Annotated in this window: 58 protein-coding genes, 1 tRNA gene and 1 pseudogene (2 of these 60 only partly in view); 26 read left to right on the forward strand and 34 right to left on the reverse strand. The window is 70.3% G+C overall.

All coding sequences use genetic code 11. From position 1 onward, the window contains the following. The 6 genes from J2744_RS10780 to J2744_RS10805 form a co-directional block, all read right to left on the reverse strand. Positions 1-930: the 5' portion of a CNNM domain-containing protein gene (locus tag J2744_RS10780; RefSeq protein WP_210113364.1), read on the reverse strand. Its footprint begins 147 nt before the window's first position; 930 of the gene's 1,077 nt are visible here — the first part of the coding sequence; the start codon lies at positions 928-930; its stop codon lies beyond the left edge, outside the window. A 55-nt stretch (positions 931-985) separates the two neighbouring features. Further along, complete coding sequence (hisS, locus tag J2744_RS10785) at positions 986-2,308, reverse strand: histidine--tRNA ligase (RefSeq protein WP_210113365.1); 1,323 nt, start codon at positions 2,306-2,308, stop codon at positions 986-988. Between the two features lie 99 nt (positions 2,309-2,407). Further along, positions 2,408-4,825 (reverse strand): methyl-accepting chemotaxis protein, encoded by a 2,418-nt coding sequence (locus J2744_RS10790; protein ID WP_210113366.1) that lies wholly within the window; start codon positions 4,823-4,825, stop codon positions 2,408-2,410. Then, entirely contained in the window at positions 4,822-6,081 is a 1,260-nt protein-coding gene (locus J2744_RS10795) for an ABC transporter substrate-binding protein (RefSeq protein ID WP_210113367.1), read from the reverse strand. Before J2744_RS10795 ends, J2744_RS10790 begins: the two co-directional genes overlap by 4 nt. A 330-nt stretch (positions 6,082-6,411) precedes the next feature. Then, a complete protein-coding gene (locus J2744_RS10800) occupies positions 6,412-7,005 on the reverse strand; it encodes a DUF7411 family protein (protein WP_210113368.1) in 594 nt (197 codons plus the stop codon). Beyond that, on the reverse strand, positions 7,006-7,359 hold the full coding sequence (locus tag J2744_RS10805) for a DNA-binding protein (protein WP_210113369.1): 354 nt from the start codon (positions 7,357-7,359) through the stop codon (positions 7,006-7,008). Between the two features lie 141 nt (positions 7,360-7,500). Between J2744_RS10805 and J2744_RS10810 the strand changes: the two genes are divergently transcribed. After that, complete coding sequence (locus tag J2744_RS10810) at positions 7,501-8,646, forward strand: 60S ribosomal export protein NMD3 (RefSeq protein WP_210113370.1); 1,146 nt, start codon at positions 7,501-7,503, stop codon at positions 8,644-8,646. Between the two features lie 101 nt (positions 8,647-8,747). Here the strand turns inward: J2744_RS10810 and J2744_RS10815 are convergent, their stop codons facing one another. Further along, positions 8,748-8,939 (reverse strand): UPF0175 family protein, encoded by a 192-nt coding sequence (locus tag J2744_RS10815; protein WP_008441523.1) that lies wholly within the window; start codon positions 8,937-8,939, stop codon positions 8,748-8,750. Between the two features lie 83 nt (positions 8,940-9,022). On the opposite strand from J2744_RS10815, the gene J2744_RS10820 reads away from it, so the two are divergent. Further along, positions 9,023-9,193 carry a surface glycoprotein gene (locus tag J2744_RS10820; RefSeq protein ID WP_210113371.1) on the forward strand — a complete coding sequence of 57 codons (171 nt, stop codon included), beginning with the start codon at positions 9,023-9,025 and terminating at the stop codon, positions 9,191-9,193. Between the two features lie 42 nt (positions 9,194-9,235). On the opposite strand, the gene J2744_RS10825 is transcribed toward J2744_RS10820, so the two are convergent. Further along, the gene (locus J2744_RS10825) at positions 9,236-11,140 is read right to left on the reverse strand and encodes a helicase C-terminal domain-containing protein (RefSeq protein WP_210113372.1); all 1,905 of its coding nucleotides are present in this window, start codon (positions 11,138-11,140) and stop codon (positions 9,236-9,238) included. An 89-nt stretch (positions 11,141-11,229) separates the two neighbouring features. On the opposite strand from J2744_RS10825, the pseudogene J2744_RS15500 reads away from it, so the two are divergent. Continuing rightward, positions 11,230-11,457: pseudogene (locus tag J2744_RS15500) on the forward strand (hypothetical protein); the annotation flags it as partial. Between the two features lie 33 nt (positions 11,458-11,490). Here the strand turns inward: J2744_RS15500 and J2744_RS10830 are convergent. Continuing rightward, complete coding sequence (locus tag J2744_RS10830) at positions 11,491-11,955, reverse strand: DUF302 domain-containing protein (protein WP_210113373.1); 465 nt, start codon at positions 11,953-11,955, stop codon at positions 11,491-11,493. Positions 11,956-12,108: 153 nt separating this feature from the next. On the opposite strand from J2744_RS10830, the gene J2744_RS10835 reads away from it, so the two are divergent. Further along, on the forward strand, positions 12,109-12,552 hold the full coding sequence (locus J2744_RS10835; protein ID WP_210113374.1) for a desampylase: 444 nt from the start codon (positions 12,109-12,111) through the stop codon (positions 12,550-12,552). Positions 12,553-12,599: 47 nt separating this feature from the next. On the opposite strand, the gene J2744_RS10840 is transcribed toward J2744_RS10835, so the two are convergent. After that, positions 12,600-12,674, reverse strand: a tRNA-Glu gene (locus tag J2744_RS10840). Positions 12,675-12,857: 183 nt separating this feature from the next. Continuing rightward, a complete protein-coding gene (locus tag J2744_RS10845) occupies positions 12,858-13,934 on the reverse strand; it encodes a zinc-binding metallopeptidase family protein (RefSeq protein WP_210113375.1) in 1,077 nt (358 codons plus the stop codon). A gap of 109 nt (positions 13,935-14,043) precedes the next feature. Here J2744_RS10845 and J2744_RS10850 point away from each other — a divergent pair, with 109 nt between their 5' ends. Further along, a complete protein-coding gene (locus tag J2744_RS10850) occupies positions 14,044-15,078 on the forward strand; it encodes a zinc-dependent metalloprotease (RefSeq protein ID WP_210113376.1) in 1,035 nt (344 codons plus the stop codon). A 16-nt stretch (positions 15,079-15,094) separates the two neighbouring features. On the opposite strand, the gene J2744_RS10855 is transcribed toward J2744_RS10850, so the two are convergent. Further along, complete coding sequence (locus J2744_RS10855; RefSeq protein ID WP_210113377.1) at positions 15,095-15,520, reverse strand: SHOCT domain-containing protein; 426 nt, start codon at positions 15,518-15,520, stop codon at positions 15,095-15,097. A gap of 103 nt (positions 15,521-15,623) precedes the next feature. On the opposite strand from J2744_RS10855, the gene J2744_RS10860 reads away from it, so the two are divergent. Continuing rightward, positions 15,624-16,277 carry a non-canonical purine NTP pyrophosphatase gene (locus J2744_RS10860; protein WP_210113378.1) on the forward strand — a complete coding sequence of 218 codons (654 nt, stop codon included), beginning with the start codon at positions 15,624-15,626 and terminating at the stop codon, positions 16,275-16,277. Between the two features lie 58 nt (positions 16,278-16,335). Here the strand turns inward: J2744_RS10860 and J2744_RS10865 are convergent, their stop codons facing one another. Further along, complete coding sequence (locus tag J2744_RS10865; RefSeq protein ID WP_210113379.1) at positions 16,336-17,676, reverse strand: aminotransferase class III-fold pyridoxal phosphate-dependent enzyme; 1,341 nt, start codon at positions 17,674-17,676, stop codon at positions 16,336-16,338. Between the two features lie 246 nt (positions 17,677-17,922). On the opposite strand from J2744_RS10865, the gene J2744_RS10870 reads away from it, so the two are divergent. From J2744_RS10870 to J2744_RS10885, 4 genes are all read left to right on the forward strand, one after another. Beyond that, positions 17,923-18,285 (forward strand): Hsp20/alpha crystallin family protein, encoded by a 363-nt coding sequence (locus tag J2744_RS10870; protein ID WP_210113442.1) that lies wholly within the window; start codon positions 17,923-17,925, stop codon positions 18,283-18,285. 154 nt (positions 18,286-18,439) lie between these two features. Then, entirely contained in the window at positions 18,440-19,078 is a 639-nt protein-coding gene (gene deoC, locus J2744_RS10875) for a deoxyribose-phosphate aldolase (protein WP_210113380.1), read from the forward strand. Between the two features lie 73 nt (positions 19,079-19,151). Continuing rightward, positions 19,152-19,376: a hypothetical protein gene (locus tag J2744_RS10880; RefSeq protein ID WP_210113381.1), complete on the forward strand. Its 225-nt coding sequence runs from the start codon at positions 19,152-19,154 to the stop codon at positions 19,374-19,376. 72 nt (positions 19,377-19,448) lie between these two features. Further along, positions 19,449-19,619 carry a hypothetical protein gene (locus J2744_RS10885; RefSeq protein WP_210113382.1) on the forward strand — a complete coding sequence of 57 codons (171 nt, stop codon included), beginning with the start codon at positions 19,449-19,451 and terminating at the stop codon, positions 19,617-19,619. A 52-nt stretch (positions 19,620-19,671) separates the two neighbouring features. On the opposite strand, the gene J2744_RS10890 is transcribed toward J2744_RS10885, so the two are convergent. Beyond that, positions 19,672-19,893: a hypothetical protein gene (locus tag J2744_RS10890; protein ID WP_210113383.1), complete on the reverse strand. Its 222-nt coding sequence runs from the start codon at positions 19,891-19,893 to the stop codon at positions 19,672-19,674. A gap of 144 nt (positions 19,894-20,037) precedes the next feature. Here J2744_RS10890 and J2744_RS10895 point away from each other — a divergent pair, with 144 nt between their 5' ends. Beyond that, positions 20,038-20,886 carry an SDR family NAD(P)-dependent oxidoreductase gene (locus J2744_RS10895; RefSeq protein ID WP_210113384.1) on the forward strand — a complete coding sequence of 283 codons (849 nt, stop codon included), beginning with the start codon at positions 20,038-20,040 and terminating at the stop codon, positions 20,884-20,886. A gap of 32 nt (positions 20,887-20,918) precedes the next feature. On the opposite strand, the gene J2744_RS10900 is transcribed toward J2744_RS10895, so the two are convergent. Beyond that, the gene (locus tag J2744_RS10900) at positions 20,919-21,524 is read right to left on the reverse strand and encodes a PadR family transcriptional regulator (protein ID WP_210113385.1); all 606 of its coding nucleotides are present in this window, start codon (positions 21,522-21,524) and stop codon (positions 20,919-20,921) included. A gap of 150 nt (positions 21,525-21,674) precedes the next feature. On the opposite strand from J2744_RS10900, the gene J2744_RS10905 reads away from it, so the two are divergent. The 4 genes from J2744_RS10905 to J2744_RS10920 all read left to right on the forward strand — a co-directional run bounded on the left by J2744_RS10905 (position 21,675) and on the right by J2744_RS10920 (position 26,754). Next, positions 21,675-23,327, forward strand: coding sequence for a heme-binding protein (locus tag J2744_RS10905; protein WP_210113386.1), 1,653 nt, complete (start codon positions 21,675-21,677; stop codon positions 23,325-23,327). A 518-nt stretch (positions 23,328-23,845) separates the two neighbouring features. Continuing rightward, a complete protein-coding gene (locus tag J2744_RS10910; RefSeq protein WP_210113387.1) occupies positions 23,846-24,310 on the forward strand; it encodes a universal stress protein in 465 nt (154 codons plus the stop codon). Positions 24,311-24,385: 75 nt separating this feature from the next. Further along, positions 24,386-25,648, forward strand: coding sequence for a DHH family phosphoesterase (locus J2744_RS10915; RefSeq protein WP_210113388.1), 1,263 nt, complete (start codon positions 24,386-24,388; stop codon positions 25,646-25,648). A gap of 86 nt (positions 25,649-25,734) precedes the next feature. After that, complete coding sequence (locus tag J2744_RS10920; protein ID WP_210113389.1) at positions 25,735-26,754, forward strand: carbohydrate kinase family protein; 1,020 nt, start codon at positions 25,735-25,737, stop codon at positions 26,752-26,754. Positions 26,755-26,788: 34 nt separating this feature from the next. Here the strand turns inward: J2744_RS10920 and J2744_RS10925 are convergent, their stop codons facing one another. The 4 genes from J2744_RS10925 to J2744_RS10940 form a co-directional block, all read right to left on the reverse strand. Continuing rightward, entirely contained in the window at positions 26,789-27,691 is a 903-nt protein-coding gene (locus J2744_RS10925) for a DUF106 domain-containing protein (RefSeq protein ID WP_210113390.1), read from the reverse strand. A gap of 120 nt (positions 27,692-27,811) precedes the next feature. Next, positions 27,812-28,435, reverse strand: a complete 624-nt coding sequence (locus J2744_RS10930) for an adenylate kinase (RefSeq protein WP_210113391.1) — start codon at positions 28,433-28,435, stop codon at positions 27,812-27,814. Between the two features lie 50 nt (positions 28,436-28,485). Continuing rightward, a complete protein-coding gene (locus J2744_RS10935; protein WP_210113392.1) occupies positions 28,486-29,139 on the reverse strand; it encodes a GNAT family N-acetyltransferase in 654 nt (217 codons plus the stop codon). Beyond that, complete coding sequence (locus J2744_RS10940) at positions 29,136-29,504, reverse strand: universal stress protein (RefSeq protein WP_210113393.1); 369 nt, start codon at positions 29,502-29,504, stop codon at positions 29,136-29,138. Before J2744_RS10940 ends, J2744_RS10935 begins: the two co-directional genes overlap by 4 nt. 90 nt (positions 29,505-29,594) lie before the next feature. Between J2744_RS10940 and J2744_RS10945 the strand changes: the two genes are divergently transcribed. Both J2744_RS10945 and J2744_RS10950 read left to right on the forward strand, forming a co-directional pair. Continuing rightward, positions 29,595-30,341 carry a DUF5806 family protein gene (locus tag J2744_RS10945; RefSeq protein ID WP_210113394.1) on the forward strand — a complete coding sequence of 249 codons (747 nt, stop codon included), beginning with the start codon at positions 29,595-29,597 and terminating at the stop codon, positions 30,339-30,341. A 2-nt stretch (positions 30,342-30,343) separates the two neighbouring features. Beyond that, entirely contained in the window at positions 30,344-32,077 is a 1,734-nt protein-coding gene (locus tag J2744_RS10950; RefSeq protein WP_210113395.1) for an ATP-binding protein, read from the forward strand. 7 nt (positions 32,078-32,084) lie between these two features. On the opposite strand, the gene J2744_RS10955 is transcribed toward J2744_RS10950, so the two are convergent. The 8 genes from J2744_RS10955 to glyA form a co-directional block, all read right to left on the reverse strand. Beyond that, on the reverse strand, positions 32,085-33,806 hold the full coding sequence (locus tag J2744_RS10955; protein WP_210113396.1) for an aldehyde ferredoxin oxidoreductase family protein: 1,722 nt from the start codon (positions 33,804-33,806) through the stop codon (positions 32,085-32,087). 550 nt (positions 33,807-34,356) lie between these two features. Next, positions 34,357-34,785, reverse strand: a complete 429-nt coding sequence (locus tag J2744_RS10960; RefSeq protein ID WP_210113397.1) for a type II toxin-antitoxin system VapC family toxin — start codon at positions 34,783-34,785, stop codon at positions 34,357-34,359. Beyond that, complete coding sequence (locus tag J2744_RS10965; protein WP_017343986.1) at positions 34,785-35,030, reverse strand: AbrB/MazE/SpoVT family DNA-binding domain-containing protein; 246 nt, start codon at positions 35,028-35,030, stop codon at positions 34,785-34,787. Before J2744_RS10965 ends, J2744_RS10960 begins: the two co-directional genes overlap by 1 nt. A gap of 90 nt (positions 35,031-35,120) precedes the next feature. After that, a complete protein-coding gene (locus J2744_RS10970) occupies positions 35,121-35,648 on the reverse strand; it encodes a metallophosphoesterase (protein WP_210113398.1) in 528 nt (175 codons plus the stop codon). A gap of 55 nt (positions 35,649-35,703) precedes the next feature. Then, entirely contained in the window at positions 35,704-36,705 is a 1,002-nt protein-coding gene (locus J2744_RS10975; RefSeq protein WP_210113399.1) for an ornithine cyclodeaminase family protein, read from the reverse strand. Between the two features lie 58 nt (positions 36,706-36,763). Next, positions 36,764-37,009: a hypothetical protein gene (locus J2744_RS10980; protein WP_210113400.1), complete on the reverse strand. Its 246-nt coding sequence runs from the start codon at positions 37,007-37,009 to the stop codon at positions 36,764-36,766. Positions 37,010-37,199: 190 nt separating this feature from the next. Further along, positions 37,200-37,610 (reverse strand): DUF3054 domain-containing protein, encoded by a 411-nt coding sequence (locus J2744_RS10985; RefSeq protein WP_210113401.1) that lies wholly within the window; start codon positions 37,608-37,610, stop codon positions 37,200-37,202. 94 nt (positions 37,611-37,704) lie between these two features. Further along, positions 37,705-38,952, reverse strand: coding sequence for a serine hydroxymethyltransferase (gene glyA, locus J2744_RS10990; RefSeq protein ID WP_210113402.1), 1,248 nt, complete (start codon positions 38,950-38,952; stop codon positions 37,705-37,707). A gap of 285 nt (positions 38,953-39,237) precedes the next feature. On the opposite strand from glyA, the gene tbsP reads away from it, so the two are divergent. From tbsP to J2744_RS11015, 5 genes are all read left to right on the forward strand, one after another. Then, the gene (tbsP, locus tag J2744_RS10995; RefSeq protein ID WP_210113403.1) at positions 39,238-40,059 is read left to right on the forward strand and encodes a transcriptional regulator TbsP; all 822 of its coding nucleotides are present in this window, start codon (positions 39,238-39,240) and stop codon (positions 40,057-40,059) included. 146 nt (positions 40,060-40,205) lie between these two features. Then, positions 40,206-41,897 carry a YcaO-like family protein gene (locus J2744_RS11000; RefSeq protein ID WP_210113404.1) on the forward strand — a complete coding sequence of 564 codons (1,692 nt, stop codon included), beginning with the start codon at positions 40,206-40,208 and terminating at the stop codon, positions 41,895-41,897. Positions 41,898-41,987: 90 nt separating this feature from the next. Next, positions 41,988-42,326 carry a cupin domain-containing protein gene (locus J2744_RS11005; protein ID WP_210113405.1) on the forward strand — a complete coding sequence of 113 codons (339 nt, stop codon included), beginning with the start codon at positions 41,988-41,990 and terminating at the stop codon, positions 42,324-42,326. Between the two features lie 136 nt (positions 42,327-42,462). Continuing rightward, positions 42,463-43,740: an aminotransferase class V-fold PLP-dependent enzyme gene (locus tag J2744_RS11010; protein WP_210113406.1), complete on the forward strand. Its 1,278-nt coding sequence runs from the start codon at positions 42,463-42,465 to the stop codon at positions 43,738-43,740. A 244-nt stretch (positions 43,741-43,984) separates the two neighbouring features. Next, positions 43,985-44,578 carry a response regulator gene (locus tag J2744_RS11015; RefSeq protein WP_210113407.1) on the forward strand — a complete coding sequence of 198 codons (594 nt, stop codon included), beginning with the start codon at positions 43,985-43,987 and terminating at the stop codon, positions 44,576-44,578. A gap of 94 nt (positions 44,579-44,672) precedes the next feature. Here J2744_RS11015 and J2744_RS11020 read toward each other — a convergent pair whose 3' ends face one another. Continuing rightward, complete coding sequence (locus tag J2744_RS11020) at positions 44,673-44,840, reverse strand: DUF7331 family protein (protein WP_210113408.1); 168 nt, start codon at positions 44,838-44,840, stop codon at positions 44,673-44,675. Positions 44,841-44,953: 113 nt separating this feature from the next. On the opposite strand from J2744_RS11020, the gene J2744_RS11025 reads away from it, so the two are divergent. The 3 genes from J2744_RS11025 to J2744_RS11035 all read left to right on the forward strand — a co-directional run bounded on the left by J2744_RS11025 (position 44,954) and on the right by J2744_RS11035 (position 48,381). Next, on the forward strand, positions 44,954-46,054 hold the full coding sequence (locus J2744_RS11025; RefSeq protein WP_210113409.1) for an NADH:flavin oxidoreductase/NADH oxidase: 1,101 nt from the start codon (positions 44,954-44,956) through the stop codon (positions 46,052-46,054). A gap of 86 nt (positions 46,055-46,140) precedes the next feature. Then, positions 46,141-47,400 carry a GNAT family N-acetyltransferase gene (locus J2744_RS11030; RefSeq protein ID WP_210113410.1) on the forward strand — a complete coding sequence of 420 codons (1,260 nt, stop codon included), beginning with the start codon at positions 46,141-46,143 and terminating at the stop codon, positions 47,398-47,400. A gap of 69 nt (positions 47,401-47,469) precedes the next feature. Then, entirely contained in the window at positions 47,470-48,381 is a 912-nt protein-coding gene (locus J2744_RS11035; protein ID WP_210113411.1) for a DUF7547 family protein, read from the forward strand. A gap of 9 nt (positions 48,382-48,390) precedes the next feature. Here the strand turns inward: J2744_RS11035 and J2744_RS11040 are convergent, their stop codons facing one another. The 3 genes from J2744_RS11040 to J2744_RS11050 all read right to left on the reverse strand — a co-directional run bounded on the left by J2744_RS11040 (position 48,391) and on the right by J2744_RS11050 (position 51,319). Beyond that, positions 48,391-49,140, reverse strand: coding sequence for a sugar phosphate isomerase/epimerase family protein (locus tag J2744_RS11040; protein WP_210113412.1), 750 nt, complete (start codon positions 49,138-49,140; stop codon positions 48,391-48,393). A 95-nt stretch (positions 49,141-49,235) separates the two neighbouring features. Continuing rightward, on the reverse strand, positions 49,236-50,309 hold the full coding sequence (locus tag J2744_RS11045) for a methionine synthase (RefSeq protein WP_210113413.1): 1,074 nt from the start codon (positions 50,307-50,309) through the stop codon (positions 49,236-49,238). Continuing rightward, on the reverse strand, positions 50,309-51,319 hold the full coding sequence (locus J2744_RS11050; RefSeq protein WP_210113414.1) for a 5-methyltetrahydropteroyltriglutamate--homocysteine methyltransferase: 1,011 nt from the start codon (positions 51,317-51,319) through the stop codon (positions 50,309-50,311). Before J2744_RS11050 ends, J2744_RS11045 begins: the two co-directional genes overlap by 1 nt. Positions 51,320-51,426: 107 nt before the next feature. Between J2744_RS11050 and J2744_RS11055 the strand changes: the two genes are divergently transcribed. Further along, positions 51,427-51,921: a hypothetical protein gene (locus tag J2744_RS11055; RefSeq protein ID WP_210113415.1), complete on the forward strand. Its 495-nt coding sequence runs from the start codon at positions 51,427-51,429 to the stop codon at positions 51,919-51,921. Positions 51,922-51,942: 21 nt separating this feature from the next. Here the strand turns inward: J2744_RS11055 and J2744_RS11060 are convergent, their stop codons facing one another. The 3 genes in view from J2744_RS11060 to J2744_RS11070 are tightly spaced (each overlapping or abutting the next) and all read right to left on the reverse strand, a layout consistent with a single transcriptional unit that may run on beyond the window. Beyond that, entirely contained in the window at positions 51,943-52,551 is a 609-nt protein-coding gene (locus tag J2744_RS11060; protein WP_210113416.1) for a HemK2/MTQ2 family protein methyltransferase, read from the reverse strand. Then, positions 52,548-53,711 carry a mechanosensitive ion channel family protein gene (locus tag J2744_RS11065; protein ID WP_210113417.1) on the reverse strand — a complete coding sequence of 388 codons (1,164 nt, stop codon included), beginning with the start codon at positions 53,709-53,711 and terminating at the stop codon, positions 52,548-52,550. The genes J2744_RS11060 and J2744_RS11065 overlap by 4 nt, the downstream gene beginning before the upstream one ends. Continuing rightward, on the reverse strand, positions 53,708-53,974 hold the 3' end of the coding sequence (locus J2744_RS11070) for a 16S ribosomal RNA methyltransferase A (protein ID WP_210113418.1). The gene runs 621 nt beyond the window's last position; the window shows 267 of its 888 coding nt (coding positions 622-888); its start codon lies beyond the right edge, outside the window — the gene reads right to left on this strand; the stop codon is at positions 53,708-53,710. Before J2744_RS11070 ends, J2744_RS11065 begins: the two co-directional genes overlap by 4 nt.

Raw genomic sequence — 53,974 nt, forward strand, 5'->3', positions numbered from 1 at the left:
GCTGACGCTCGCGTCCGCCGAGATCGTCATCGGCGGCGCGGCGACGTCCGCGAACGTCAGGTCGCCGTTCCGGAGTTCGTCGTAGCGGCTCACGATCGAGGGCGCGTACACGATCCCCTCGAAGTCGCTCAGGTCGTCGCCGACGAGCGGGAAGCGGCTGTGCGGGGTGTCGCGGATCCGGTCGAGGTTCTCCTCTGCGGAGACGGTCGTCGCCAGCGAGACGATTTGGTCGGCCGGGGTCAACACCTCCCGCACGGCGAGTTCGTCGACGTCGAGCGCGTTGAGGACCTCCTCGCGGCGCTCCTCGGGGAGTTCGACCTCCTCCATCATCGAGCCGAGGCGGTTGCGGAGTTGCGCGCGCGTCTCCAGCACCTCCTCTTCGGCCTCCGTCCACGAGCCGGTCATCTCGACGCCGAACAGTCCGAGAGTGGCCTTCGCGACCCAGTCGCCGAACTTGATCAGCGGCGAGATGCTCCAGGCGAACCAGTAGAGCGGCCGGGAGCCGTACTCCGCGACCTGCTTCGAGCGCTCGACGCCGAGGTACGTCGGCGTCTGCTCGCCGTGCGTCAGGTGGACCATGTTGATGATGAAAAAGCCGAGCAGCGAGCCGGCGCCGGCGGACGCGAGCGCCGTGTTCTCGAATATCGGCGCGAACAGCGCGGCGAGTCCCGGCTCGGCGACGATCCCGAGCGCGATGGAGGTCCCGGAGATCCACACCTGACAGGTGGTGAGGTAGAACTCCAGGTCGTCGGTCATCTCCCAGGCGCGCCGCAGTCCGGGCGTGTCCATCTCCGACTCCGGATACTGTCTGAGGCGCGTCAGGCCGAACTCGATCGCCACGAAGTACGCGTTGATCAGGATGAGGGCGACGCCGGCCGCCACGCGGAGACCGACCTCGACGGGAGGCATCGCTGTCGCAAGCGGGATCATCGTCTCACCGATCTCAGTGCGTACTTAAAAATGGTCGAGGACGCGGGACGACCCGCTACGCGTAGTCCTCGTACGTCGGCAGCCCTTCCTCGGGCGGGAACTCCTCGACCGGGACCGTCGTCTCGTCGCCGCTTTCCATGTCCTTCACCGTGTACTCGCCGTTCTCTAAGTCGCGCTCGCCGACGACCACGACCGTCTCGGCGTTGATCGAGTCGGCGTAGCCCAGCTGGGCGCCGAACGAGCGGTCGGAAACGTCCTGCTCGACGACCACGTCGTCGCCGAGCGCGCGGAGGTCGCTCGCGAGCGCGGCCGCCTCGCTCCGCGTGTCGCCCACCGAGAGGACGTAGTAGTCGGTCGACAGCGCCTCGTCGGGCCAGACGCCGGCGCGCTGGCAGAGGAGCTTGAGGGTGGCGTGGCCGGGCGCGACGCCGACCGCGGGGGTCGGCTGGCCGCCGAAGCTCTCGATGAGGTCGTCGTAGCGGCCGCCGCCGAAGACGGACCGGGACACCTCGCCGGTGGAGTCGAAGCACTCGAAGACGACGCCGGTGTAGTAGTCCAGCCCGCGAGCGGTCGTCAGGGAGACCTCACAGAACTCGCCCGCGCCGAAGTCGTCGGCCGCGGCGAGCACGTTCCGGAGGTTCTCGACCGCGTCCTCGACCGACTCGTCGCCGGCCTCCGCGACCGCGTCGAGGTCGGCGACCGTCTCGACGCCCGAGATGAGGTCGTCGAACTCGCGCGCGGTGTCGCGAGAGAGACCCGCGTCGGAGAGGAGACCGATATACTCGCCGTCGTCGACCTTCGCGCGCTTGTCGACCGCGCGGATCGCGGCCTCCGCGTCGACCGCGTCGGGATCGGCGGCGAGCGACCGGACGAGCCCGCCGAGGATGTCGCGGTGGGAGACGCGGAACTCGAAGTCGTCGCCGGTGAGTCCGAGGTCCGTGAGCGCGTCGGCCGCGACCGCGAGCACCTCGGCGTCGGCCTCCGGCGCCGAGGAACCGAACACGTCGATGTTCGTCTGATAGAACTCGCGGAACCGGCCCTGCTGGACCTGCTCGTAGCGCCAGAACGGGCGGGTGGAGACCCACTTGATCGGCTTCGACAGCTCCTGCCCCCTCGCGACGACCATCCGGGCGACGGTCGGGGTGAGTTCGGGCGTCATCGAGACGCCGCGGCCGCCCTTGTCGTCGAAGGCGTACAGCTCCTCGACGATCTCCTCGCCGGACTTGTCGACGTACATCTCCGTCCGCTCCAAGGCGGGGGTGGCGATCTCGCGGAAGCCGTGCCGACTCGCGGCGTCCTCGATCGCGTCGGTCACCTCGCGGCGGGCGGACTGCTCGCCGGGGTAGAAGTCGCGGAATCCCTTGAGGCCGTCGTACATAGGCGTCGGTTCGGCGGTCGCCCGCTTGAAAGCATCCTTTCGGGGGCGACCGCCGGCCCAGCGGACACGAGGGGCGGGCGGAGCAGGCCCCCCGCGCCGTCAGTCCGAGTTCGCCTCGCCCGTCGGAGCGGCGTCGCCGGTTCCGGGGTCAGCGACCGCCGGATCGGCAGTTCCCGGATCGGACGCCGGGGAGTCGAGGGATTCACCGTCGCCGTCCGCCGGTGCCACCTCCGCGTCCGTCTCGAACCGGTCGAGCGTCTCCGAGAGCCGGGCGGCGCGCTCGGAGAGCGACGAGACGGAGTCCGAGACCTCCGCCAGCGAGGTCGTCTGCTCCTCGGCGGCCGCGGCGACGGTGTCCGCCTCGGAGGCGGTCTCCTCGCTGATCGTCGCCACCTCGTCCGCCATGGAGACGACCTCCTCGGTGGAGGCGGCCTGCTCTTCGGTCACGTCGGAGATCTCCTGGACCCCGTCGTTGGTCTCGTCCGCGAGGTCGGCGATGTGTTCGAGGTCGTCGACGGCGGCATCGACGCGCTCCGCGGCGTCGTCGATCTGGTCGCTCGTCGACTCGACCTCGGCCGTCGACTGGTCCATCCGGGCGCGGATCGCGTCGATCCGCGACTCCGCGGTCTCCGCGGCGTCTTTCACCTCGTCGGACAGCGCCTTGATCTCCTCGGCGACCACCTCGAACCCCTTGCCGGCCTCGCCGGCGGAGCGGGCGGCCTCGATGTTGGCGTTCAACGCGAGGATGTTCGTCTGCTCCGCGATCTCCGTGATCCGGTCTATCAGCTGGTCCACCTCGCTCACCTCGTCGTCGAGCGCGTGGATCGCCGCGACCGCCTCTTCGACGGTCTCCTCGGTCGTCTCCATCTCGTCGATCGCGTCCTCGGCGGCCTCCTGTCCGCGGTTGCCCGCCGCCGCCGTCCGCGCGGCGGCGTCGGCGACCTGGTCGGACGACGAGGCGACCTCCTCGATCGTCGCCGAGAGGTCGCTCATCTCGCCGCTCACCTCGGTCAGCGACTCGCTCTGGTCGGCGGCACCCTGCGATATCTCGTCGACCGACCCGGCGACCTCGGAGGCCGTCTCGGCCACCTCCTCGGCGGAGGCCGTCGCCTGCTCGGACGCCGAGGCGACCTCGTCGGCGAACGTCGAGAGGCGGGCGTACGTCCGCTCTATCTCCGCGATCATCCCGTTGAACTCCTCGGCGATCGCCGCCATCGCCTCGTCGTCGGTGTCGGTCCGCATCCGCGCGGTGAGGTCGCCGTCGGCCGCCTCCCGCATCGTCTCGCCGTAGTCGTCGGCGGTCGACTGCAACCGGTCGTTGCGCCGCGCCATCCGCTCGCGTTCGGTCTCCGCGGCCTCCTGTGCGGTCTCCGCCTCGTCGATCTTGGTGCTGAGGGAGTCGCGCATCGCGCCGAAAGACCCGTACAGCCGGCCGATCTCGTCGATTCGGTTCGTCTCCAGGTCGACCGAGAGGTCGCCGGACTCCATGCGCTCCGCGCGGTCGCGGAGGTCGCGCAGCGGGCCGACCGTCTGCCGGCTCAGGGCGAGTCCGACGACGACGAGCGAGAGGAGTCCGGCGCCGATCACCGTCAGGACGCTGGTTCCCACCGTGTCGCTCGCGGCGAAGGCCTGCGCGGTCGGGACGGTGGTGACCGCGACCCACTCCTTGTCGCCGGTCGAGGCGTACGCCGCCACCTCGTCGTCGCCGCGCTCGAAGTCGGTCCCGTCGCGGGACGCGCCGAGCTCGGCGACGACGTCGCCGTCGGCGTTCAGCGTGGCGTTGCCGCCGGAGAGAATCGTCTCGCCGTCGGCGTCGACGATCATCGTCTCCTGGTCGGCGTGGAGCTTCCGGAGGTTGTCGACCCGGTACTCCAGGGTGCCGACCAACACGACGACGCGCGACTCCTCGCCCTCGACGGGGCTGGCGAACGCCATCACCTGATCGCCCATGGCGCTCGACTCGTAGGCGGTCGGCGAGTGCCACACGTCGTTCGAGGAGGTGAGGTCGACGCCGGGTTCGACGTCGGTCCACGGGGCGTCGACCCCGTCGACCGACTCGCCGCGCAGCGCGGGCGACGTGCTCGTGACGACGCTCCCCGCGGCCGTGTCGACGAGGTGGATCGCCCGCACGTCGACCGGGAGCTGCGCCTGCTTCTGGATCAGCTCTCCCTCGGCGGTCCCGGCGTCGGCCCCCGAGAGCGCCTGCGTCGACGAGACGGAGCGCGTGTGGGTCTCCATCGAGACCGCCCACTCGTTGATCGAGTCAGCGTGCATGTCCACCGTCGAGGTGAGCTGCTGTTCGGCGTCCCGCTCGACCGTGGCTTCGGCGCTCGCGTAGTTCACGCCGCCGACGGCCGCGAGGACGACCACGACGAGGAGAATGGAGATGACGAACTTCGCCCGGTAGTTGCGCCGGATCACGCCCGGCGTGAGCCGCCTCGCGACCCGGCCGACGACCGAGTCGTCGGCGTCGTTCGGGGCGTCGTCGCCGCTCTCGCGGGAGCCGGGATCGCTCATTCGCCCACCTCCGGGGAGACCGCCTCGATGACGTTGATCCCGTCGGCGTCGTACCGGAAGTACTCGTAGTCGATGCCGGAGACGTCGCCGTTCTCGTCGAACACTATCTCGCTCGACGCCCCCCGGTACTCGACCGGGTCGCCCGCGGCGGCGCGGCGCACGCCCTCGGCGAGGGAGTCCGGCGTGACCTCGGTGCCGCCCTCCGAGACGACGTTCCGCATCTGCTCGCGGATCGCGCCGCCGTCGTTCTCGCCCGCGGCGGCGTTCGCGAGGAGGAGCACCGCCGCGGCGTCGTACCCGTTCGCGGTGAAGATCCCCGGAGCGCTCCCGTACTCGGACTCGTAGCGCTCGGCGAAGGTCTCGTAGCCGGGACCGTTCGAGGACGGGGCTGTCCCGTAGACGTTCGACATCGGTTCGCCCACCTGCTCCGGGAGCGACGGGTCCATCATCCCGTCGGTGGTGAAGACGGTCTCCTCGCCGGCGTAGCCGTCGTAGTAGTGGCCGAATATCTCGACGCCGTCCTCCGGGTAGCCGATCACGAAGAGCAGGTCCGGCTCGCCGGAGAGCGCGGTCGCCAGCGGCTCCTCGTACTCGTCGGAGAACGACACCTGTCGCTGTATCTCGCCGTCGAAGGACGTGGCGAAGGCGCCGGAGAGTTGTCGTCCGTAGTCGCCCGCGATGAACAGCGTCGCCGCCGACGACGCGCCGTGTTCGTCGGCCGCGAGCCCCGCGGCCACGACGGCCTGCAGGGAGTCGTCGGGCGCGGTCCGGAAGCTGAAGCCGCGGTCGTTGAGGATCGAGAGCGTCGGCGTCGTGCTCGCGGGCGAGCAGTTGACGACCTCCGACGGGATGGAGGCCTGCTGGACCGCCTGGAGGGTCACGTCGGAGCCGAGCGGTCCGGCGACGGCCGGGAACCCGGCGTCGACGAGCGTCCGCATCGCGTCGATCCCGCCGCGAGCCGTCGTCTCCGAGTCCTCGATCTGCCACTCGACGTCGGCCTCGATCTCCGAGGCGTCGAGCTGTTTGCCCGGGAGCTCGACCGCGTCGGCGATCGGCGTCCCCACTGACTCCAACCCGCCGGAAAGCGCCATCACGCCGCCGTATCGGAGGGTTCGCTCCGACAGAGGCGTGCGGCGATCCTCGGTGCGTTCGGCGTTCGATCCGAGACAGCCCCCCAGCCCGAAGGCGGCGGCTCCGGCCGTCGCGCCAAGCAGCTCGCGGCGGCCGCGTTCCGGTATCGGTCTGTTACGACACACACGCCTCCGGAATCAGCTCCGGGTTTTAACCCCTCAGATCGAGTTATCGTATTCGATAAATTGTTTTGAGACACATAATCAAGGGCCGAGAGAACGTGTAACACGGCATCAGGCCCGAGAGTTGTCTATTATCGATCACGACACACCAGAGACAGAATTTGAGAAACGGAGTAGATCGAGACGGAGAGAGATCGATCGGCGGTGACGCCGCGTCCCGGGACTGCCCTCGATGTCCTCCCGCCCTCGATGTCCTCCCGCCCTCGATGTCCTCCCGCCCTCGATGTCCTCCCGCCCTCGATGTCCTCCCGCCCTCGAAGTCCTCCCTCGCGCTCAGTCGTTCCGGCCGTGGACGTACGTCTGGTCGTGGTCGGGGAACACGTCGCCGACGGTCTCCGCGCCGTACTCGTCGGCGATGAGCGTCCGGAGCTCGTCCTCGTAGTCCGCCTTCGGGACCTCCTCGCTGGGTCCCTGCTGGACGTCGAAGGTGGCGTCGACGAGCTGGTCGACCGCGTGGCGGCCGAACCCGGAGAGCGGGGAGATGTAGTCGATCTCGTTGCGGTCTTCGAGGCTCTGCGCCTGCGCCCGCGACACCGTGGGGACGCGGTCGTCGCGGCGCGTCCCGTCGGCGATGGCGTCGACGTCGAGCGCGGCGATGGTCTCTAAGGCGTGCTCGTGGACGCGCTGGATCCCGTTCCGGGGGTAGCCGTCGGCGACCATGGTCTCGGCGGCGCTCTCCGCCACCTCGCGGTCGAGATCGACGCGCTCGAACGGGAATCCGAGCTCGGCGGCCGCCCGCTCGGCGTGCTCCCAGTCGTCCGTAAGCCCGAAGCTCCCGGTGACGCAGCGCACGTCGTAGAACCGGTCGAGCAGGTGGGCGGCGAGCGAGGAGTCTTTCCCCCCGCTGTACAGCAGCGCCAGCTCCATCTACCGGCGGCGGATGTCGAAGCTCTTCTGTTCGGGCTGGAGCTCTTTGAGCAGGTCTCGCATCTGGTCCTCGTCGATCTGCCCCTGAATACGGCCGCTCTGCGCCAGCGCGGCGACCTGTTTTTTCACCTTCTCGCCGAACTGCGGCTTCGACATCTCGACCGCGTTGAGCCGCTGGCGCGCGCCGTCGGTGAGGTGCTGTTTCAACACTGCCTCCTGCTGGGCCTCGGCGCGCTCTTGGGCCTCCTGTTGGGCCTCGGCGGCGTCGCCCTCGCCGCCCTGGCGCTCGCGAAGCTCTTCCATCTTCTGTTCGCGCAGTTCCTCGAGCCGTTCGTCGTCGGGGTTGCCGCTCATACGCGTCCGTTCTCGGTCCGTGCGAAAAACCATTTCGGAGGTCGCGACCAGCGCGGATCGGCCGGAACCGCGCTCGCGGTCGGCGGCGCGGACCGCCGCGGTCCGCGTCGTTTAAACGGATCCTCGGCGTAGCCGGCGTCAATGAGCGAGTCGCGGGAGTTCTGTCCGCGCTGCGGCGACCCGGTCCCCGAGCGGCGCGACCCCCTCCCGGGCGAGCCGCGCGGGCGTGACGCGCTGCTGTGCGACGACTGCTACTTCGAGGACTTCGACCTGGTCGACGCCCCCGACCGGATCGAGGTGCTGGTCTGTTCCGGCTGCGGCGCCGTCAGGCGCGGCGAGTCGTGGCGGGACGTGGGCGCGCGCGACTACACCGACGTCGCCGTCGACGAGGTCGCGGAGGCGCTCGGGGTCCACGTCGACGCCGCGGACGTGGAGTGGGGCGTCGAGCCGGAGCAGGTCGACGAGAACACGGTCCGGATGCACTGCCGCTTCTCGGGCGTCGTCCGCGGCACCCTCCGCTCGGCGGAGGTCACCGTCCCGGTCAAGATCTCGCGCGGGACCTGCGACCGCTGCGGGCGCATCGCCGGCGGCTACTACGCCGGGATCGTCCAGGTCCGCGCCGACGAGCGCGACCTCACGCCCGCGGAGCGCGCGGAGGCGCTCGAAATCGCCGAGACGTACGTGGCCGACCAGGAGGCCGACGGCGACCGCGAGGCGTTCATCACGGAGGTGGTGGAGACCGACGACGGGCCGGACATCAAGCTCTCGTCGAACCGGCTCGCGCAGAACGTCGCGACGCGGATCACGGAGTCGCTCGGCGGGAGCTTCGAGTCGTACCCGACGCTCGTCACCGAGGACGGCGACGGCAACGAGGTGTACCGCGTCACGTTCGCGGTCCGGCTCCCGAAGTACGCCGAAGGCGAGATCGTCGACCCCGAGGACGGCGACGGACCGGTCCTCGTCACGGGCGTCTCCGGCCGCCTCCAGGGCGTCCGTCTCGCGAGCGGCGCGGAGTACACCTCCGCGTTCGCGGACGCCGAGGCCCCCGACGCGACCCGGCTCGGTACCCGCGACGACGCGACGGAGACGACCGTGGTGACCGTCGAGGACGAGAACGCGATCCAGGTCCTCGATCCCGTCACCTACGAGGCGAAGACCGTGCCGAACCCCGCGTTCGTCGACGACGACGCCGATTCGGTGCTCGCCTTCGAACACGGCGGCGAGGTCCACCTCGTGCCGGAGGAGGGAGCGGAACCGACCGCGCCGTCGCCGCGAAGGCGAGACTGACTGGTTCTCGGGGTTTGTTTCGGACGAGAAACTGATCGTTCGTGGGAACGTGTCGAAAAATCGGGTCCGCGGGTCGCGTCGCGACGAAAACGCGTCGCGGTTCAGTCGGCGCGAGCGGGCTGTTCGCGGCCGAGCGCTGCGGCGCGCTCGGAGTCGGTTACCTCGATGCCGCGGCGTTCGAGCTGCTCGATGAATTCGGCCTCGCTGAGTCCCGCCTGTGCGGCCGCCTGCGACAGCGTCAGGGTTCGCGCACCGTACAGCGTCAGCGCACTCGACAGCCCGTTCGTGGCCATACACACAGTAGTCGCGTGAGGGATTATGAAGGTTACTACTTCATTGAGGGGCCTGATACACCTTATACGATATATATTGACGAATGATCGACGCGGAGATCATAATACGACCCGCGCAGCACCGCTCCTCGCCCGCAGGAGTTATACGGTTCTACGGTCGACAGGCGCGCATGGACAGACAACAGATCATCGCGGTGTTTTTCGCGCTACTCATGGTGAGTTCGATGGTGGCGTACGGCGTCTCCCTGCTGTAGCCGACGGCCCTTCCCGTCCGGCCGAAGCCGCCCCGCCCCTCGTCAGCCGTCGCCCCAGACGTCGGATAAGGGGTGGTTCTGTCGACGCTCCGCGTCCTGCTCGGAGCGGGTTCGGACCGACTCGTCGCCGGTCGTCCCGCTGTCGGCGGTCGCGTCGCCGTCGTCGCCTCCGCGACCCGCGTCGCCGCCGGACGAACGGTTCGCGCGGGCGCCGGCCGACTCGGATGAGTGCCGGCTCCGCCGCCGTCCCGCGCCCACGCCCCCCGCCGGAGACGCGTCGATACCGGCGAGCGCCGCCTCGGGGTCGAACACCGGTAGCGACGGGTTCGTCATCGCGTCGACCTGGTCGCGGAACCACGAGGGCGTGTCGGTCTCGGCGCGGTCGAAGAGGTCGAGCAGGGAGTCGTCCGCGAGGTACGTCGCGCCGTAGTCGTCCGGGGCGCGGACGACCCGCCCGCAGGCCTGAATGACGGTTCGCAGCGCGGTGCGGTTGTACCACGCCCACTGGCCGTCCTCGAGCCGGCGGGCGACCCGCGAGTCGTTCGTGTTCCGGTACGGCGCCTTACACACCACCTGCCAGCGGCAAAGGTCGCCTTTCAGGTCCAGCGCCTCCTCCATCTTCACGGAGACGAACACCTCCGGGTCCGAGCTCGCCTTCCACGCCTCCAGCTCGGCGTCGCGGTTCGCCCGGTCGTGACGCCTGACGCGCGCCGCGACGCCGAACTCGCCGAGGCGCTCGGTGAGCCGCTCGGCGATGTCGTACGAGTGCGCGTGGATCAGCCCCTTCTCGTCGGGGTGTTCCGCCATCAGCCGGACGATGAGTCGGGCGATCTTCGGCACCGTCTCGTCGCGGTGTTCGTACGTCATCGACCCCTGCGTCACGTCGTACAGGGGGCGGTTCGCGAGCGAGAACGTGTGTTCGACGTCGACGAGGGCGACGTCGGCGGGGTCGAGACCGACGCCGCGACAGAACGCCTCCTTCGAGAGGATCGTCGCCGACAGCAGCGCGAACCGGTTGCCGCGGTCCCACACGGTGTGCCTGAGGTACCGCGCGGGGTCGAGCGGCTTGATGTCGATCGACGTCCCCTCGCCCCCCGGCTGGTCGACGACCCACGAGGTCGGCGACTGCGGGTCGCGGTAGTCCTCGAGGAACCAGCCGAGCTCGCTTATCAGCTCCTGGAGCCGGTCGCGCCGGGCGACCTCCTCGCGGTCGAGCTCGGGGCGACCCACCAGCTCGTCTTTCGCGCGGATCGCGGCGTCGCGGAGCGCCTCGACGAACCGCGCGGTCCGGTCGAGCGCGTCCTCCTCCGGGCCGGCGTCGGCCGCCACGTCGGGGACGCCCACGTCGTCCCACACCGGGACGCGCTCGGGCGATATCTCGATGGTGGCGTACATCTCGGCCCACTCCGCCAGCCCGTGCGCCTCGTCTATCACGACGACGTCGCGCTTCCGGAACACCTCGGAGCCGGCGGTGCGCATGAAGTAGGCGAGGGTCATGGCCGCAAAGCGGTTGCCGGAGGCGATGGCGCGGTCGGAGAAGTACGGACAGCGGTGCCGGATCGAGCAGTCGAACCCCTGCTGGCGCGCGCAGGGCGCGCGGTTCACGGGCGTGTCGTGCTCGCCCGGGAGCACGCAGTCGTAGTTCGACTTCCCGCGGATCACCGCCAGGTCGTCGAGTAAGTCGTCGGCCTCGACGTCGTCGATCTGCGACACCTGCGGAGTCGTGTAGTAGGCCCCGGTCGCCTCGCTGGGGGCGGCCTCTCCCGCAGTCTCGGCCGCGCCCATGATCGCGCGGGCGAGCAGCGACTTGCCGCTGCCCGTCGGCGCGCGCACCAGCACGACCCGGTTGCCCGCCGCGAACGCGTCGCGGATGTCGGCGAGGGCCCGCTCCTGCGCGCCGCGGAAGCTCGGCGCGGGGAACTCGTCGGGGATCCGGCTCGGGTCCACACGACGCCCTCGCGCGCTGGCGGAATTAAATCCTCGCTTGGCGGACCGGCGCGACAGCTATTGGTAGCCGGAGACCGAAACGAGGGGAGATGAGCGACGACGGGATCCTCGGATCGCTGTCCGCCGTGGGCCTGCTGAGCCTCTGTTGTCTCGGGTTCGGCGGGCTGGCGGGCGGGGCGGCGGTGGTCGGCGGGTCCGCGTCCGCGAGCGCGTTCGCGACCGGGGCGACGAGCGCCCGCGGCGCGCTCGTCTCCGGGGCCGTCACCTTCGCGACGGTCCTCGTCGCCGCCGCGGTGGTGCGGTGGCGGCTGAACCGGTCGAGTGAAAAGTGGGGTCGGCGGCGGAGTCGATCACTCCCGCCCGTGCGTCTCGATGTTCTCCCAGACGGTCGCCATCAGCTCGCCGGTCTTGGCCACGAGGTCCTCGACGGCGTCCTCGTCGACCCCGGCGGCCGACGCGCAGCCGAGGTCCCGGATCGCCTTCGTCGCCGACACGTGGTGGACGTGGACGCGGTCGTCGCCGGCGCGCTCGTACACGACGGTGGTACACGGCAGCATTCCGGCGAGCGTGGGGTCGATACGCAAGGCGTCGTACGCGATCTCGGGGTGACAGACCACGATCAGCGCCGTCCGCTCGACGTCGTCGCGGCCGAGCATCCCCTCGATCATCTCGTCGAGTCGCGTGACGCGCACCGTCTCGAAGTCGGCGAGCTCGTGTTCGAGCTGGACGAACGGCACCGCGTCCTCGAAGGGGAAGTCGACGGTCGTGTGGAGCGCCTCGTCGGCGGTCGGCGCGGGGAGTGCGGCGTCGCTCATGCGGACTTCTCGCACCCCATCCGGGTAAATCCGTTTCGCCGTCTCAACAACTGCCGCTACCTCCGACGGGAACCGACGCCCGCGGAGGCCGCCGCCCCACCGATAGGACCGGCGCCGAGACGGACTTATCCGGGACCCGCCCGTTGTCCTCCCATGATCGAGTTCGACCGCGGGGCCTACGACGACGTGGTCCGGCACGCCGACGCGGGCGGCGCCAAGGAGGTCTGCGGCGTGCTGGCCGGGACCCGCGGCGACGGCGACGGGGAGAGCGTCGTCGCGCGCGCCCACGAGGCGGAGAACGTCGCCGACGCGCCCGCGACCCGGTACCGGATCGACCCCGAGGAACAGCTCGAGCTGTTCGAGGCGATCGAGGCGGCCGGGCGCGACGTGGTGGGGTTCTACCACTCGCATCCGACGGGACCGGCGGCTCCGAGCGAGACGGACGCCGCGCGAGCGACCTGGCCCGGCTACTCGTACGTCATCTGCGCGCTGGACGGGTACCCGTTCGTCGGGTCGTGGCGCTGGCGAGGGGACGAGGAAGCGTTCGAGCGGGAGACGGTCGCGGTGCGGAGCGAGGGGGTTGGCGCCCGCGACTGAGAGGCGTTACCCGACGCTCGTCGATTCCACTCGCTCCGTTCGAGAAATGCTCCGGCTGGGATTCGAACCCAGGTCATCACCGTGAGAGGGTGATATGATTGGCCGGACTACACCACCAGAGCGCACGTCCGTTCGACGCGTTCTACGGTATGAAAGGAGATTGTAAAACTGTTCCGTTTCGACGCCGCCGTGCCCCGGTTTGTCGTGGCGAGTGGGGCGGGAGCAGACGGATCTCGAAGCGGGCCGGGAGGAGGCAGATCCCGAAGCGGGCGGCGGCGGACGCGCCGGGTTTCGCGGCGACCGAGTCAGATATCGACCGCGAACGGATCCGCCGCGTCCGCGGCGTCGCCCGCCGCGGAACCGATCGCCGCGAGGAGGTCCGCGACCGCGTCGAGGTCGTCCGTGTCGATCACCTCGACCGGCGTGTGCATGTACCGGTTCGGGATCGAGACGTTGAGCGCGGGGGTCCCGCCCCGCGTCGTGTAGAACGCGTCCGCGTCGGTGCCGGTGCGGGTGCCGGCCGCCTGTAGCTGGACGTCGACGTCGGCGTCTTCGGCCGCGTCGCGAGCGAGGTCGACGAGGACCGGGTGGTTCGCGCTGCCGCGGCCGATCACGGGGCCGGCACCGAGTTCGATCGGGCCGCGGCGCTCGCGGTCGACGTCCGGGTTGTCGGTGGCGTGCGTGACGTCGACCGCGACGAACGCGTCGACGTCGTCGAGGTCGACGCCGACCATCCGCGCGCCCTGAAGCCCGACCTCCTCTTGGACGGTCGAGACCGCGTAGACCGTGGCGTCGACGTCGGTCTCGACGGCGCGTCGGAGTCCCTCCGCGGCCGCCCACGCGCCCGCTCGGTTGTCGACCCCGCGGGCGGCGATCCGGTCGCCGACGAGGTCGCGGACGCCGGATGAGAAGGTGACCGGGTCGCCGATCTCGACGTGCTCGCGCGCCTCGTCGGCGTCCTCGGCGCCGACGTCGACGAACTGGCCGGCCACGTCCTCGTACTCGTCGTCGCCGCCGTCTCGGAGGTGGATCGCAGTCTGCCCGACGACGCCCTGGACCGGCTCCTCGGCGTGGACCGTGACGTGCTGGCCCTTCGAGACGGTTCGGTCGGCCCCGCCGATCCGCCCGATCCGGAGGAAGCCGTCGTCGAGCACGTCGCGGACGATGAACCCGATCTCGTCGGCGTGGCCGGTGACGGCGACCGTCGGGGCGTCGGGGTTCCCCTCGTGGACCGCGACGGCGTTGCCGTAGGCGTCGGTGTCGACCCGGTCCGCGAACCCGCGGACGTAGTCGGTCCAGACCCGCTGCGCGGCCGTCTCGAAGCCCGAGGGACTCGGCGTCGCGAGGAGGTCGTCGAGGAACGCTCTGCGCGTGTCGTCCATGTCCGTGGCAGTGTTGCGTTCGACAAGAAGACACCGGATCGCGAGCCTCGCCGGCGCGGCAGGTCCCGACCGACACAAGCGCTTTGGGGCGGCCGCCCGTCCGATCCGTATGGACATCCTCCGAAGCGTCCGGGCCGTCGCCGAGGCCGAGGGACCGGGCGTCGTCGACTGGGACCGGGCCGCGGCGGCCGCGAAGGACGCCACCGAACCCGGATCGGTCGCGCTCACCGACGCGGAGCGCGAGGGCTACGCCGCCGACGTCCGCGACGCCCGCTCGCGGCTGGCCGATGTGGCGGGGATCGAGTTCGACGTGCCCGACACCGTCGAGGTCCAGAACCGCCACCACTGGATCGACGCGAGCGTCGGCACCTTCCGGCGCGTGATGGACCCGATCGAGGCGGCCGCGGCGGACCCCGGCGGTCCGGACGGGGCGTTCGACGCGACGCCCGGGCCAGTGCCCGGCGCCGCGTTCGCGCGGGACCTCTCGCGGGTCGCCAACACGGGGTCGATGGCGTTCGCGCTGGGATTCCTCGCGCGCAACGTCCTCGGCCAGTACGACCCGCTTCTCCTCGCCGACGAGCCGGACGCCGACCACGGTCTCTACTTCGTCCACCCGAACATCGTCGCGGTCGCCGCCGCGCTCGACGTCGACTACCCCCGGTTCCGCCGGTGGATCGCGTTCCACGAGGTGACCCACGCGGCCGAGTTCGGCGCGGCGCCGTGGCTCTCGGAGTACCTCGAATCCCGCGTCGAGCGCGGGATCGAGGGGATGGTCGGCGGCGCGGGGGGCGCGGGCCGCGGGCTCGACCCCGACGCGTTCGCGGAGCTACAGACCGCGATGATCGCTGTCGAGGGGTACGCCGAGGTGCTGATGGACCGCGCGTTCGACGGCGAGTACGCTGACCTCCGGCGGAAGCTGGACGAGCGCCGCGGCGGCGGCGGTCCGATCCGACGGCTCGCACAGCGCCTCCTCGGACTCGGTCTCAAGCGCCGGCAGTACGAGCGCGGCGCCGCCTTCTTCCGGCACGTCGCCGACGAGCGCGGCATCGAGGCCGCGGGCGCCGTCTGGGAGCGCGCCGAGAACCTGCCGACCGCGGCCGAGATCGACGACCCGGGCGCGTGGATCGTCCGCGTCGATCCCTGAGACGCCGGAGTCCGACTCACTCCAGTTCGAGGTCGCGCTCGCGGCCCGCCTCGCCGCGGTCGGACTCGATCCGGTCGAACCGCTCGTCGAGGTCCTCGGTCGCCAGCAGCCGGTCGAGTTTCCGCTCGAACTCCGCCTCGTCTATCTCTCCGGTCGCGTACCGCTCGCGGAGCGCCGCGACTGGATGGTCCGCCGCGGTCGCGGCCGCCGATCCGTCGGTCTCAGTCGCCTCGACAGTCCCGTCGTCGGACGCGACGAGGGGGAACTGCTCGCCGAGCACCGCCACCAACGGGATGAGAATAAAGTACCCGAGGATGAACGTGGCGGGGATCAGCGGTCCCAGCGCGGTCGGCAGGAGGACGGCGAAAAGCGCCGTGAGCCCGAACGAGAGGACCGCGATGAGTCCGATGAGCCGCTTCTTCTCGAACGTGGGGAGGGCCATACGCGACCGATGTCGTCGGGTCGACAAAAGCGTACTGCCGGGGTCGGTCGATCCCTCATCCGCGACCGACGGCTATTCCTCGCGGGCGCGCCCACGCGGATCCGTGCTCAGGTACGTGACGACGAACCCGGGGAAGGTGCGCGAGGCGGAGCGGTACCTCCCGGACGGCTCGGTGGAGCGGCTCGACTTCGACTACACGGAGATCCAGGCCGACGGGCTCGGCCCGATCGCGGCGCAAGGGGCCCGCGAGGCGTACCGCCACGCCGACGCGCCGGTCCTCGTCGACGACGCGGGGCTGTTCGTCGAGGGACTCGACGGGTTCCCCGGTCCGTACTCCTCGTACGTGGAGGAGACGCTCGGGGTCGAGCGCGTCCACGAGATCGCCGCCGACCTCGACGACCGCCGCGCCGCCTTCCGGTGTACGCTCGGCTACTGCGACGGCGACGGGTTCGCCGCGACCCCCGACCCCGTCGACCGCGGCGACCGCGACGCGGCCGCCGCGGCGGGACCGGACGGGGAGGCGGGATGCGGGGACGGCGACGCCGACGCCGACGCCGGCCCGCTCCCGGTCAAGCTGTTCGAGGGGTACGTGCCGGGTCGGATCGTCGCGCCGCGGGGCGACGGCGGGTTCGGCTACGACCCGATCTTCGAACACGACGGCGAGACGTTCGCGGAGATGGACACCGAGCGGAAGAACGCGGTGTCACACCGCGGTCGAGCCTTAGAGAAGTTCGCGGAGTGGTTCGCGGACCGCTGAGGATCGCCGAGTCGAGTCGCGGCGGGGACAGCCGAGTCGAGACTGCGTCGAGAGCGATTCAGGCCGCGTCCGCGATCGCGTCGGTGAGGAGGTCGCAGCCGAGGTCGATCTCGCGGTCGGTGACGTCGAGCGGCGGGAGGATCCGGAGGACCTCGTGGCCGCACGCGAGCGTGAGGAGGCCGCGCTCGAACGCGTTCTCCATGACCGCGTCCCGGCGCTCCTTGGTGTCGAACTCGACCGCGAGCAGTAACCCCTTCCCGCGGACGTCGTCGACGGGGTCGAGGTCGGCGTCGCGCATCGTCTCTTTGAACTGCCGGCCGCGCTCGACGGCGTTGTCCATGAGGTCCGCCTCCTCGATTGCGTCGAGCGTGAGCGCGCCCTGCGCGGAGGCGATCAGGTCGCCGGCGCCCCACGTCGAGGAGAGGCGACCGGTCTCCTCGGGGAACACGTCGCTGCGCGAGACGGTCGCGCCCACGCGAAGCCCCTTCGCGCTCGCGATCACGTCGGGTTCGTACGCGTAGTGGTCGGAGGCCCACATCTCGCCGGTGCGGCCGACGCCCGACTGGATCTCGTCGGCGATCAGCGTGATGTCGTGTTCCTCGGCGAGCGCCGCGATCTCGTCGGTGAACGCCTCCGAGGGGAAGCGGTAACCCCCCTCCCCCTGAATCGGTTCGAGGATGAGGTACGCCACGTCGTCGGGGTGGACGTTCCCGCGTTTCGGGTCGAGCTTCCGACGCAGTCGCGAGACGCCGTCCGCGAAGAAGCCGCACGAGCAGGTCTCCGCCGAGCAGGTCCGGTCGTCGCAGAACGGCACCTCCGTCACGCCGCTGATCTCCGGGAACTCGCGGCGGTAGACGGATTTCGAACGGTTGAGCGAGAGCGCGCCCAGCGTCCGGCCGTGGAACGCCCCGTCGAAGGTGATCGCGTACTTCGCGCCGTTCGAGGCGTCGTAGGCGATCTTGATAGCGTTCTCGACCGCCTCCGCGCCGGAGTTCGAGAGGAAAACGGTGTCCATGTCGTAGTGAGCGGTCAGGTCGGTCAGGCGGTCCATCAGCCCCGAGGCGCCGGGGATCCCGTCGCCGGGCGAGGGACCGCCCGCGGCGTAGAAGTCCTGGCCGGCGATCTTCAGCGGGTCGACGAGGTCGAACTCTTCGAGGCGGTCCATGATGAGGGGGTTGTTGTACCCGAGCGGCGCGGCGGCGACGTGGCTGGTGAAATCCAAGAGGACGTTGCCGTCGACGTCGGTACAGAACGGTCCCTCGGCCGGGGCGGTGCGGTCCCAGACGAACTCGTAGACGTAGGTGCTCGGCGCGGCCGACTCGTGGTGGTACTCGACCCACTCGCGAGCGCGCTCGCCCGGGAGGTCGCCGACGGCAGGCGCGGCGGTGTCACGATCCATGCGTCGCGGTGGCACGGAGATGGAATAAATCCGGGGCGATCGCGGAACTGTTGGAGAAATATCCAACACCGATCCGCCCGATCGCCCCCGCACGGCAACCCGGTCCGTCCGGGGGGCGTCCCGATTCGAGCGGTCGGTACGAAGGCGCCACCCGACCGTGGAATGTTGTATTTTACCATAACCCGTCAAATTTTTATAGAATCGCAACCATACTAGCAACTGAGTTCGAGGTGGTCAACGATGCCCATGCTCGAACCGGCGAACACGTGGACGCAAGGAGTCGACTTCCCGAGCCGACTGTTCGAATCCGGTAGTAACGACTACGAACTGTACGAGGAGGACGGCGAGTTCGTCCTCTCGGTCGAACTCCCCGGCTTCGACCCCGCGGAGATCACCGCCTCGTGGAACGACGGCGTGCTCAACGTCGCCGGCGAACACGAGGACGAGCGCCGCGGGACCCGCCGGACGTACCACCGGCGGTTCCGCTTCCCGAAGGCGATCGACGAGGACGGTATCGACGCCGAGTACCGGAACGGCATCCTGACGGTCCGGCTCCCCGTGACCGTCGAGAACGCCGTCTCCGGCACGGAGATCGAAATCGAGAGCTGACCGCGCGCTCGGTCGCGACCGGCGCTCACCGGTCGCTCCCACGCGTTCCCCCTTCCGCGTTTCGTAGCCCGTTCTTCCGCGTCGGGTAGCTCGGTTCCGAGACCCAGCGCCGCGACCCAGCACGCCTTTTAGCTCCCGCCGCGACGGGAGACGCATGAACCGCGAGGAGTTCGCCGCCAGCATCGACCACACCGTCCTCGGTCCCGAGACGACCTGGGCCGACGTGCGGACCGTTCTCGACGAGGCCGCCGCCCACGGGATGAACGCCTGTATTCCCCCGTGCTACGTCGCCGAGGCGGCCGAGTACGGGAGCGACCCCGAGGCGATCGCCACCGTGGTCGGGTTCCCGCACGGCCAGCACGCCCCGGCGGTCAAGCGCGACGAGGCGGTCGCCGCGTGGGAGGACGGCGCCGACGAGGTCGACGTCGTGATCAACGTCGGGCGGCTGAAGGCGGGCGACGACGGCGCGGTGGCCGACGAGCTCTCCGACGTCGTCGCCGCCGTGCCGGTCCCCGTGAAGGTGATCATCGAGACCGCCCTCCTCGACGACGCCGAGAAGCGCCGCGCCTGCGAGGCCGCCGTCGCCGCCGACGCCGACATGGTGAAGACCTCGACCGGCTTCGCGGACGGCGGCGCGACGGTCGCCGACGTGGAACTGATGAGCGAGTACCTCCCGGTGAAGGCCTCCGGCGGCGTCGGCTCCTACGAGGAGGCGGCCGCCATGTTCGACGCGGGCGCGGTCCGGATCGGGGCCTCCTCGGGCGTCGCCATCGTCGAGGGATATCCCGAGTGAGGACCGTCTCGCCGTTCTCCGAGGCTGAGAATCCCGCTGGAGGGATTTATGTGCGAGGCGCGTACGGCTGGGTATGAGCCACCAACCCGGATCGCAACGCTTCGACCTCGACGCGGCGTTCAAGGCGTTCGGCGCGGTCGGGATCGCCATTTCCGTCGCGCTCATCGTCGCCGTGTTCGCGCTGACCGACCCGTTCGGCGAGTACGTCACCGCGTCGCCCGCCGTCCTCGGTACCCTGCTTTCGGCCGTTCTCGTCGTCGCGGTCGGCTACACGGCGTACGCCCTCCGGCGGCGCTGACGGGAGCCGCGCGTTCCGTGTCCCGACCCCGACGCCGGGAGACATAAACCGCTCGCGGGCCGACGGTTTCGTATGACCGACGAGGCGACCGACGCGGCGGTGGAGCGCTTTCTCGATCGAGCGGCGGCCGCGCTCGACGACTACGACGAGGGGTACGCCGACGCGGACGCGACGCTGGCGACGCTGCGCACCCACGTCGACGAGCTATCCGCGAGCGTCGAGGAAACCGACGAGGAAGAGTAGCGCGGCGAGAAATTGCGGTCGTCGTCAGACGGCGGCGATCTGACTGAAACGGTCACCCCTCCTCTGCCGCCTCCTCGTCGAACAGGCCCAGATCCTCGGCGACGAGGTCGGCGAGGCGGTCCTTGATCGCCGGGTCGACCTCCGCGACGGACTCGCCGTCGTGTTTCTGGGCGTTGTGTTTGTCGAGCGCGTCCGCGAGGTCGTCGAGGGGGACGCGGGTCTCCGTCTCGCACTCGTCGCACACGATCGGGACGGACGGCTCGTCGGTGGACATTGTCCAGACGATCACCCGTGGCGGATATATGCCTTCGGGCGTCGGGCCGGATTCGCCGGGATGATCCGACCCGAGATCCCGATCCCTCGCCCGCCGACGCACCGAACCGCCACCGTCTACTGACCCCGTCGCGAATTTTCGGCCATGTACGTTCTCGTGACGGGGGGCGCGGGCGGGATCGGCGGCGGGGTCGCGCGCTCGCTCGCGGCCGCCGGCCACGACGTGCTCGGCGTCGACCGCGACGCGGACGGGCTGTCCGACCTGCCCGACGCGGTCGAGACCGCCGTCGTGGACCTCCGCGACGAGGCCGCCATCCGCGGTCTGCTCGCGGACCGCCCGCTCGACGCGGTCGTCTCCTGCGTCGGCGGCTACGAGATCGCGGCCGTCGAGGACACCGCCGCCGAGGCGTTCCGACGACAGCTGGAGACGAACCTGACGGCGGTCCACGCGACCGTCGCCGCGGCGCTCCCGACGCTGCGCGAGCGCGGCGGGCGGGTCGTGGTCGTCGGGTCGATGGCCGGATCGGTGGCGCTGCCGTACCACGGCGCGTACAGCGCCGCGAAGGCCGGACTCGACGGCTACGCCGACTCGCTCCGCCGAGAGGTCGCGCCCCGCGGGGTCGACGTCGCGCTGGTCGAACCGGGTCCCGTTCCGACCGGCTTCAACGAGCGGGCCGCGGCGGCGGGCGAAGGGGGGAGCAGCGAGGGACCGAGCGACGAGGGGCCGAGCGACGAGGGGCCGAGCGACGAGGGACCCTACGCGGACGTCTACCGCGAGTTCGAGGGGTACTCGCCGGCCGCCACTGACGTCGAGACGGTCGTCGAGCGCGTGGTGACCGCGACGACCGCGGAGCGGCCGCGGACTCGCTACCGGGTGAGCCGACGGGCGCGATGGCTGCCGAGACTCGCGCGCGTGCTCCCCGATCGACTGTACGACCGGCTCGTTCGGGCGGGACTCCCCGGCGGACTCCTGTGGCGGTTGCTCCACCGGTGAGGGCCAGTTCCACCGGCGAGGGACCGCGCGGCTCAGTCGTCCGCCGCGCCGGACGAGGTCCCCTCCGGCTCCTCGGCGCCGTCGGCCATCTCGGTCTCGGACGAATCGGGGTCCGTCCCGTCCGGGTCGGTCCCGTCCGCCTCGTCGTAGAACTCCTCGGGCGAGGCGTCGATCCGCTCGAACTCGCCGAAGTCGCGCTCGTGGTGCCGGATGATCTGTTCGACGATCCACGCGCTGTAGCGCTCGGAGTACCCCCAGTCGCCCTCGGCGTCGTCGACCTCGAACCGGTCGTCGGTGGCGAGCGCGGCGTACAGGTGATAGAAGCCGAGGACCACGTCGCCGAAGTCCTCCGCCTCGCCGCCGATCTCGCGGCGCTTCTCAGCCAGCTCCTCGCGGCCCGCGTCGGTGAGCGCGAAGTACTTGCGGTCCGGCTCGTCGGCGCGCTCGACGCGCTCCGCGACGCCCTCCTCCTCGAACTTGTAGAGGATGGGGTAGACGGAGCCGTAGGAGGGCTCCCAGTGCCCGCCGCTTATCTCCGTGATCTCGCCGAGCAGCTCGTACCCGTACCGGGGGCGCTCGTCGAGCAGCTCCAACACGAGATACGAGATCAGTCCTTTCGGCGGGCCGCTTTTCCGCATCGTTCCCACCTTTCAGGGTCGCGCTGAAAGGGTTTCGGTCACGGCGACGAGGGGATCAATTTCCGGCGCGCGGAACCCGCGACCGTGGTCCCCTTTCCGGCGCGCGGGATAACCCGCAAACCCCTAAGTCGCGGGGACCAAACCCGGCGTATGGTCGAGGCTCCACAGACCGCCGAAGGGTGGTTCTCGCTACACGACTTCCGCTCGATCGACTGGGACGCCTGGCGCGAGGCGCCCGAGTCCGAGCGACGACGAGCGATCGAGGAGGGCGAAGCCTTCCTGAAACACCGCGAACTGGTCGCCGACGCCGACGCGGGCGAGTCGGCGCTGTTCTCCGTGCTCGGGCACAAGGCCGACCTCATGTTCCTCCACTTCCGGCCGTCGCTCGACGATCTGTCCGCCATCGAGCGCCGCTTCGAGGACACCGCGCTCGCGGAGTTCACCGAACGGGAGACCTCGTACGTCTCCGTCACCGAGGTGTCCGGGTACGTCTCCGACGACTACTTCGAGGAGGGCGCGGACGCCGTCGACGAGGGGCTGCGCCGGTACATCGAGGGGAAGCTGAAGCCGGAGATCCCCGACGACGAGTACGTCAGCTTCTACCCGATGAGCAAGCGCCGCGGCGAGGAGCACAACTGGTACGACCTCGAGTTCGAGGAGCGCGCCGACCTGATGGCCGGCCACGGCGAGGTGGGCAAGGAGTACGCCGGGAAGATCAAGCAGGTGATCGCCTCCTCCGTCGGCTTCGACGACCACGAGTGGGGCGTCACGCTGTTCGGGTCCGACCCGACCGACATCAAGGACATCGTCTACGAGATGCGGTTCGACCCCGCCTCCTCGCGGTACGGCGAGTTCGGGGACTTCTACGTCGGCCGCCGGTTCCCGCCGCGCGACCTCGACGCGTTCCTCGCGGGCGAGACGGTCCCGACCGGGCGCGAGCCCGAGGCGGACAGCGCCGGCCACCCCCACGGCGGGAGCGGTCACGGTGAGGGCGGCGGTCACGGCGAGGGCGGGAGCGGCCACGGAGAGGGCGGCGGCCATCACGGCGACGACGGGCACGGACACGGCGAAGGGCACGACCACTCGGGCGCGAGCGGCGGCTCCGCCCACGGCGACCACCCGCACGGCGAGGAGGAGACCGGCGGCGAGGGCGACCATCCCCACGGTGAGGGCGACGGACACGGCGAGGAGGACGGTCACGGCGGCGACGGGGGCGCGGACGAGGACATCCGCGGCGAGCTCGCCGACCTCGACATCTACGCCGGGAAGCCCCACGGCGAGGACGTGTACGCCACCGTGCTGTACAGCGAGGCCGACACCGAGGAGCTGTTCGACGAGGTCGAGGGGCTCCGCGGCAACTTCGACCACTACGGCACCCACGTGAAGACCGCGGTGTACGAGGGGCGCCACACCGACCGCGCCGCGGTCGTCTCCATCTGGGACACCGCGTCGGCGGCCGAGACGGCGGCCGGGTTCCTCTCGGAGCTGCCCGACATCGTCGCCCGCGCCGGCGAGGAGTCCGGCTTCGGGACGATGGGCATGTTCTACACGGTCAAGCCCGACTACCAGTCGGAGTTCGTCGACACCTTCGACGACGTCGGCGGCCTGCTCGCCGAGATGGACGGCCACGTCGAGACCGACCTGATGGTGAACGTCGAAGACGAGAACGACATGTTCATCGCCAGCCAGTGGAACGCGAAGGAGGACGCGATGGCCTTCTTCCGCTCCGACGAGTTCTCCGAGACCGTCGAATGGGGCCGCGACGTGCTCGCCGACCGACCGCGGCACGTCTTCTTAGCGTAACGCGTCCTGACGCGCGAGAGATTTTTATAAATAGTCGGCAGCGAACCGGCGGCACAGACCGCCAAAGCCCCAGCCGCTCGCTTATAAATAACAGACGATAGATCGACGACGAACACTGCCAAAGCCCCAGCCGGGAGGACTCGCGCGACTCGCTGTCGTTCGAAAGGCGCTTCGCGCCTTTCGTGATGACGAGAGAGCGAAGCTCTCTCGAACCACGCGCCTCGCTCGCTACGCTCGCTTCGGTGCTTACGTCGTCGGGCTTCGTCCTCCCGGCCGCCCCTTTTGAGTCCCGCCCCGCACAGCACCGCACCTCACACCTCCCCAGCCTCGTCGGCCTCCCTCCGGTCGGCCGACTCCCTCGCGCGTGCTCCTCGCGCCCGCTGGGCGCTCGGAGGCACGCGCCACCGCCCCGTCCCGTCATTTATAAATAGAATCGTCGTCGCATTCGCGCCGCTTCGTGTCGTGTCCCCCTCCGCCGACCGCCGGGTTTTAGGTATCGTTGCGGCGAACGAGGGTCCATGTTCGACACCATCGTGGTCGCGACCGACGGCTCCGACAGCGTCCAACGGGCCGTCTCGGTCGCGGTCGACGTGGCGGCGCGGTTCGACGCCGAGGTCCACGCGGTGTACGTCGTCGACGCCGGCGAGGTGGAGTCGTCTCCCGACAGGGTTCGCGACGACCTCCGCGACGCGCTCGACGACCAGGGGCGCGACGCGCTCGACCGCGTCGCGGACGCGGCCCGCGACCGCGACGCCGACCTCGACGTGACGATCGAGGTCCGCGAGGGACGCCCGGCCTCCGAAATCGACGCGTACGCCCGCGACGTGGACGCAGACATCGTCGCGATGGGGACTCGGGGGCGCCACGGCGAGAACCGCTTCCTCATCGGCTCCGTCGCCGAGCGCGTCGTCCGGACCTGCCCGATCCCGGTGTTGACGGTGCGACAGCTGACCGAGGAGGACCCGCGGCGCACGACGATCTGAGCGCCGCGAGGGCGACGTACCCGCTGCCCGCCGCGAGAGCGGCGGAGTTTTCCGGCTGCCGCCCGCCTCGACGGTATGGACGACGACCTCATCGAGACGGGGGACGCCCCCCGGTCGCGGTACACGAAGCTGCCGGGGAAGGGATTCTTCTACCCCGACTCGCTGGACGACGAACGCGCGGAGCGACGGGCGAGGGAGGCGATCGAGGGCAGCGAGGCGGTCGTGATCGCCGACGGCGACGCCGACGGCCTCGCCTGCGCCGCGATGATCCGCGAGGCGTACGACGCCGCGCTCGACGTCGCGCCCTTCGAGGACGCCATCGCCGCGCGGCTTGCCGACGACGACGAGTCGGGCGACGCGGCCGAGGAATCCGATGAGGAACGCGAGGACGACCCCCTCGCGGACGCCCACGTCGAGTCGCCGGTCGGGCTGCTCTCCGCGGGCCCGTACTCGATCGACACCGCGCTCGAACGCGTCGACGCCTACGCCGACGACGGGATCGATCTCTTCGTCTGTGACCTCTGTCCCGACGACTACGAGTGGATCGCCGAGCCGCTGGCGGCGCTCGCGGAGTCGACCGATTCGATCCGCTGGTTCGACCACCACCAGTGGGACGACGAGACCGCCGCCGCGGTCCGCGAGGCGGGCGTCGACCTCGTCGTCGGCGACTCCGACGAGGAGTGTACCGCCGACGTGACGCTCCGGTCGCTCGATCACGCGTTCGACGAGCGCTGGACCGAACTCGCCGAAGTCACCCGGGACCACGACCTCTGGATCAAGGAGGACCCGCGCTCCGAGGACCTCGCCGACTACTCCTACTGGGCCGGCGCCGAGGAGTACGCCGCGGTCATCGGCGCGTACGGCGTCGACCTCCCCGAGACGGTGCGGTCGTTCGTCGATGCGCGCCGGGTCGAGAAGGAGGCCAGAATCGACATCGCGGTCGACCGCGCGGTCACCCACGAAGTCGGCGACTGGCGCGTCGCTGTCACCTACGGTCGCTGCTCGCAGAACGAGGTCGCGGAGCGGCTCCGCGAGGCGGGCGCCGACGCCGCCGTGATCGTCAAGCCCGCGGGGTCCGCATCCATCCGCGGCTCCGACGACTTCCGACACGCCCACGAGGTCGCCGGCCGGGTGAACGGCGGCGGCCACCCGCAGGCCGCGGGCTGCAAGCCCGACATCTACGACGACATGCTCGATTACGCCCACCACTGGAGCACCGAGGGGCAGGCGTGCAAGCGCGTCATCCTCGCGGCGTTCGAGGCGGTCGCCGAGGAGGTCGACGCCGAGGAGATCGACGCCGAGGAGATCGACGCCGCCGAGACCGCGACGGGCGAGTAGGCGACGCGACCGCGACGGGCGAGTCGGGACCGCGGCCGCGCTCCCGATCCGTACCTTCATACGACTCGACCGCGCTCCTCCGCCCGATGGCGGACATCTTCGTGGCCGGAGAGACGCTCGTCGACTTCGTGCCGGACTCGGGCGCGACGCTGCGCGAGGTCGACGGCTACACGCACCGCCCCGGCGGCGCGCCCGCGAACGTCGCTGTCGGGCTGGCGCGGCTCGGCTCACCGCCCGCGTTCTGGACGCGGCTCGGCGACGACTCCTTCGGCGAGTTCCTCGCGGAGACGCTCGCGGCCGAGGGGATCCCGGAGACCCACGTCGAGCGCGTCGACGGGAAGACGACGCTCGCGGTGGTGTCGCCGCCCGGCGCGGCGGGGCCGCGGTTCGGCTTCTACGGCTCCCGAGACGTGACGTTCGGGTTCGACCCGGAGTCGGTGCCGACCGACGCGCTGACGGCGGAGGGTACCGCGGAATCGACCGAGAGACCGACGGATCCGCCGTGGGTCCACCTCGGCGGCGTGGCGCTGACGCACCCGGGCGGCCGAGCGGCGACCCGCGAACTGCTCTCGGCGGCGACCGCCGCCGGCCGTCCGGTCTCGTTCGACGTGAACTACCGCTCGGATCTGGTCCCGGACGGCGCGGAGGCGGCGGTGTCGACCGCGGTCCGCGAGGCGGTCGCCGAGAGCGACGTGGTGCTGTGTAGCGACGAGGACGTCGCGGCGGCCGGACTGTCGACCAACGACGGGGTCGAACTGGCGCGCGACCTAATCGAGTTCGGGCCGCACACCGCGGTCGTCACGACGGGCGACGAGGGCGCGCTGGCGGTCAGTTCGAACGCGGCACCGTGGGGAGCCGCGACGGTCCGACACGGCGGCTTCGCGGTCGAGGCGGTCGACGCGACCGGCGCGGGCGACGCGTTCACCGCGGGACTGCTCTCGCGGCTCGCCGGAGCGCAGGCGTCCGAAGACGGCGACGAAGAACCGCTCCGCGAGGCGCTCGCGTTCGGCAACGCGACCGCGGCGCTGTCGGTCGGGTCGGTCGGCGGTATGGGTTCGGTACCGGCGAGAGACGAGGTGAGAGCGTTCCTCGCCGAACGTGAGTGAGCGCGCGAATCGAGGGAAAAGCCGGTCGCGTCGCCTACGAGGAGGACGGCGACATCTCGATGTTGAGGCTCTTCTGGACCAGCTGGGTGAACGCCATCGAGCAGAGGAAATACCAGAGGATCCACATCTGGATCGGCCCGACGATCCCGGTGTCCCAGGTAACGCTGCCGGCGAGCGGGACGACGAGCTCCTGCGCGGCGATGTCCGGGTACGCGGAGGTCGAACCGCGGTAGCCGATCACCCAGTACATCCAGAGGAACGCGGGGATGGTGAGGAACATGATCCACACCATCGGGCGGAACTGCTCTTTGAACATGCCGAGCTGGTCGCCCATCGCCTCCATCTGCTCTTCCTGAATCTCGTCGAGCGCCTCGTCGTCGTCGCGCTCTTCGGCCTCCTTCCGGCGCTCCTGAATGTCTTTCATCCGCTCTTGGTACGCGCTCATCTTCTCCATGTCCATGAGTCCGGCCCGCAGCAGCGTCGAGTACAGCCCCGTCGCGAGCGCGACGACCATGATCACGACGTAGAAGGGGACGAGGTTCAGGAGGGGACCGAGGACGACATCGATGCCGCCCGCGACCGCGTCGCGGACCGGCCCGACGGCGTAGCCGACGAAGGCGCCGAGCGTCGCCAGCCCGGCCAGCTTGTCCCACTTCGACCAGCTGGTCGTCTCGGGCGTCTCAACGTCGCTGCCGCCAGAATCGTCTTCCATACCGGCCTCGATTTCCTCGCGGTCGGCGAGCGCGAACCCCTCGTCGCCGTCGACGAGGATCTCCTTTTCGATGAGCCGGCCCCACTGCCCGCTCGTGATCTCGTCGCGAACGTCGACCCAGCGCACCTCGCCGCCGCTGGCGCTGTCGAGGACGACTTGGATGGCGTCCCGCATCTCGCCGTCCTCGCGGACCAGCGAGCGGACCCGCCGTTCGACTTTGCTCATTAGCGGCCGATTAGCGGTCGACGGTTAAGAACCTTGTAGGATCGCGGCTCGGATCGGCTCCCGACGGCGTCGGCACGGGGCCGGGGCGCGGGACCGGGGCGATCGGCGGCCGCTCGCCGATCAGTTCTCGACGACGTCGCGGATCCGGTCGAAGACTTCGTCCGGAGTCGCCTCGCCGTCGACCTCGACGAGGACGCCCTCGTCGCGGAAGTGGTCGATGACGGGTTCGGTGTTCTCGTAGAACACTTCGAGGCGCTCGCGGGCGGTCTCCTCGGTGTCGTCGTCGCGCTGGATCAGCTCGCCGCCGCACTCGTCGCAGACGCCCGGCTCCTCGGGCGGCTGGAAGTCGACGTGGTAGTTCGCGCCGCAGTCGTCGCAGACCCGGCGGCCGGTGAGCCGGTCGACGAGGACCTCCTCGTCGACGTCGAGGAGGATCACGGCGTCGAGGTCCGTGATCGAAGAGAGGTACTCCGCCTGATCGAGGTTGCGCGGGTAGCCGTCGAGGACGAACCCGTCGGCGTCGTCGAGCGCGGCCCGAACGATCTCGTTGACGACCGGGTCGGGCACCAGCTCGCCCGCCTCCATGAACGAGCGCGGCGTGCCGTACTCCGTCTCCATGTCCTTGTTCGCGCGGAGCGCGTCGCCGGTCGTGACGTGCTCGACGCCGTACTCGTCGGCCAGCTTCGCGCTCTGTGTCCCCTTTCCGGCGCCAGGCGCCCCCAACAGCAGAATTCGATGGCTCATGGTGGAGCGGTCGCGCGCCGCCCCTAAAGACTTGAAGATTCCGGCCAACCCTACTCGTCGCCCGCGTCCGACTCGGGGCCGGCGTCGACCTCGGATTCGTCGCCGTCGACCTGGTCGGCATCGGACTCATCGGCATCGGACTCGTCGCTCCCCGCCGCCGACCCCTCGCCGTCCGCGCGGAGCCGCAGCCCCATCTCCAGTTCGAAGCTCTCGGCGTCGGAGGTCTCGAAGCCGATCTTCTTGTACAGCGAGACGGCGGCGCGGTTCCACCGCTCGACGGTGAGCCACACCTTCTCGACGCCGTTCGCCTGCCCGTGACCGAGCAGCCCGCGGATGAGGTGCGTGCCGATCCCGGCGCGCTGGTACTCCTGATGGACGAATATCGCCAGCTCGTAGGCGTCGCCGTCGGGGACGAGCGTCGCGTGGCCGGCCGCCTCGTCGCCGCACCAGGCGATCACGTTGTAGCAGTCGCCGGGGAGGATCGCGTCGAGCCACTCGCGGATGCGCTCCTCGCCGCCCGGCGGGATCCCCTGCGCGCGGTCGGCCGGGTCGAAGTCGTCGTACATCTCGACGAGCGCCTCTCGCACCTCCTCGTCCCCCTCGTACGGCCGGATCTCGATCTCGCGGTCCTCGCGGTCGGTGAACGCGGTCGGCGGCGGCGGGAACTCGTCCGCCACCGCGTCCGGGTACCCTCGGTCGCTCATCTGACCAGCGTGACCGAGGTCTTCGCGTTCAACAGGACGAACTCCGCGATCGACCCGATCGTGATCTTCCCCATCGGGCTGGTGTGGCCGCCGCCCAAGACGATCTCCTCGAACCCCTCCGTCTCGGCGATCTCGACCAATCGACTTCCCGGATCGCCCTCGACGCGTCGCACCTCGGCGGCGACTCCCGCCTCGTCGACGGCCGCTTCGGCGCGCTCGACGACCTCGTCGGGCGACACCGAGGAGTCCTCGTTGTCCACCACGGCGATCGTCAGGTCGTCGTTCGCGACCGCCGCCCGGTCGACCGTCCGGTCGAGCGCGCGGAACGAGTCGTCGCTGCCGCCGATCCCGCAGAGCACCTTCATGTGCCACCCCTCCACGCGACGGTACAAAAGTGGATCTCCGAGCGGCCGACCACCGACAAGGCTTTTGCCCGCCCGCGGGGTTTCGAACGTATGAGCGACCACACCGGTCCATCGGCCGACTCCGCCGACGGAACCGGCGATTCGGCCGCGGACCGATCCCCTCCAGGGGACGGTGACACGGACGGCGGCGCGGCCCCCGATCCGCCGTCGGACGACGAGACGACCGAGGCGGCATCGACCGACGAGCGCGGCGCGGCCGCGTCCGCGGAGGACGCGAGCACAGCCGACGACGAGACCGACGGCGACGTGCCGAGGGACGTCCGCAAGTACGAGCGGTTCAAGAAGATGGACGGGGCGCGCTACGAGCGCGTCAACGAGTTCCTCCGCGACCGGACGTACATCACGGCCCGCGAGTGGGCGATCGCGCGGCTCTGCGCCGACTTCCGCACCGAGACGGGCGTCGAGATGACGAAGATCGGCGAGAACCTCCCCGAACTGGTACCGTTCATGACCGACACGTACACCCCGCAGGCGGTCAACCAGGCGCGCTACTCCTTCGAGGAGAAGGTGACGAAGGCGGGCGCGACGTTCCTCTACGGCGCGATGTCGGGCTTCTTCACCGCCGAGGACCTCGACGAGATGATGTACGAGGTGACGGAGGTCGCGAAGTTCCTCCTCGAAGTCGAGGGCGTCGACCTCGCGGTCGCCGACGAACTGGAGGCGGAAGACAAGATCAGCGAGGTGATGCGCGACGTGCGCGCCTCCTCGGCGGATCTCCGGGGCGAGGAGGTTCGCTGCCCGGAGTGTGGGCACGTACACAAGCCGACAGAGGAGTAACGATGGACCAGTTCCCGGAGGCGCTCGACGCGACGCCGGACCCGACGCTCGTCGTCGACCGCGACGGCGTCGTCCACGCCGGAACGCCGAGCGTCGAGACGGTGTTCGGACTCGATCCGGACGGTCTCTCGGACCGCTCGATCGGCGAGGTGTTCGAGGAGCCGACGGAGTTCGGGCGGGACGGATCCGCGTCGATCACGGTCTTCGAAGCGCACTCCGGCGACTCGGGCGACCCCGACGGCACGGAAACCGGTGCCGTCCCGGGCGACGAAGCGACCGAGACGGACGAGACGAACGAGGCAACCAAGACGAACGAAACGAACGAGGCGACCAAGACGAACGAGGCGGTCGACGACGCTTCCCGACACGACGTGGCGGCGCTGGTCGACGCGGTTCGCGCGGGCGAAGCGCGGTCGCTCGCCGACGGGTTCGAACTCGTCGTGCGCCGCGACGACGGGGTTCGGGTCCCGGTCCGCGTCAGCGTCGGTCCCTTCGAACTGGACGGCGAGCGGTACGCGGTCGTCACCGCGATAGACGTCTCGAACGAGCGGACGCGGCGGCTGGCGCTCCAGCGCCGCACGGAGACGCTCGAATCGCTCCACGAGGCGACTCGAGAGCTGCTGAAGACGACCAACAGGGAGGCGGCGGCCGAGGCCGCCGTGTCGTACGTCGACGACGTTCTGGGCCACCCGATCGCCGGGATTTGGCTGTTCGACGAGCAGCGGGAGGCGCTCGAACCGATCGTCTGGACCGACACCGCCGACGCGGTCGTCGGCGAGCACCCGACGTTCGCGGCCGACGAGCGGAGCATCACCTGGGAGGTCTTCGAGAGCGGCGAGCCGACGTACGTGGCGGACGTCGGCGACGACCCCGACCGCTACAGCGACGGCTCGACGATACGCAGCGAACTCGTCGTTCCGCTCGGCCGATACGGCGTGTTGAACGTCGGCGCCACCGTGCCGAACGCCTTCGACGACTCCGATCTCGCGGTGGCGCGCATCTGGGCGGCGACGGTGACGATGGTCCTCGTCCGCATCGAGCGGGAGCGACAGCTCCGGCGGCGCGAGGCGGAGGTCGCCCGCGAGCGCGACCGACTGGAGGAGTTCGCCAGCCTCGTCTCGCACGACCTGCGAAGCCCCCTCAACGTCGCGGCCGGCAACCTCGAAATCGTCACCGAGCGGCTCGCCGACGAGTCGGTCGACGTCGCGGAGCTGGGCGCGGTGAAGCGCTCGCTGGACCGGATGGACGCGCTCATCGAGGACCTGCTCGCGCTGGCCCGCCAGGGCGCCGGTATCGACGAGACCGAACCCGTCTCGCTGGCCGACCTCGCCGCGGAGTGCTGGGAGACCGTCGACACCGAGTCGGCGACGCTCGCGGTCGAGACGGACGCCGTCGTCGCCGCGGACCGGAGCCGACTGCGGCAGGCGCTGGAGAACCTCTTCGTCAACGCGGTGACGCACGCTGGACCGGAGGTCGCCGTCACGGTCGGCGCGCTCTCCGGCGGCGACGGCTTCTACGTCGCGGACGACGGTCCCGGGATCGACCCCGCGGACCGGGAGTCGGTGTTCGAGGCGGGCGTGACCTCCGAGCCGGACGGCACCGGCTTCGGGCTGAAGATCGTCGCCGAGGTCGCCGAGGCGCACGGGTGGACGGTCGAAGCCGTCGAGAGCGAGACCGGCGGCGCCCGGTTCGAGTTCCGCGGCGTCGACGTCGAACCGGGCGCAGGGCGAGAGTGAGACCCGCTCAGTCGTCGGCGGTCGCGCGGCTCCCGGCGTCGAGTCCGTCGCCGTGGTCGGGAACCGTGCCGTCGTCGTTCCAGCCGCGGAGCGCGTAGTACTCGGAGAGCGCCGCGTCGAACCCCTCGATCGCGTCCGCGTACGGGAGGGTATCGTCGCCCCGGTCGAAGCCGCGGGCGTTGTTGAACGCGCGCTCCAGTTCCACGATTCGCGCGCCGAGCGACTGGAGCGCGTCGTAGTCGGCGTCGAGCAGCGCCGCGAGCCGGTCGTCGGTGACGGTGCCCCGAGAGAACTTACAGATCACCGCCGAGTCGAGGACCGCGTTGCGGTTCTCCTTCGCGACGAGCTTCTCGGGTTTCCCCTCCAGCCCCTCGGGGTCGAGTGCGTCGTCGGGGTCGACGAGCGGGTACTCGTAGGGGTAAAACTCTCCGTACATGTGGTCGGCGCCGCGGTTCGCGGTCGCGAACGCCAGCCCCTGCCCGTTGAGCGCGCGCCCGTCGTGGCCGGCGAACGCCATCCCCTTCACCGTCCAGTCCTCGGCGCCGAACTCCTCGTGGGCGCGGTGGACGCCCTCGGCGAGCTTGTCGCCGACGCCCTCGCGGTAGGCGATCTGCTCGACGAGCGAGCGGACCAGCCCCGCGTTGCCGAACTCGTCTTCGCTCTCTAAGAACATCGAGACGACGTCGCCACAGGAGATGGTGTCCAGCCCCAGCTCGTCGCACAGCTCGTTCGCGCGCATCACGTCGACGACGTCGTCGACGCCCGCGTTCGACCCGAACGCCATCACCGTCTCGAACTCCGGTCCCTCCGTCTCGACGCCCGTCTCCTCGTCGCGGGTGGGGAGCTTACAGGCGAACGCGCACTGCGAGCAGGTCCCCTTCTTGTACTTCTTCTCTGCGACGCGGTCGCCGGAGATGCCCTCGACGCCCTCGAAGGAGGTCTCGGCGAAGTAGTACGACGGGAGCGCGTCGACCTCGTTCGCCAGCTCCGTCACGCTCGTCGTCCCCTGCCGTTTCATGATCGAGTCGGAGGTGGCCGCCTCGCGGTGGACCTCGCCCGCCTCGTCGGGCCAGTCGAGGTCGAGTTCGGCGGCCGCCTCTCCGTCGAAGGTGAGCGCCTTCACGCCCTTCGAGCCGAGGACCGCACCCAGCCCGCCGCGGCCGAACGCCCGCGTGTCCGAGGTCATGACCGACGCGAACCGCACCGCGTTCTCGCCCGCGGGACCGATACAGGCGACGTGTTCCGGCTCCAGGTCGCGCGTCTCCGCGAACCGATCCGACACGGCCGACACCTCGGCCTCCGCCAGGTCCGGGACCGCCTCGAAGGTCACGTCCGGCTCGCCGTCCGCGCCGACCTCGCGGACGTGGACCGCGAGCAGGTCGTCGCTCGCGCCCACGAGTTCGACCGCGGCGTACCCCGCGCCGGTGAAGTTCCGCGAGAGGAACCCGCCCGCGTTCGACGAGCACAAGCCGTTCGTCAGCGGCGAGAGGCTCGTGGCGGCCATCCGTCCCGTGTAGGAGGTCGTCGAGTACTGCATCGGTCCCGTGGAGAAGTACAGCCGATTCTCGGGTCCGAGGGGGTCGGCGTCGAACGGGATCCGGTCGTACGCGAGCGACGTGTTGAGCCCGCGGCCGCCGACGAACGTCGCGAGCCGGTCGTCGATCGCCGTCGTCGACGCGGTCCGCTCCGTCAGGTCGATCGTGAGGAGCGGTCCCTGTGCGTGTCTCATGGAGACACGGAGCGAGCGAGCGGCGATAAAACTCGGGGTGGGACCGTGGTTTAAACACAGTCGGCGGCGGCGCAATTGCTTATAACTCACAATGCGGTGGCGTGTGCCGACGAGCGGCCGAAGGCCGTGAGTCGCACGCGCGAGGGAGTCTACCGGTCGGAGCAAAGCGGAGACCGGTAGACGAGGCTGGGGAGGCGTGAGGTGCGGTCTCGCGAGCGACCGAAGGGAGCGAGCGGGAGCACGGAAGTCGCAGCCCGCGCAGCGAACGAAGTGAATGAGCAGGACCGTCTTCCGGCGGTTACGGTGCTGGGCGGGACACGAAGGGGCAGCCGGGAGGACGAAGACGCGCGACGCAAGGACCGCAGGGAGCGAGTGAAACGAGCGACTGAGGACCACAGCGAGCGCATCGAGTCCTCCCGGCTGGGGCTTTGGCGGTGTCCGCCGTCGATCTGCTGGCAGCTATTTATAAGCGATCGGCTGGGGGGTTTGGCGGTGTCCTGCCCCAGGGGCATTGATGAGTTCGTGAGAAAGTCACTCACACCAAAACCCGCTAACTGAAGGGGTTGTCAGCGGTCTCCAACCGCGTAAAGCCGTCAATTACGTCGAAGTCATCATCGAAGGAGTAGAGGTACTCAATGCCCTCTCTATTCAGGTACGCGACAATGGTCGCGTCCACGAACGAGAGTTCGCTGTGTTGGCGGAAAAGCGGCTGTGCGGCGTTGAAATCCACTTTCGGGGAGTGGACAATCTCGAAATGCGCGCCCTCGATAAGCCGATCCAGCAGTCGGTTCGCGGCGTCTGCGCCGAGTTGTTCGCGAGAGAGGTTCAGTAGCTCCGCGACGACGTAGTCCGTCAGGACGGCGTTCGGCAGTTCCCCGTGGTCGATTCCGCGGACGATCTCCAGCGCGCGGTCGTGGTATTCGTCGCGGGCGCTGGCACTGGCGAAGGGGACGTTCGTGTCCAAGAGGGCGACCGCCATCACTCCCCTCCGAACTCGGCCTCCGCTTCGACGGCGTTCGTCTCGCCGGCGTCCACGGGTTCGAAATCGTCGAACACGCCCTCGCGTTGATGGACGATCTCGACCGAGAGCGCACCGTCTTCGTCTGTGGTCCACCGGAGTTTGTCACCCGGCTCGATGTCGAGTCGCTGGCGGAGGTCTGCCGGGATCGTGACCATCCCCCGATCGCTGACCGTCGTTTCTTCGGACCTCTCTTCAGTCGCCATATCGTGTTATTCCGGTTCGACTCCAATACATGTTTCTCCACATGTGGGGGAATAGGCAGTCGAAGATGCGGCTTCACCGTGCTTCTGAAGTTAATCGTCGAGAACGTAGTGCGTCACCGCGTCCGCCCCGGACTCCGCCGTCTCAAGCGTCGCGACCCGGAAGGCGTCGTCCGCGCCGTCGACCGGAATCGGAAGCCCGCCCGGATTCACGCGGACGGTCCCACCGCGCGCTTCGACGCCGTGCGCGTGGGTGTGTCCGTGGAGGACGTAGTCGTAGTCGCCGCAGTCGACGAGCGCGTCGACGACGAGGTCGCTGGTCCCGTGGGTGACCGCGACGTCGACGGCGTCCGCCGCCCTCCCGCCCTCGAACGAGAGCGCGGCGGCCTCGCCGTGGTACTCGCCGAACGCCTCGACCGTCGACTCGACCGCCCACTCCCCGTCGTTGTTCCCGCGGACCGCGTGGAAGTCGAAGTCCGCGTCGAACGGCGTCACCGAGAAGGGCGCGACGAAGTCGCCGCAGTGGACGACCGCGTCGACGCCCTCGCGCTCGAACAGCGAGACGGCCGCCTCGACCGCGGTCAGGTCGTCGTGCGTGTCGGAGACGATGCCGATCAGCATGTGCGCCGGGAGGCGGGCGCGGCACTTGAATTCCGTGCCACCGAGGGTTCTCCGCCTACTCCCCGGTCAGCGCCTCGCTCGCGGGCGCGAAGTCGATGGTCTGCCCGCGTCCCTTCTCGCTCGCGCGCTCGTACAGCATGTGCGCGGCCGCGACCGTCTCCACGCCAGTCCCGCCGGAGTCGAAGACCGTCACCTCCTCGTCGCTCGTCCGCCCGGGGTGGTCGCCGGCGACGGCCTCTCCGAGGTCGGCCGCGATGCCCTCGCCCGCCTCGATCAGGCCGGCGTCGACCGCGGCGAGGTACGACCCGGCGTCCTGCGTCGCGCGCGCTCGGAGGTCGGGGACGTACGTCGCCCGCGCGACGAGTTCGGGCGGCAGTTCGTTCTTTTCCGGGTCGTACTGTCCCATCGCCGTGACGTGGGTCCCCGGCTCCACGTCGGCGTCGTCGAGCACGGGGTCGCTCGCGGTCGTCGCGGTGATCACGACGTCGGCGCCCGCCAGCGCGTCGCTCGCGCTCGCGACCGCCGACACCTCGGCGTCGAGGCGCTCGTCGAAGTCGGCGGCGAACGACTCCCGACTTTCCGGAGTCGGGGAGAAGACGCGGACCGCCTCGAACGCGCGGACCGTCGCGGTCGCCGCGACCTGCCCGCGCGCCTGCGCGCCGCTGCCGATCACGGCGAGTTCGGTCGCGTCGTCGCGGGCGAGCGCGTCGACCGCGACCGCCCCGGCAGCGCCCGTTTTAAACGGGTTCATCGACGCGCCGTCGATCAGCGCGAGCGGCGCGCCGGAGTCGGCGTCGAACAGCGGCGTCATGAACCACGCGTCCTCCGCGCCGAAGCCGGCGGAGTAGGCGTAGCCGCCCATCGCGCCCGTCTCTGGGAGGACGGCGGCGTACGTCGTGAACATCCCCGCCGGCTCGCGGTTGAGAAGCTTCGTCCGCGGCTCCGCGGGCGCGCCCTCGCCGACCTGTCGGTAGGCGTCGCGCACGGCGGCGACGTAGTCGGCCGGCTCCGCGAGGTCGTCGACCTCGGAACTCGTGAGGAACAGGGCGTCGGTCATACCCGGCCAGTCGGGGCGCGGGGACTAAACGGTACAGGACGCGGCGATCGGTCGAGGGTCACGCGGACGACTGCCCGCCCGGTCCGGTCTCGCCTCGACCGGGACGCGACGCCTCCGCGACCGCGGAGCCGTCGTCGCTGACTGGTGCCCTGACGAACACCGCGTGGGCCATCACGGCGGCCGCCGCCGCCGCGCCCGCGGGCATCGCCGACGTCAACGACAGCCCGGCCAGAGAGAGGAGCGCGGTCACACCGATCAGCGCTGCCGGGATGAGCCCGAGGACGTAGTCGTAGTATCCAGTCATGTTTCCATCGAATACTACTCGGAAATCGGTATTAAATCTTTCCCGTGGTTCGGAGGTAGTTCGATTGTGAACACACGAATTTTACGCATAACTTATGACCGGTCCGAGACCGCGTCGACGCGATCGACGAGCTTCGCGACGAGTCGGAGAGAACGGCGGTCAGGCGCCGAGGTCGGACCGTGAAAAGCGACTACCGGAGCCGGAAGTAGAGGGCTCGCCAGCCGCCGAGCGCGACGGAGCCGGTCACAAGGATGACGGCCGCGAAGGTGAGTTCGGCGCCGCCGCGGAAGACGAACGCGCGGAGAGCGAGCCCGACGACCGCCGCGGGGATCCACGACCGAACGACGAGCGGGACCGACGACTTCGCCGTCTCGGCCGCGCCCGCGGAGTAGGCGCCGACGAGCGGCGCGATCAGGGCCCACGCGATCAGGAAGGGCGCGTACACCTCCGGCAGGTACAGCGGGTTCGCGGTCACGAACTCGACGGAGGTGTGGTTGAGCGTCCCGACGGTCAAAAGGAGGATCAACGCGATCACGTCCCCGACGGCGAGCGGCGCGGCGCCGCGGTCGAGGCGGGCGGCGAGAAACGGCGGAGCGTCCATACCGACCCGTGCGAGCCGCCCCCACTTTTACCGCACGGATTCCGCGGCGCGGGGCGGCGGCGACCGGAGCCGGTCGAGGGCGACCGCTCCGTCGTCACTCGTACAGCGGGTGCGCCTCGCAGAGCTCGACGACGCGCTCGCCGGCCTCGTAGATGACGTCCTCGCTGTCGACGTTGTCGACGACGCGGTAGATCAGGTCGCCGACCTCCTCGATGGCCTCCGCGTCGAAGCCGCGGGTCGTCAGCCCGGCGGTACCCGCCCGGATCCCCGAGGGATCGAACGGCGACCGGGTCTCGCCGGGGACCGTGTTCCCGTTGAGGACGATGTTCGCGGCCGCGAGCGCGTCCTCCGCGTCGCCGCCGGAGAGGTCCGGATGGGAGTCGCGCAGGTCGGCCAGCACGAGGTGGTTGTCCGTGCCGCCGGAGACCAGAGAGAGACCGTGCTCCTGCAGCGTCTCCGCGAGCACCTCGGCGTTGTCGACGACCTGCTGTGCGTACTCCTCGAACTCCGGCTCCAAGGCCTCCTTGAAGCCGACCGCCTTGCCGGCGACGTTGTGCATCAGCGGGCCGCCCTGCCCGCCGGGGAAGACGGCCGAGTCGACGTCGTCCGCGAACTCCTCGTCGCACATCACGATCCCGCCGCGGCCGGCGCGGATCGTCTTGTGGGTCGAGCCGGTGACGAAGTCGGCGACGCCCACCGGCGAGGGGTGGACGCCGGCCGCGACGAGGCCGGTGATGTGCGCGATGTCCGCGAGGTGGTAGGCGTCGACCGCGTCGGCGGCCGCCTGAATCCGCTCCCACTCGACGGTGCGGGGGTACGCCGAGTAGCCCGAGACGATGATGTCCGGATCGAACGACTCGGCCGCGGCGCGGAGGCCCTCGTAGTCGATGTACCCCGTCTCGGGGTCGACCTCGTACTGCTCGACGTCGTACAGCTTCCCCGTGAAGTTCGCGGGGTGACCGTGCGAGAGGTGGCCGCCGTGGTTGAGGTCCAGAGAGAGGATCTTGTCCCCCGGTTCGAGCACCGAGTAGTACACCGCCTGGTTCGCCTGCGTGCCGGAGTGGGGCTGGACGTTGACGTGGTCGGCGCCCCACAGCTCCTTCGCGCGCTCGATCGCCAGCTCCTCGACCTCGTCGGCGTACTCGCAGCCGGCGTAGTATCGCGACCCCGGATACCCCTCGGCGTACTTGTTGGTGAGGACGCTCCCCTGCGCCTCCAGCACCGCCTCGCTCACGTGGTTCTCGCTCGCGATCATCGCGAGCGTCCGCTCCTGTCTGTCGCGCTCGCCAGCCAGCGCGTCGGCGACCGCCGGGTCGACCTCCCGGACGTGCTCGTGGTCCATGTGCGAACCCGGGCGCGACCGCGCATTAATCCTTCCGTCGCCGTCGGAAGTCGCCTCGTCGCGCCCGAGGACACGCCGCCGCACCCGTCGCCGTGTCCGAGGACACGCCACCGCGCCCGTCGCCGCGTCCGTCGCCGCCCGGGGGAGAACTCCCGCTCGTCTCGTGTCGCTCTTCGATGAACAGAATATCCTATTTTCGGCCGTTTCAGCCCCGCTACGTGAGTTGTTCGCTCTCTAAATCCCGTTAATATTAAATACGCAACTGACTTTTATACGGAGAGATAAATGGTGTCGAATTTACTGGAAGCGGACGTCGAGGCGGCGCTCGAAGCGGCCTTTACCGGGGACGACGACGAGCTGCTCGTCGTGGACCCCTCGGCGGAGACGATCGTATCGCTGGTCGAGACCGCCGTCGGGCGGGACGACCTCCCGAAACTGTCGATGCTCGCGGACGAACGCACGCTCAAGGACGTGTTGGACGACTTCGTCGTCGCGTCCCGGGCCGCGGACCTCGTCGCCGACGGCGCCCTGGACCTTCGGGTGCTCGACGGCGCGGTCGACAACGCCCTGTTCGTCTCCCCGTCCCGGGTCGTCGCGCTGGTCACCGTCGGGGAGGGCGTCGCCGCGCTCTCGACCGACGACGGCGAGTTCGTCGACGAGGTGTACGAGACCCACCGGAGCGCGTTCGACGACGCGGAGGCGTACACGCTCCGCACGCCGGCGATCAGCCGAGTCCGCGAGACGCTGGAGTCCGAGATCGGCGCCGAGGCCCGCGCCGACTTCGACGCCGTGCTCGACGCGGCCGAGAGCGACGAGACCGTCGACCTCGACGAGGTGACCGTCTCGCTGCTCGTCGCGGCGAAGAACGATGTGCTCCTCTACGACATCTCCAAGTGGGGCGAAGACGTCGGTATCGCCTCGAAGGCGACGTTCTCCCGGACGAAGACCCGGCTCGAAGACCTGGGGATCATCGACACCGAAAAGGTCCCGATCGACGTCGGCCGACCGCGGCTCCGCCTGAAGCTCGGTGACGAGCGCCTCCGGGGCGTCGACGCCGAGGCGCTGGCCGCCGAGGCCGCCGAGATGATGGCCGCGACGCCCGCCTGACCGCGCGACCGAACGCTCCTCTTCGTCGTTCCCGCTCTGCTCCTCGCTCCCCCCGTTTCCCGCCGCGGTCCCGCGCGGCGCGTGCGCCGCTGCGCCGCTGCGCCGCGGACCCGCGGCTTTTTTTCGCCGCCTCGCGTCGACCGGGTATGGATATCGGACTTGTCGGCGACGGTCCCGCGGTCGAGGCCGCCGCGGCCGCGCTCGGCGACGTCGACGTGAACGTGATGCCCGTCGAGGCCGACCTGCTCGACGGGTTCGACACCGCGGTCGTCGTCGACACCGCCGGATCGGCCGCGTTCGCGACCGCGAACGAGCTGCTCGACCGGTGGATCGCGGTCGAGGTGGGCGGACTCGGCGGCGTCCCCCTCGCCGAACTCGACGCCGCGGTGACTGTCCTCGACGACGCCTGCTACGACTGCCTGCGCGCCCGCGTCGAGAGCGGCGGGGCGGAGCCGGCGGACGCGCCGACCGGCCGCCGGTCGGCCGTGCGCTACGCCGGCGCGGTGGCCGGACGGCGGGCGATCCGACTGCTCGCCGGCGACCCGGTGGCGGACACCGTCGTCGAGGTGCCCGGCGGCGAGCGGACGCTCCTCCCGGTTCCCGGCTGCGACTGCGGCTCCGATCCCGGCGACGCGCTCCCCAGAGGTCACGCCGAGCGAGACCTCGACGCCGCGATCGACCGCGCGGAGCGGGCCGTCGACCCCCGCGTCGGCGCGCTGCGCGAGGTCGGCGAGCAGGAGTCGTTCCCGGTGCCGTACTACGTCGCCCGAGTCGCCGACACGACGCCCTTCTCGGACGCGGACGCGGCCGACTTCGGCGGCGGGGCGGCCGCCGACTGGGACGCCGCGTTCATGAAGGCGCTCGGCGAGGGGTTAGAGCGGTACGCGGCCGGCGTCTACCGCGAGGCCGAGTTCACGCGCGCGCCGGCCGAAAATGTCCCGAACCCGGTCACGCCGGACGCGTTCGTCCGCCCCAACGACGCCGAGGCGTACGACCGCGACGACCGGCTCCCGTGGGTCCGCGGCGAGCGCCTCGGGACGGGCGAGCCGGCGAGCCTCCCCGCGGAGTTCGTCGGGTTCCCGCCGCCGGAGCGGCGGTACCGCCCGCCGATCACGACCGGGCTCGGACTCGGGAGCTCCGGCCCCGACGCCGCGCTCTCCGGACTCTACGAGACGATCGAGCGCGACGCGACGATGACCAGCTGGTACTCCACGACGGACCCGCTCGGGCTCGACCTCGACGACCCCGGGTTCGCCGAGCTGGAGAAGCGGGCGCGCGCGGAGTCGCTGTCGGTGACGCCCCTGCTCGTCACGACCGACGTCGACGTGCCGGTCGTCGCGGTCGGCGTGAGCCGCGAGGGCGACTGGCCGCGGTTCGCCGCGGGGTCGGGCGCCGACCTCGATCCGGCCGCCGCGGCGCGGAGCGCGCTCGCCGAGGCGCTCCAGAACTGGACCGAACTGCGCTCGATGGGCCGGGAGGCGGCCGATGAGCAGGGCGCGGCGATCGGCCACCACGCCGACCTGCCCGCGGAGACGGCCGCGTTCTTCGACCCGGACGCGACCGTCCCGACCGAGGGGCTGGGCGAGCCGGCGCTGTCGGGGACCGAGGAGCTGGCGGCCGCGATCGACCGCGTCGAGGCCGTCGGACTCGACCCGTACGTCGCGCGGGTGACGACGCGCGACCTCGCCTCGCTCGGCTTCGAGGCCGTCCGCGTGCTGGTGCCGGGCGCGCAGCCCCTCTTCACCGGCGACCCCTTCTTCGGCGACCGCGCCCGCGAGGTGCCGCGGTCGATGGGGTTCGAGCCGGCGCTCGACCGCCCGTACCACCCGTTCCCGTAAGGGGCCGGACCCGGCAGGCACCGGCATCCGCCCTCGGCTCTGGCCGCCAGTTCCCGCGGATTTAGGTGCCTCCGGGCCGCCCGAGGGCGTATGGACGTCGTACCCGACGCGGACGTGGAGGCGGTCGAGGCGGTCGACGGCGTGTTCCTGACGCAGGGCGCGGTCGGCGGAGACACGAGCATTCAGCGGTTCGAGATCGAGCCGGGCGAGGGGGTGCCCGAACACGACCACCCGCACGAGCAGATCGGCGTGATCACGGCCGGGACGCTGACGTTCCTCGTCGACGGCGAGGAGCGCGTCGTCGGCCCCGAGGACACGTACGTGATCCCCGGCGGCGAACCGCACGCGGCCGAGAACCGCACCGACGAGCTCGTCGTCGGCTTCGACATCTTCTCGCCGCCGCGGGCGAACCCGGACTGGGGCGAGTAGGCGGGCGGTCCGCGGCCCGACCCGGTTCGAGCAGGCGGTGCGAACCCCCGCGGACCGCGGCGCTCAGCGCGTCCGCGATACCCGCAAGACGTACCGGACCGAAGGTGTGTTAGTGTTCGGGACCGCATGTCGGGTAATGGGAGTCCAAGAACAGTACCCGTTCGACGTGGAGGCGCTCCGCGCCGACTTCCCGATCCTCGATCGAAAGGTCGGCGGGGACCCGGAGACCGCGGGCGAGGGCGAGGGCGACGACACGCCGCTCGTCTACCTCGACAACGCGGCGACCTCGCACACCCCCGACCCGGTCGTCGACGCCATCTCCGACTACTACCGGAGCTACAACGCCAACGTCCACCGCGGGATCCACCAGCTGAGCCAGGAGGCCTCCGTCGCCTACGAGGAGGCTCACGACGCGGTCGCCGAGTTCGTCGGCGCGGCGGGCCGCGAGGAGATCGTCTTCACGAAGAACACGACCGAGGCGATGAACCTCGTCGCGTACGCGTGGGGTCTCGCGGAGCTGGGACCGGGCGACAACGTCGTCCTCTCCGAGATGGAACACCACGCCTCGCTCGTCACCTGGCAGCAGATCGGCAAGCGCACGGGCGCCGACGTGCGCTTCGTCGACGTCACCGACGAGGGCCGGCTCGACATGAACGACGCCGCCGACCTGATCGACGACGACACCGAGATGGTGTCCGTCGTCCACGTGTCGAACACGCTCGGCACCGTGAACCCGATCGGCGAGCTGGCCGATCTGGCACACGATCACGACGCCCTGATGTTCGCCGACGCCGCGCAGTCGGTGCCGACGCGCCCGGTCGACGTCGGCGACCTCGACGTCGACTTCCTCGCCTTCTCCGGCCACAAGATGTGCGGGCCGACCGGGATCGGCGCCCTCTACGGCCGCGAGGAGATCCTGGAGGGGATGCAGCCGTACCTCTACGGCGGCGACATGATCCGCCGGGTCTCCTTCGAGGACTCCACCTGGGAGGACCTCCCGTGGAAGTTCGAGGCCGGGACGCCCTCGATCGCGCAGGGGATCGGTCTCGCGGCCGCGATCGAGTACCTCGAGGAGGTCGGCATGGACCGGATCGAGACCCACGAGGACCTGCTGGCCGAGTACGCCTACGACGAGCTACAGGCGCTCGGCGGCGTCGAGATCTACGGCCCCCCGGGCGACGACCGCGGCGGCCTCGTCGCGTTCAACGTCGACGGCGTCCACGCCCACGACCTCTCCAGCATCCTCAACGACTACGGCGTCGCGATCCGCGCCGGCGACCACTGCACCCAGCCGCTCCACGACGAGATGGGCGTCGCCGCCTCCGCGCGCGCCTCCTTCTACTTCTACAACACTATCGAGGAGGTCGACGCGCTCGTCGACGCGGTCCGCGAGGCCCGGGACCTGTTCGCGTAGCGAATCCGCGGGGTACGGCACCCGTGCGCACAGCGAATCGGTGATCGCGCGCCACTCGTCGTCGACCCCGGACGCGTCCGGTGATTTCCTCGTAATACTACCGAATAATCGGCTCTGAGGGGCGTGACAACGGTGATCGCGCAATTGTTATGCCGTCGACGGCCCGACGATGGTACGAAGAAGAGTCACAACTCTCGTAGTAAGTTGTTGTTTCCCGCCGAGTCGTCGCTCGCCATCACACCACATGACCGACCACACACCGCCGCCGTCCGACGCCCGCGCAGACCCGAACGGAGCCCCCGATCGATCCGAATCGCTCGCCGACCACTCCCCGAGGACCGACGGGGGACCGATCACCGTCCTCCAGGTCGAGCCGGACCCGCGTTCCGCCGAGCTGCTGGAGGCGTTCGCGGCGCGGCTCACCGATCGCGTTCGGGTCCGCACCGTGGACCGCTTCGCGGACGCGCTCGACGCCGTCGAGACGGGCGTCGAGTTCGACGGCGAGCGGGTCTCGGTCGACTGCGTCGTGACGGAACAGCGCCTTCCGGACGGGTCCGGGGTCGACCTGACCGAGCGACTGCGCGAGGCTGACCGCGGGGTTCCGGTCGTGTTCTACACCACGTGTCCGGGCGAGGAGCGCGAGGCGGCCGCGTTCGGCGCCGGCGCGGACGCCTACTTTGAGAAGGGGTCCGATCGCGGCCGGTACGACGCGATCCTCGACCGGATCCGCGCGCTCGTCGACGAGCGCCGCGACCGCGAGGGAGACGCGAGGGCGGGAGTCGCGTCGACGCCGCGCGCGCCCGGGGCACCGGGAGAGACGCTGCGCTCCGAGGAGTGAGTGGCGTCGCCGAGCGGCAACTGTGGAGAGTAGCGGGGACAGCGACTGTGGAGGGTAGAGGAGACGGCGCCAGCGGGGTCGACAGACGTTCGCGTTACCGTTCGAAGTCGAGATCGACCGTGAGGTCGGTCGCGATCCACGCGTCGGTGTTGCCCTGTTCGGTGAAGACGGTCCGATCCTGAGAACAGCGGGTCGCAGCGACGGTCGGCCGTTCGTCGGCCGCCGATTCGGCGTCCCGCTCGATCCGGTCTCCCGTTGTCATTACTACCCGGTCAGAGACCGGCGGGGATATAGATTTCGGTCGACCTAAACCATCTGCGGCGATCCGGGCGGGGGATCGGAGGGCCTTACCTCGCGGCGGTCGTTCACTCGGCCGTGACCGACACGCTGTTCACACCGCTCACGCTGCGCGAGACCGAGTTCCGGAACCGCGTAATGCTCTCGCCGATGTGCCAGTACTCCGCCGAGGACGGACTGGCCAACGACTGGCACCGCGTCCACCTCGGCGCCCGCGCCGCCGGCGGCGCGGGCGTCGTGATGACGGAGGCGACCGGCGTCGAACCGCGCGGCCGCATCACCCCGAACTGCCTCGGGATCTGGTCCGACGAGCACGCCGAGGCGATCGAACCGATCGTCGAGTTCGTCCGGTCGCAGGGCGCGACCCCGGGGATCCAGCTGGCTCACGCCGGGCGGAAGGCCTCTCACCGCCCGCCGGCCGAGGGGAGCGGTCCAATTCCCGCCGACGAGGCGGACGGGTGGGAGACCGTCTCCGCGACCGACGAGCCGTACCCGCACGCGAACGTCGACGAGGGCGACCTGGCCGACACCCGCCGGCTGGACGGCGAGGGCGTCGACGAGGTCATCGACGCGTTCGCGACCGCCGCCGAGCGCGCGCACGACATCGGCTTCGAGGTGGCGGAGGTCCACGCGGCCCACGGCTACCTGCTCCACCAGTTCTGCTCGCCGGTCACCAACGACCGGGAGGACGAGTACGGCGGGAGCTTCGAGAACCGCACTCGGCTCCTCCGCGAGGTCGTCGAGGCCGTCCGCGAGGTCTGGCCCGACGGCAAGCCGGTGTTCGTCCGGATCTCCGCGACCGACTGGCTCCCCGACCGCGACTCGTGGGACGTGGACGACTCGGTGCGGCTGGCCCCCGTACTCGCCGAGGCCGGCGCCGACCTGATCGACGTCTCGGGCGGCGGGATCCACCCGGACCAAGCGATCCCGAACGCCGGCCCGGGCTATCAGGTACCCTACGCCGAGGCGATCCGCGAGGGGACCGACGTGCCCGTCGCCGCGGTCGGCGGGATCACGGAGCCGACCCACGCCGACGCCCTGGTCCGCAACGAGCGGGCCGACCTCGTCGCGCTCGGCCGCGAGATGCTCCGACACCCCCACTGGCCGCTTGAGGCCGCCCACGAACTCGGCGCAGACGTCGAGTGGCCGGTCCAGTACCGCCGCGGCCGCTACGACTGAGCGACGACTACGGCGAGTCACCGACGGGGCGGGAACCGCCCGCACGCTCCGAGAAGACTTATTTCCCTCCCGCGAGCCGACCGCGTATGGAGTACCGACCGTTCCCCGACGAGCGCGCCGACGAGTTCGACGCGTTCATGCGGTACGCGTTCTCCCCGACCGAGGGACCGTACGACCCCGAAGAGGCGGAAGATCACGACACCATCGCCGACACGCGGGGGCTGTTCGACGGCGCCGACCCGGTCGCTGTCTGCGCGCACCACTACTTCTCGCTGCGGATCCGCGGCGCCGACCGCGAGGTCGCCGGCCTCTCCGCGGTCGCGTCCCCGCCGGAACGCCGCCGGCAGGGGAACGTCGGCCGGATGCTCAGGGAGTCGCTGGCGGAGTACCGCGACCGCGACGTCTTCGTCTCGACGCTGTGGCCCTTCGAGTACCCCTTCTACGCGGGCTACGGCTGGGCGACCGCGTCCCGCTACCGCCGCCTGACCGCGCCGCCGGACCGGTTGGGGTTCGTCGACGACCTGATCGCGACGGACGGCGACGACGCCGGGACCTTCCGCCGACTCGGGGAGGACGATTACCCGGCCGTGAAACCCGTCCTCGCGGCGATGGCCGACCGCTACGACCTGACGATGGACTGGACCGAGGAGTGGTGGCGCGAGCGGGCGCTCCAGGGGTGGAAGACCGACCCGTTCGTCTACGGCTGGGAGCGCGACGGGGAGACGCGAGCCGTCTGCGCGTACAGCTTCCGCGACGAGCCGGACGCGGACGACCCGGCGCTGCGCGTCACCGACGTCGCCGTCGCGGACGACGAGGCGTGGTTCCAGCTGCTCCGCTTCTTCCGGAACCACGACTCGCAGGTCGACGAGGTCCGGGTCCGCGCCCCGCCGGACGCGCCCCTGCTCGACCTCGTCGACGACCCGCGCGCCGTCGACTGCGAGGTTCGCACCGGACCGATGGTCCGGCTCGTCGACGTCGCCGCCGCGCTCGAAGCGCTCGCGCCGGACCCCGAACTCGAGACCGCGTTCTCGCTTTCGGTCGCCGACCCGCTCGTCGATTGGAACGACCGGACGTTCCGGGTCGCCGTCGCGGACGGCGCGGTCGCCGTCGAGCCGACGGGCGGCGAGACCGACGGTGAGACCCCCGACGCGGAAGGCGAGACCGCGGACACCGCGGTCGACGTCGGCGCGCTCTCGCAGCTGTACGTCGGATACCGGTCGGTCGACGAGGTGATTCGGGACGACGGGCTCGCGGTCGACGGCGAGGTCGCGGGCGATAGCGCGCTCGCGGACGACCTCCGCGCGCTGTTCCCGCCGCGGACGACGCACCTCCGCGAGGGGTTCTGAGCCGCGCGGCCGGGATCCGCTTCCGCGACCCGGCAGGGCTTTTTATCCGCGGACCGCCTACGGCGCGGTATGAGTTCCCGCGACCCCCGCGACGACGACCTCGAGGAGCGGCTCGACGAGCTCGAGGACGTGCTGAGCGAGCTCCGCTCCGACCTCCGGGAGACCGAGCGCGACCGCCGCGGTCCCCCGCGACCGCCCCGGCTCTCGGAGCTGGTGCGGTTCACCGAACAGTACACCATTCCGACGCTCATCGCGCTGCTGGAGACGACGATCAAGTCGCTCGAACTGCTTCAGGGCACCCTCCGGCTCGCCGACCCCGGCCGGAGCGTCGCGGAGGGCGCGGAGGGCGCGGGCGACCGCCTCGCGGACGTCCGCGACGGCGCGAGCGCCGGTCTCTCGCGGTCGCTCTCGGAGCTTCGGACCGCGCTCTCCGAGGCCGACCTCCCAGAGGAGGCCGCCTCGCGGTCGATCATCGCCGACGCGCGCGACCTCACCGCGGAGATCGAGTCCCGGATCGACGAGGGACGCCGGGAGGCGGACGCGGCGCGCGACCGGCGCCTCGGGAGGGACGGCGACCGGGACCGAGACGAGAGCGACCGAACCCGGGACGGAGGCGATCGAACCCGGAACGAGAGCGACCGAGAGCGCGACGAGAGGGAGTCCGACCGCGACGACGACACCAGTCCGGTTCGGATCGACGTGACCGAACCCGGCGAAAGCGGTGACGAGGGCGACGAGCGCGAGGACGAAGCGTCCGACGACGCCGACGACGCCCCGGAGATAGACGTCGAGTCCGAGCTGGAGTCGATAAAGCGTCAGGTCGACGGCGACGAGGTCGGTGCGGAGGCGGGCGACGACGTGGAAGCAGCCGACGATGACACCGACACGGACGACGACGTGGAGAACGGCGCGGGCAGCGAAGGGAACGCGGGATCGAGTGACGACGCGGACGAAGAGGGGCCGGACGACGGAACGAACTGAGCCGCGGTCTCAAAACGACGCGCCGAGCCGGTCGGCGACGCGCTCGGCGGAGTCGAGGAGGAGCGTCTCGTCGTCGGTGAACACTTCGAGGGCGACGGTGCCGTCGAACCCGGCGAGTTCCGACTCGACGAGGTCGTAGTCGACCTCGCCGGCTCCCACGGGGAGGTGGGTGTCGCCGCGGCGGCGGACGTCGTGGCAGTGGAGATGCGAGATCCGGTCGCCGTGGCTCCGGAGGAACCGCTTTATCGCCTTGTTTCCCCCCTCCATGTACGCGTGGCCGAGGTCGAAACAGATCGCGGTGTCGGTCTCGCGGGCGAGGTCGCCGAGGACGGAGAGCTGAAGCCCCGAGTGCTGGTGGCCGACGTTCTCGACGACGACCTCGACGCCTGCCTCGCGGCCGGCGTCCGCGACCCGGCGGAGCTGGTCGGCGGCCGTCTCCCGGAAGCCCACGTCGTCGCGGTCGGCGGAGGTGGCGTGGAGGACCGCCTTCTCGGCACCGAGGTCGCCGGCCGCTTCGAGGAGCCGCCGCTGGTAGTCGACGATGGCGTCGTTCACTTCGGGGACGTAGGTCGCCAGCCGCTGGCTGTACGGCAAGTGGACGAGCAACTCGCGGCCGGCGAGCGCGTCGCTCAGGCGCTCCGGGTCGATATCACCCGGCACGAGCGTCGGCTCCCCGATTCCGAGCTCGCAGAAGTCGAATCGGGGCGACGACGCCGCGAGCCGATCGAGGTCGTCGCCGACGGTGAGACCGATCGCCATGTCGGCGGTGGGTGCGGCGGCGTGTTATAAGTAGTGGCGCGGGCGGCCGCCGCGGGCTCGACGGGGACCGCGACACGTACGTGACGCGGTTCGCCTCAGTCGTCCGCGAGCGGGTTATCGAGGTCGATCTCGCCGGCGTCTATCTCGGCTTCGATCTCGCGGGCCGCGGTCACCATGTTCTCGGTCTTGCCGTACGCGATCTCGCGCGGGAGCAGCTTCAGCCCGCAGTCGGGGGAGATAGTGAGCTTCTCCGGGGGCACGACGCGGAGTCCCTGTCGAATGTTCCGTTTGATCTCCTCGACGGACTCCACCTCGGCGGTGTGGGCGTCGACGACGCCGAGCGCGAGGTCGGGTTCGAGCTCCGGCTCCTCGAAGACGGGGATCTGCTCGTAGTCGCCGTTCGACAGTTCGAGGTCGAACTCGTCTATCGGGTAGTCGTTGATCTCGGGGTACACCCGCGAGTAGTCGCCGTAACAGACGTGGAGACCGATCCGGACCTCCTCGGGGATACCCGCCGCGATGCGTTCGAGCGCCTCTCCGACGATGGCGTGGTCCTCCGGCGTCGTCGCCAGCGCCGGCTCGTCGATCTGGATGTAGCGCGCGCCCGCCTCGACGAGCTTCTCGACCTCCTCGTTGACGAGGTCCGCGAGGTCGTACACCAGCTCCTCGGTGGAGGGGTACGCCTCGTTGAACGCCCAGAAGCCGAGGGTGTACGGTCCCGTGATCGGGACCTTGACGGGGCGTTCGGCGACGCCGGCGGTGAACTCGAACTCGTCGACGAGCCACGGCTCGTCGTACTCGACCTCCTCGACCACGCTCGGCTTGTCGAAGTAGTTGTGGCCCCACACCTTCACGGGACCGTTGAACTCGTAGCCGTCGATGCGGTCGGCGAAGAACTCCACCATCTCGTTGCGACGCATCTCGCCGTCGACGACCGTGTCCAGCCCGGCGCGCTCGTGCTCGTGCGTGATGAGCCGACAGGCGTCGTCGTGGGCCTCTTCGAGGTTCGACTCGTCGAACTTCGAGTCGGCGTCGTCGACCAGCTCGTCGGCCCGGTTGAGCCACTTCGGCTTCGGGTAGGAGCCGACGACGGTCGTCAGCAGGAACGCGTCGGTCGGGTGGTCGTCCGGGCGGAACTGGTCTCTGTTGGCGTCGGGGTTTCGGACCATCAGTCGAGCACCTCCGCGGCGGCGGCGAGGGCGTTTAGCTTCTCGCGGTACTTGTTCGTCGGCAGGTAGAACAGCTCGGCGTTCGGCGTGAGGTAGGTCCGGTCGAACCCCTCGACGGGGATCTGCGACTCGAACCACTCGACGCGCTCCGCGACCGTCTCCGGCTCCTCGACGAGCGTGTTCTGCCCGTCGACGAGCCCGAGCGACAGCGAGTCCGTCGAGCCGAACTCCTGGACGTTGTAGACGGTGTCGTCGCGGTCGCCGGCGACGAGGTCGAGTCCGAGCGCGTCGGCGCCCGCCTCGTCGACGAGGTGGGCGTACAGCTTCTCGCCGAGCGCGCCGTAGAACGTCTGGACGACCACGTCGGCGTCGGTCGCGTCGGCCACCGTCGCGAGCGCGTCCGTCGCGGTCGACTCCTCGCCCTCGGCGGGCGGGTTCGTGACGAGCGACGGTTCGAGGAGGAACAGCGTCTCGTGGGCCGGGAACGCCTCGACCTCGCCAGCGAGGAACTCGGCGACCGCGGCCTGGAACTCGGCCTCGTCGCCGTAGCGCTCGTCCGTCGCGAGGTCGGCCAGCGAGTACGGCCCGGGGAGCGTCGCCGCCAGCGACGCGTCAGCGGCGCCGTCGGCGAGCAGGTCCTCGGCCTTCTCGAGCTCGCGGGCAACGTCGCCGGAGAAGCCGAGGTCGTCGACCACGCGCGGGTCGCGGTAGAAGTTGTTGTTGTCGTAGTACCGGACGATCCCGCCGGTCTCGACGCCGTCGTGGACCGTCAGCGGGTGCGCGATCATGTCGTCCCAGCGGCCCTGCCCCTCGGAGATCAGGTCGAGACCGGCGTCCAGCTGGTGGTCGACGTACGTCGCGCGCACCTCGTCGTACTCCGCCACGATCGCCTCGCTCTCGTCGCCGCTCAGGAGGTCCCCCTTCTGGTGGCCCTTCAGGTCCGAGAGCGTCTCTTTCGCCCGGTCCGGGAGCGGATACAGCCCCGGCGTCGCCGCGACACGTTCGGTCATCACCGACCGTTGGATATGCCGTCGTATAATATTTGCTAATGTATTATATGTTCTATAGTAATTTCACGGCTGCCAAGCGTTATGCGTTCCCCTCGTCTCCGGAAACTATGAGACGGAACGTGTCGCGGGGCGCTCGGGGGAATCCCGCACTGACGTTCGGGATCGCCGGCGGCGGGTTCGCGCTGCTGTATATTCTGTCCGAGCCGATTCAAGGCGTGCTCGCCGGGCGCGGCTTCACCCCGCCGTCTGCCTTCCTGTTGCTGTTCGTCGTCGGGGGGTTTCTCGGCGGGGCGCTCGTCGCGCGGCTGCTCTGGGGACGCCTCGACGGCGAGCGGTCGCCGGTCCGCGGCGCGGGGGTCGGGGCGCTCGTCGGGCTGCTCGCGCTCCCGGTGCTGTTCTACGTCCTCGAACTCGCGCTCGTTGCCGTCGACGGGAACCCGTTCGAGCCGATTCCGGGGGCCTCGCCCGGGATCCAACTGGGTTCGGACCTCCTCATGTTCCTTCTCGCTCCGCTCCTTCTCGGCGTGCTCGGGCTGATCGTGACGTACGGCGCAACGGTCGTCGTGGGCGCGCTCGTCGGGTACCTCCTCGTCCGCGAGTAAGTCGGTCTGGGCGCGAGCGCCTCACTCCCGCCGGAGCGCCAGAACCGTGAGCGTCTCGAACGGGAACGACTCCTCGACGACGGGGGCGGCCGTAAACCCGGCATCTTCGACCAACTCGAGCACCTCGTCGTACCCCGTCAGCGACGAGACCAAAAGCAGGACGACGCCGCCGGGCGCGAGGACGCGACCCACGTCTGCGAGGAACGGCTCGATGAGTTCGCGGCCCGACTCGCCGCCCGAGAGCGCGTGTTCCATCCAGTCGTCCCACTCGTTGTCGGGATCGGTCGGGAGGTACGGCGGGTTGAAACACACCGCGTCGAACGCGTCCGCGCGGAACGGCGAGAGCAGGTCGGCGACGACGCCCTCGACCCCGCGCTCGCGGGCCTGTCGCGCGGCGTGCGGGTTGAGGTCGCTGCCGACCACGTCGAGGTCGCGTTCCTCGGCGATCCGCTGAGCCACCCAGCCCGAGCCCGTGCCGACCTCCAGCACGCGCCCGTGCGCCTCCGCGACCGCCGCCTCCGCGAGCAGCCCTGAGTCCTCGGCGGGCTGGTAGACGGCGACGTCGTCGAGACCGCGTCGCGACGCGAGGCCGCCGTCGCACTCGTCGCTATCGTCTCCGCCGTCGATCATTGGTCGCCGCCCTCCGCCTCGGCGTCGCCGGAGCTCTCGGACCCGTCGCGCGTCGCCGCGCGTCCCTCGACAGACGCGTCCAACTGCGGTCCCGAGGCGCCCTCAGCGCGGGCGGAGAGCGTCTGCTGCGGGAACGGGATGACGATCCCCTCGGCTTCGAGGGCGTCTTTCATCGCGTTCATCGCGGCCGTCTGGGTCCGCCAGCGCTTCCGCATGCTGGGATTGCGGATCCAGTAACGGAGGCCGAGGACGACAGCCGAGTCGGCGAAGCGCTTCGTCACGGCGTTCGGCTCGGGCATCTCGGCGACGTCCTCGACTCCCGCGACCGCCTCCTCGACGACCGCGGCCGCGCGCTCGACGTCGGCGTCGTAGTCGACGCCGACCTCGACTTCGATCCGCAGCCGGTTCCGCCGCGAGCGGTCGACGATCGAACCCGACCGGACGGTGTCGTTCGGCATCGTGATCACCTCGCCGTCGAACGACCGGAGCCGCGTGCTCATGATCGAGATCTCCGTCACGGTGCCCTCGTGGTCGCCGATCTCCACCCAGTCGCCGACCTCGAACGGCCGGGAGAACATTAACACGAACCCCGCCAGTATCGCCCCGAGCGTCTGGCGCGCAGCCATCCCGACCACGATCCCGAGGAACCCCGCGCCGACGAGGAGGCTGCCGACGTTGTCGGTGAACAGCCCGACGACCGCGACCAGCGCGGTCGTGTAGACGGTCAGCTGCGTGATCCGGAGGATCACCTCCTGTTGGTGTTTGGAGATCGACGCGCTCTCGGCGCCGATCTCGCGGATGACGCCGCCGAGGAAGTCCGTGAGCGCGTACGCGATCGCGAGGAGGATCACGGTGAGGACGACGTTCGACAGCTGATCGGCGCTGAGCGCCGACCGCGCGGTCTCGAAGAGGGCGCCGCTCCGGTCCCACACCGCGATGAGCGTGAGCGCGCCCACCGCGGTGGCGACGCCGACCGCCGCCGACAGCAGGAGCCGTTTCGTGGAGGTGAGGTCCCTGTCGCCGCGCTTGAGCCGCCCCGTGAGGTACCGGACCGCCAGCACGGCGACGACGATACCCACCGACGCGGCGAACCGTTGGAAGTTGCCCGCGAGCGTGCGCTGAAGCTCCGTCACGAGACCGATCCACCCGGTCATCGTCACGCCTCCGTCGGGGAGCCGCGTTCGCGGGCCAGCTCCGCCAGCGCGGCGAACGCCGCCGGCTCCAGCGTGCCGGGCCGGCTACCGAGCAGCTCCTCGTCCGCCGCGTCGACGACCGCCTCGGGGTCGTCGAGCCCGGAGATGTGCGCCGTGTTCCGGACCGCGTTCCGCACCGTCTTGCGCCGCTGGGTGAAAAGCGCCTTCACGAACCGGAGGAAAAAGGCCTCGTCGCCGACGGTGTACTCGGGGTCGCGGGGGGTACACCG

The organism is Halorubrum trapanicum (assembly GCF_017873555.1).
Taxonomy (GTDB): Archaea; Halobacteriota; Halobacteria; order Halobacteriales; family Haloferacaceae; genus Halorubrum; species Halorubrum trapanicum.

Bases quoted from the DNA above. Each gene is read 5' to 3' on its own strand.
- J2744_RS10885 (WP_210113382.1), top strand. From the start codon at position 19,449: ATGACCGACGAGGCGACCGACGCGGCGGTGGAGCGCTTTCTCGATCGA.
- J2744_RS10820 (WP_210113371.1), top strand. From the start codon at position 9,023: ATGATCGACGCGGAGATCATAATACGACCCGCGCAGCACCGCTCCTCG.
- J2744_RS11015 (WP_210113407.1), top strand. From the start codon at position 43,985: ATGACCGACCACACACCGCCGCCGTCCGACGCCCGCGCAGACCCGAAC.
- deoC (WP_210113380.1), top strand. From the start codon at position 18,440: ATGAACCGCGAGGAGTTCGCCGCCAGCATCGACCACACCGTCCTCGGT.
- J2744_RS11005 (WP_210113405.1), top strand. From the start codon at position 41,988: ATGGACGTCGTACCCGACGCGGACGTGGAGGCGGTCGAGGCGGTCGAC.
- J2744_RS10805 (WP_210113369.1), bottom strand. From the start codon at position 7,359: ATGAGCGGCAACCCCGACGACGAACGGCTCGAGGAACTGCGCGAACAG.
- J2744_RS11020 (WP_210113408.1), bottom strand. From the start codon at position 44,840: ATGACAACGGGAGACCGGATCGAGCGGGACGCCGAATCGGCGGCCGAC.
- J2744_RS10880 (WP_210113381.1), top strand. From the start codon at position 19,152: ATGAGCCACCAACCCGGATCGCAACGCTTCGACCTCGACGCGGCGTTC.
- tbsP (WP_210113403.1), top strand. From the start codon at position 39,238: ATGGTGTCGAATTTACTGGAAGCGGACGTCGAGGCGGCGCTCGAAGCG.
- J2744_RS10965 (WP_017343986.1), bottom strand. From the start codon at position 35,030: ATGGCGACTGAAGAGAGGTCCGAAGAAACGACGGTCAGCGATCGGGGG.
- J2744_RS10960 (WP_210113397.1), bottom strand. From the start codon at position 34,785: ATGGCGGTCGCCCTCTTGGACACGAACGTCCCCTTCGCCAGTGCCAGC.
- J2744_RS10865 (WP_210113379.1), bottom strand. From the start codon at position 17,676: ATGGATCGTGACACCGCCGCGCCTGCCGTCGGCGACCTCCCGGGCGAG.
- J2744_RS10815 (WP_008441523.1), bottom strand. From the start codon at position 8,939: ATGGCCACGAACGGGCTGTCGAGTGCGCTGACGCTGTACGGTGCGCGA.
- J2744_RS10930 (WP_210113391.1), bottom strand. From the start codon at position 28,435: ATGAGCCATCGAATTCTGCTGTTGGGGGCGCCTGGCGCCGGAAAGGGG.
- J2744_RS11050 (WP_210113414.1), bottom strand. From the start codon at position 51,319: ATGACCGAACGTGTCGCGGCGACGCCGGGGCTGTATCCGCTCCCGGAC.
- J2744_RS10845 (WP_210113375.1), bottom strand. From the start codon at position 13,934: ATGGACGACACGCGCAGAGCGTTCCTCGACGACCTCCTCGCGACGCCG.
- J2744_RS10925 (WP_210113390.1), bottom strand. From the start codon at position 27,691: ATGAGCAAAGTCGAACGGCGGGTCCGCTCGCTGGTCCGCGAGGACGGC.
- J2744_RS10920 (WP_210113389.1), top strand. From the start codon at position 25,735: ATGGCGGACATCTTCGTGGCCGGAGAGACGCTCGTCGACTTCGTGCCG.
- J2744_RS10835 (WP_210113374.1), top strand. From the start codon at position 12,109: ATGATCGAGTTCGACCGCGGGGCCTACGACGACGTGGTCCGGCACGCC.
- J2744_RS10895 (WP_210113384.1), top strand. From the start codon at position 20,038: ATGTACGTTCTCGTGACGGGGGGCGCGGGCGGGATCGGCGGCGGGGTC.
- J2744_RS10830 (WP_210113373.1), bottom strand. From the start codon at position 11,955: ATGAGCGACGCCGCACTCCCCGCGCCGACCGCCGACGAGGCGCTCCAC.
- hisS (WP_210113365.1), bottom strand. From the start codon at position 2,308: ATGTACGACGGCCTCAAGGGATTCCGCGACTTCTACCCCGGCGAGCAG.
- J2744_RS10810 (WP_210113370.1), top strand. From the start codon at position 7,501: ATGAGCGAGTCGCGGGAGTTCTGTCCGCGCTGCGGCGACCCGGTCCCC.
- J2744_RS10985 (WP_210113401.1), bottom strand. From the start codon at position 37,610: ATGGACGCTCCGCCGTTTCTCGCCGCCCGCCTCGACCGCGGCGCCGCG.
- J2744_RS10975 (WP_210113399.1), bottom strand. From the start codon at position 36,705: ATGACCGACGCCCTGTTCCTCACGAGTTCCGAGGTCGACGACCTCGCG.
- glyA (WP_210113402.1), bottom strand. From the start codon at position 38,952: ATGGACCACGAGCACGTCCGGGAGGTCGACCCGGCGGTCGCCGACGCG.
- J2744_RS10890 (WP_210113383.1), bottom strand. From the start codon at position 19,893: ATGTCCACCGACGAGCCGTCCGTCCCGATCGTGTGCGACGAGTGCGAG.
- J2744_RS10790 (WP_210113366.1), bottom strand. From the start codon at position 4,825: ATGAGCGATCCCGGCTCCCGCGAGAGCGGCGACGACGCCCCGAACGAC.
- J2744_RS10850 (WP_210113376.1), top strand. From the start codon at position 14,044: ATGGACATCCTCCGAAGCGTCCGGGCCGTCGCCGAGGCCGAGGGACCG.
- J2744_RS10940 (WP_210113393.1), bottom strand. From the start codon at position 29,504: ATGAAGGTGCTCTGCGGGATCGGCGGCAGCGACGACTCGTTCCGCGCG.
- J2744_RS10955 (WP_210113396.1), bottom strand. From the start codon at position 33,806: ATGAGACACGCACAGGGACCGCTCCTCACGATCGACCTGACGGAGCGG.
- J2744_RS10855 (WP_210113377.1), bottom strand. From the start codon at position 15,520: ATGGCCCTCCCCACGTTCGAGAAGAAGCGGCTCATCGGACTCATCGCG.
- J2744_RS11010 (WP_210113406.1), top strand. From the start codon at position 42,463: ATGGGAGTCCAAGAACAGTACCCGTTCGACGTGGAGGCGCTCCGCGCC.
- J2744_RS10945 (WP_210113394.1), top strand. From the start codon at position 29,595: ATGAGCGACCACACCGGTCCATCGGCCGACTCCGCCGACGGAACCGGC.
- J2744_RS10905 (WP_210113386.1), top strand. From the start codon at position 21,675: ATGGTCGAGGCTCCACAGACCGCCGAAGGGTGGTTCTCGCTACACGAC.
- J2744_RS10950 (WP_210113395.1), top strand. From the start codon at position 30,344: ATGGACCAGTTCCCGGAGGCGCTCGACGCGACGCCGGACCCGACGCTC.
- J2744_RS11035 (WP_210113411.1), top strand. From the start codon at position 47,470: ATGAGTTCCCGCGACCCCCGCGACGACGACCTCGAGGAGCGGCTCGAC.
- J2744_RS11000 (WP_210113404.1), top strand. From the start codon at position 40,206: ATGGATATCGGACTTGTCGGCGACGGTCCCGCGGTCGAGGCCGCCGCG.
- J2744_RS10870 (WP_210113442.1), top strand. From the start codon at position 17,923: ATGCTCGAACCGGCGAACACGTGGACGCAAGGAGTCGACTTCCCGAGC.
- J2744_RS10910 (WP_210113387.1), top strand. From the start codon at position 23,846: ATGTTCGACACCATCGTGGTCGCGACCGACGGCTCCGACAGCGTCCAA.
- J2744_RS10900 (WP_210113385.1), bottom strand. From the start codon at position 21,524: ATGCGGAAAAGCGGCCCGCCGAAAGGACTGATCTCGTATCTCGTGTTG.
- J2744_RS11040 (WP_210113412.1), bottom strand. From the start codon at position 49,140: ATGGCGATCGGTCTCACCGTCGGCGACGACCTCGATCGGCTCGCGGCG.
- J2744_RS10915 (WP_210113388.1), top strand. From the start codon at position 24,386: ATGGACGACGACCTCATCGAGACGGGGGACGCCCCCCGGTCGCGGTAC.
- J2744_RS11055 (WP_210113415.1), top strand. From the start codon at position 51,427: ATGAGACGGAACGTGTCGCGGGGCGCTCGGGGGAATCCCGCACTGACG.
- J2744_RS10935 (WP_210113392.1), bottom strand. From the start codon at position 29,139: ATGAGCGACCGAGGGTACCCGGACGCGGTGGCGGACGAGTTCCCGCCG.
- J2744_RS11060 (WP_210113416.1), bottom strand. From the start codon at position 52,551: ATGATCGACGGCGGAGACGATAGCGACGAGTGCGACGGCGGCCTCGCG.
- J2744_RS11045 (WP_210113413.1), bottom strand. From the start codon at position 50,309: ATGGTCCGAAACCCCGACGCCAACAGAGACCAGTTCCGCCCGGACGAC.
- J2744_RS10970 (WP_210113398.1), bottom strand. From the start codon at position 35,648: ATGCTGATCGGCATCGTCTCCGACACGCACGACGACCTGACCGCGGTC.
- J2744_RS10800 (WP_210113368.1), bottom strand. From the start codon at position 7,005: ATGGAGCTGGCGCTGCTGTACAGCGGGGGGAAAGACTCCTCGCTCGCC.
- J2744_RS11030 (WP_210113410.1), top strand. From the start codon at position 46,141: ATGGAGTACCGACCGTTCCCCGACGAGCGCGCCGACGAGTTCGACGCG.
- J2744_RS10980 (WP_210113400.1), bottom strand. From the start codon at position 37,009: ATGACTGGATACTACGACTACGTCCTCGGGCTCATCCCGGCAGCGCTG.